The organism is Planktothricoides raciborskii GIHE-MW2, from assembly GCF_040564635.1.
Taxonomy (GTDB): Bacteria; Cyanobacteriota; Cyanobacteriia; order Cyanobacteriales; family Laspinemataceae; genus Planktothricoides; species Planktothricoides raciborskii.
In genome coordinates, this window is sequence record NZ_CP159837.1 from 6,345,679 (window position 1) to 6,403,349 (window position 57,671).

General features: G+C 42.9%; 50 protein-coding genes (2 of these 50 only partly in view). 21 read left to right on the forward strand and 29 right to left on the reverse strand.

The features are described from left to right. Positions 1-163 carry the start of a 5'/3'-nucleotidase SurE gene (gene surE / locus ABWT76_RS27090; RefSeq protein WP_054466704.1) on the reverse strand. The gene continues 641 nt to the left of window position 1, outside the view, so 163 of the gene's 804 nt are visible here — the first part of the coding sequence; the start codon lies at positions 161-163; the stop codon falls past the left edge of the window. Between the two features lie 2 nt (positions 164-165). Then, a complete protein-coding gene (locus ABWT76_RS27095) occupies positions 166-570 on the reverse strand; it encodes a hypothetical protein (RefSeq protein WP_054466645.1) in 405 nt (134 codons plus the stop codon). A gap of 325 nt (positions 571-895) precedes the next feature. On the opposite strand from ABWT76_RS27095, the gene pheS reads away from it, so the two are divergent. Beyond that, on the forward strand, positions 896-1,894 hold the full coding sequence (gene pheS / locus ABWT76_RS27100) for a phenylalanine--tRNA ligase subunit alpha (protein ID WP_199317365.1): 999 nt from the start codon (positions 896-898) through the stop codon (positions 1,892-1,894). 102 nt (positions 1,895-1,996) lie between these two features. Here the strand turns inward: pheS and ABWT76_RS27105 are convergent, their stop codons facing one another. The 3 genes from ABWT76_RS27105 to ABWT76_RS27115 all read right to left on the reverse strand — a co-directional run bounded on the left by ABWT76_RS27105 (position 1,997) and on the right by ABWT76_RS27115 (position 5,321). Beyond that, positions 1,997-2,329 (reverse strand): DUF433 domain-containing protein, encoded by a 333-nt coding sequence (locus tag ABWT76_RS27105; RefSeq protein ID WP_322096597.1) that lies wholly within the window; start codon positions 2,327-2,329, stop codon positions 1,997-1,999. Between the two features lie 377 nt (positions 2,330-2,706). Next, complete coding sequence (locus tag ABWT76_RS27110; protein WP_054466648.1) at positions 2,707-3,285, reverse strand: COP23 domain-containing protein; 579 nt, start codon at positions 3,283-3,285, stop codon at positions 2,707-2,709. Between the two features lie 98 nt (positions 3,286-3,383). Beyond that, a complete protein-coding gene (locus ABWT76_RS27115; protein WP_054466649.1) occupies positions 3,384-5,321 on the reverse strand; it encodes an McrB family protein in 1,938 nt (645 codons plus the stop codon). A gap of 115 nt (positions 5,322-5,436) precedes the next feature. Here ABWT76_RS27115 and ABWT76_RS27120 point away from each other — a divergent pair, with 115 nt between their 5' ends. Beyond that, entirely contained in the window at positions 5,437-5,814 is a 378-nt protein-coding gene (locus ABWT76_RS27120; protein ID WP_054466650.1) for a VOC family protein, read from the forward strand. A gap of 262 nt (positions 5,815-6,076) precedes the next feature. Here the strand turns inward: ABWT76_RS27120 and ABWT76_RS27125 are convergent, their stop codons facing one another. Then, on the reverse strand, positions 6,077-8,284 hold the full coding sequence (locus ABWT76_RS27125; protein WP_199318026.1) for an ATP-binding protein: 2,208 nt from the start codon (positions 8,282-8,284) through the stop codon (positions 6,077-6,079). Between the two features lie 799 nt (positions 8,285-9,083). Here ABWT76_RS27125 and ABWT76_RS27130 point away from each other — a divergent pair. Beyond that, positions 9,084-11,060, forward strand: coding sequence for a DICT sensory domain-containing protein (locus tag ABWT76_RS27130; RefSeq protein WP_054466652.1), 1,977 nt, complete (start codon positions 9,084-9,086; stop codon positions 11,058-11,060). Here the strand turns inward: ABWT76_RS27130 and ABWT76_RS27135 are convergent. The 6 genes from ABWT76_RS27135 to ABWT76_RS27160 form a co-directional block, all read right to left on the reverse strand. After that, positions 11,011-11,349, reverse strand: coding sequence for a hypothetical protein (locus ABWT76_RS27135; RefSeq protein ID WP_190878647.1), 339 nt, complete (start codon positions 11,347-11,349; stop codon positions 11,011-11,013). The two genes, ABWT76_RS27130 and ABWT76_RS27135, sit on opposite strands and share 50 nt — an antisense overlap. Further along, the gene (locus tag ABWT76_RS27140) at positions 11,343-14,618 is read right to left on the reverse strand and encodes a helicase-related protein (RefSeq protein ID WP_354635243.1); all 3,276 of its coding nucleotides are present in this window, start codon (positions 14,616-14,618) and stop codon (positions 11,343-11,345) included. The genes ABWT76_RS27135 and ABWT76_RS27140 overlap by 7 nt, the downstream gene beginning before the upstream one ends. 655 nt (positions 14,619-15,273) lie before the next feature. Continuing rightward, positions 15,274-18,039, reverse strand: coding sequence for a DUF1156 domain-containing protein (locus ABWT76_RS27145; RefSeq protein ID WP_354635244.1), 2,766 nt, complete (start codon positions 18,037-18,039; stop codon positions 15,274-15,276). A 354-nt stretch (positions 18,040-18,393) separates the two neighbouring features. Continuing rightward, on the reverse strand, positions 18,394-18,819 hold the full coding sequence (locus ABWT76_RS27150) for a hypothetical protein (RefSeq protein ID WP_054466653.1): 426 nt from the start codon (positions 18,817-18,819) through the stop codon (positions 18,394-18,396). Between the two features lie 1,188 nt (positions 18,820-20,007). Continuing rightward, entirely contained in the window at positions 20,008-23,340 is a 3,333-nt protein-coding gene (locus ABWT76_RS27155) for a DUF499 domain-containing protein (RefSeq protein WP_354635245.1), read from the reverse strand. A gap of 161 nt (positions 23,341-23,501) precedes the next feature. Then, positions 23,502-24,119: a thioredoxin family protein gene (locus ABWT76_RS27160; protein ID WP_082348877.1), complete on the reverse strand. Its 618-nt coding sequence runs from the start codon at positions 24,117-24,119 to the stop codon at positions 23,502-23,504. A gap of 158 nt (positions 24,120-24,277) precedes the next feature. Here ABWT76_RS27160 and ABWT76_RS27165 point away from each other — a divergent pair, with 158 nt between their 5' ends. Together ABWT76_RS27165 and ABWT76_RS27170 are read left to right on the forward strand one after the other, a co-directional pair. Continuing rightward, complete coding sequence (locus tag ABWT76_RS27165) at positions 24,278-24,682, forward strand: NIL domain-containing protein (protein ID WP_054466656.1); 405 nt, start codon at positions 24,278-24,280, stop codon at positions 24,680-24,682. 141 nt (positions 24,683-24,823) lie between these two features. After that, positions 24,824-25,279: a hypothetical protein gene (locus ABWT76_RS27170; RefSeq protein WP_054466657.1), complete on the forward strand. Its 456-nt coding sequence runs from the start codon at positions 24,824-24,826 to the stop codon at positions 25,277-25,279. 104 nt (positions 25,280-25,383) lie between these two features. Here the strand turns inward: ABWT76_RS27170 and ABWT76_RS27175 are convergent, their stop codons facing one another. Continuing rightward, a complete protein-coding gene (locus ABWT76_RS27175; RefSeq protein ID WP_054466658.1) occupies positions 25,384-25,689 on the reverse strand; it encodes a hypothetical protein in 306 nt (101 codons plus the stop codon). Positions 25,690-25,892: 203 nt separating this feature from the next. Here ABWT76_RS27175 and ABWT76_RS27180 point away from each other — a divergent pair, with 203 nt between their 5' ends. The 10 genes from ABWT76_RS27180 to ABWT76_RS27225 all read left to right on the forward strand — a co-directional run bounded on the left by ABWT76_RS27180 (position 25,893) and on the right by ABWT76_RS27225 (position 33,775). Beyond that, entirely contained in the window at positions 25,893-27,083 is a 1,191-nt protein-coding gene (locus ABWT76_RS27180; protein ID WP_054466659.1) for an exonuclease SbcCD subunit D, read from the forward strand. Positions 27,084-27,291: 208 nt separating this feature from the next. Next, positions 27,292-30,360 (forward strand): AAA family ATPase, encoded by a 3,069-nt coding sequence (locus ABWT76_RS27185; protein ID WP_190880535.1) that lies wholly within the window; start codon positions 27,292-27,294, stop codon positions 30,358-30,360. 479 nt (positions 30,361-30,839) lie between these two features. Further along, entirely contained in the window at positions 30,840-31,256 is a 417-nt protein-coding gene (locus ABWT76_RS27190) for a GAF domain-containing protein (protein ID WP_190880533.1), read from the forward strand. Beyond that, positions 31,231-31,389 carry a hypothetical protein gene (locus ABWT76_RS27195; protein ID WP_156331759.1) on the forward strand — a complete coding sequence of 53 codons (159 nt, stop codon included), beginning with the start codon at positions 31,231-31,233 and terminating at the stop codon, positions 31,387-31,389. Before ABWT76_RS27190 ends, ABWT76_RS27195 begins: the two co-directional genes overlap by 26 nt. A gap of 27 nt (positions 31,390-31,416) precedes the next feature. Further along, positions 31,417-31,689, forward strand: a complete 273-nt coding sequence (locus ABWT76_RS27200; protein WP_354635246.1) for a hypothetical protein — start codon at positions 31,417-31,419, stop codon at positions 31,687-31,689. Between the two features lie 530 nt (positions 31,690-32,219). Next, positions 32,220-32,498 (forward strand): hypothetical protein, encoded by a 279-nt coding sequence (locus ABWT76_RS27205; protein WP_354635247.1) that lies wholly within the window; start codon positions 32,220-32,222, stop codon positions 32,496-32,498. A 5-nt stretch (positions 32,499-32,503) separates the two neighbouring features. After that, complete coding sequence (locus tag ABWT76_RS27210) at positions 32,504-32,659, forward strand: hypothetical protein (RefSeq protein WP_156331761.1); 156 nt, start codon at positions 32,504-32,506, stop codon at positions 32,657-32,659. A 139-nt stretch (positions 32,660-32,798) separates the two neighbouring features. Beyond that, on the forward strand, positions 32,799-32,987 hold the full coding sequence (locus ABWT76_RS27215) for a hypothetical protein (RefSeq protein ID WP_156331763.1): 189 nt from the start codon (positions 32,799-32,801) through the stop codon (positions 32,985-32,987). A 22-nt stretch (positions 32,988-33,009) separates the two neighbouring features. Beyond that, a complete protein-coding gene (locus ABWT76_RS27220; RefSeq protein WP_190880527.1) occupies positions 33,010-33,510 on the forward strand; it encodes a hypothetical protein in 501 nt (166 codons plus the stop codon). Next, positions 33,470-33,775, forward strand: a complete 306-nt coding sequence (locus tag ABWT76_RS27225; RefSeq protein ID WP_190883162.1) for a hypothetical protein — start codon at positions 33,470-33,472, stop codon at positions 33,773-33,775. Before ABWT76_RS27220 ends, ABWT76_RS27225 begins: the two co-directional genes overlap by 41 nt. Positions 33,776-33,869: 94 nt before the next feature. Here ABWT76_RS27225 and ABWT76_RS27230 read toward each other — a convergent pair whose 3' ends face one another. Further along, positions 33,870-34,007 (reverse strand): hypothetical protein, encoded by a 138-nt coding sequence (locus ABWT76_RS27230; RefSeq protein ID WP_190880523.1) that lies wholly within the window; start codon positions 34,005-34,007, stop codon positions 33,870-33,872. A gap of 256 nt (positions 34,008-34,263) precedes the next feature. After that, positions 34,264-35,958 carry a transglutaminase family protein gene (locus tag ABWT76_RS27235; protein WP_190880521.1) on the reverse strand — a complete coding sequence of 565 codons (1,695 nt, stop codon included), beginning with the start codon at positions 35,956-35,958 and terminating at the stop codon, positions 34,264-34,266. A 589-nt stretch (positions 35,959-36,547) separates the two neighbouring features. Between ABWT76_RS27235 and ABWT76_RS27240 the strand changes: the two genes are divergently transcribed. Next, entirely contained in the window at positions 36,548-37,300 is a 753-nt protein-coding gene (locus ABWT76_RS27240; RefSeq protein ID WP_054466664.1) for a DUF928 domain-containing protein, read from the forward strand. A gap of 163 nt (positions 37,301-37,463) precedes the next feature. On the opposite strand, the gene ABWT76_RS27245 is transcribed toward ABWT76_RS27240, so the two are convergent. Further along, complete coding sequence (locus ABWT76_RS27245; protein WP_054466665.1) at positions 37,464-38,492, reverse strand: endonuclease/exonuclease/phosphatase family protein; 1,029 nt, start codon at positions 38,490-38,492, stop codon at positions 37,464-37,466. A gap of 8 nt (positions 38,493-38,500) precedes the next feature. Here ABWT76_RS27245 and ABWT76_RS27250 point away from each other — a divergent pair, with 8 nt between their 5' ends. Continuing rightward, the gene (locus ABWT76_RS27250; RefSeq protein WP_156331764.1) at positions 38,501-38,659 is read left to right on the forward strand and encodes a hypothetical protein; all 159 of its coding nucleotides are present in this window, start codon (positions 38,501-38,503) and stop codon (positions 38,657-38,659) included. 299 nt (positions 38,660-38,958) lie between these two features. After that, positions 38,959-39,402, forward strand: coding sequence for a hypothetical protein (locus ABWT76_RS27255; protein ID WP_354635248.1), 444 nt, complete (start codon positions 38,959-38,961; stop codon positions 39,400-39,402). Between the two features lie 547 nt (positions 39,403-39,949). Here ABWT76_RS27255 and ABWT76_RS27260 read toward each other — a convergent pair. The 10 genes from ABWT76_RS27260 to ABWT76_RS27305 all read right to left on the reverse strand — a co-directional run bounded on the left by ABWT76_RS27260 (position 39,950) and on the right by ABWT76_RS27305 (position 48,834). Then, positions 39,950-41,449, reverse strand: coding sequence for a phytoene desaturase (locus ABWT76_RS27260; RefSeq protein WP_354635249.1), 1,500 nt, complete (start codon positions 41,447-41,449; stop codon positions 39,950-39,952). Positions 41,450-41,517: 68 nt separating this feature from the next. After that, a complete protein-coding gene (locus ABWT76_RS27265; RefSeq protein ID WP_054466668.1) occupies positions 41,518-42,360 on the reverse strand; it encodes a hypothetical protein in 843 nt (280 codons plus the stop codon). Between the two features lie 22 nt (positions 42,361-42,382). Then, positions 42,383-42,952, reverse strand: a complete 570-nt coding sequence (locus ABWT76_RS27270) for an RNA 2'-phosphotransferase (protein ID WP_354635250.1) — start codon at positions 42,950-42,952, stop codon at positions 42,383-42,385. 12 nt (positions 42,953-42,964) lie between these two features. Continuing rightward, the gene (locus tag ABWT76_RS27275; protein ID WP_231636792.1) at positions 42,965-44,134 is read right to left on the reverse strand and encodes an AAA family ATPase; all 1,170 of its coding nucleotides are present in this window, start codon (positions 44,132-44,134) and stop codon (positions 42,965-42,967) included. 431 nt (positions 44,135-44,565) lie between these two features. Next, positions 44,566-45,240 carry an HpsJ family protein gene (locus ABWT76_RS27280; RefSeq protein ID WP_054466670.1) on the reverse strand — a complete coding sequence of 225 codons (675 nt, stop codon included), beginning with the start codon at positions 45,238-45,240 and terminating at the stop codon, positions 44,566-44,568. Between the two features lie 143 nt (positions 45,241-45,383). Next, positions 45,384-46,058 carry a cyanoexosortase A system-associated protein gene (locus tag ABWT76_RS27285; protein ID WP_054466671.1) on the reverse strand — a complete coding sequence of 225 codons (675 nt, stop codon included), beginning with the start codon at positions 46,056-46,058 and terminating at the stop codon, positions 45,384-45,386. 3 nt (positions 46,059-46,061) lie between these two features. Further along, positions 46,062-46,901, reverse strand: coding sequence for a cyanoexosortase A (crtA, locus tag ABWT76_RS27290; RefSeq protein ID WP_082348878.1), 840 nt, complete (start codon positions 46,899-46,901; stop codon positions 46,062-46,064). Between the two features lie 237 nt (positions 46,902-47,138). Beyond that, positions 47,139-47,882 carry a PEP-CTERM sorting domain-containing protein gene (locus tag ABWT76_RS27295; RefSeq protein WP_156331765.1) on the reverse strand — a complete coding sequence of 248 codons (744 nt, stop codon included), beginning with the start codon at positions 47,880-47,882 and terminating at the stop codon, positions 47,139-47,141. Positions 47,883-48,223: 341 nt separating this feature from the next. Further along, positions 48,224-48,361 (reverse strand): hypothetical protein, encoded by a 138-nt coding sequence (locus tag ABWT76_RS27300; RefSeq protein ID WP_156331766.1) that lies wholly within the window; start codon positions 48,359-48,361, stop codon positions 48,224-48,226. Positions 48,362-48,606: 245 nt separating this feature from the next. Beyond that, the gene (locus ABWT76_RS27305) at positions 48,607-48,834 is read right to left on the reverse strand and encodes a hypothetical protein (protein WP_156331768.1); all 228 of its coding nucleotides are present in this window, start codon (positions 48,832-48,834) and stop codon (positions 48,607-48,609) included. A gap of 327 nt (positions 48,835-49,161) precedes the next feature. Here ABWT76_RS27305 and ABWT76_RS27310 point away from each other — a divergent pair, with 327 nt between their 5' ends. The 3 genes from ABWT76_RS27310 (at position 49,162) to ABWT76_RS27320 (ending at position 53,819) form a co-directional block, all read left to right on the forward strand. Then, the gene (locus tag ABWT76_RS27310) at positions 49,162-50,334 is read left to right on the forward strand and encodes a pyridoxal phosphate-dependent aminotransferase (RefSeq protein WP_054466674.1); all 1,173 of its coding nucleotides are present in this window, start codon (positions 49,162-49,164) and stop codon (positions 50,332-50,334) included. A 377-nt stretch (positions 50,335-50,711) separates the two neighbouring features. Further along, a complete protein-coding gene (locus tag ABWT76_RS27315) occupies positions 50,712-52,088 on the forward strand; it encodes a class I SAM-dependent methyltransferase (RefSeq protein WP_354635251.1) in 1,377 nt (458 codons plus the stop codon). A gap of 222 nt (positions 52,089-52,310) precedes the next feature. Beyond that, positions 52,311-53,819, forward strand: a complete 1,509-nt coding sequence (locus ABWT76_RS27320) for a UbiD family decarboxylase (RefSeq protein ID WP_054466676.1) — start codon at positions 52,311-52,313, stop codon at positions 53,817-53,819. A 344-nt stretch (positions 53,820-54,163) separates the two neighbouring features. Here ABWT76_RS27320 and ABWT76_RS27325 read toward each other — a convergent pair whose 3' ends face one another. The 3 genes from ABWT76_RS27325 to pflB all read right to left on the reverse strand — a co-directional run. Beyond that, the gene (locus ABWT76_RS27325) at positions 54,164-54,403 is read right to left on the reverse strand and encodes a hypothetical protein (RefSeq protein WP_054466677.1); all 240 of its coding nucleotides are present in this window, start codon (positions 54,401-54,403) and stop codon (positions 54,164-54,166) included. A 418-nt stretch (positions 54,404-54,821) separates the two neighbouring features. Further along, entirely contained in the window at positions 54,822-55,553 is a 732-nt protein-coding gene (gene pflA, locus ABWT76_RS27330) for a pyruvate formate-lyase-activating protein (protein WP_354635252.1), read from the reverse strand. A 197-nt stretch (positions 55,554-55,750) separates the two neighbouring features. Beyond that, positions 55,751-57,671, reverse strand: the 3' portion of a protein-coding gene (gene pflB / locus ABWT76_RS27335) for a formate C-acetyltransferase (RefSeq protein ID WP_354635253.1). Its footprint extends 362 nt past the window's final position; only the last 1,921 of its 2,283 coding nucleotides appear in the window; its start codon lies off the right edge, out of view; its stop codon occupies positions 55,751-55,753.

Below are 57,671 nucleotides of genomic sequence, written 5' to 3' on the forward strand. Positions count from 1 at the left end.
CAGCGCGAATCGGGTGATTCATGGTGATGCCATGTCCCGTAGCCGATCGCTCTTGGTCGGGGCAAACCACGGTGACTTGATGACCCGCGTGGGCGATCGCCTGAGTCAGCGACCGAACTCCGGGGGCAAAAATCCCATCATCATTACTAATTAAAATTTTCATCATCAGTTCATTTGCGATGAATCGTCTCGATTAATTTGATATGCCAAGGGTTCACAAAAATTTTCCACCCCAGTTTTCCAGACATAAATCAGCACTGGAGTCACCAAAATCGGCGGACAAATATTTGCTTTTAATAATTCCCCCAGACCCTCTGCCCAATTATCAGTCAGTAGGTTATTTTTGACCCCTTTGGCACAAATCACGGATCGATATCTTTTGGCCAATCCTTCTAACCAGCCTTCCGAAGTCGTAGGTTCTTGGCCAACGCGAATCGCCAAACCAATGGCCGCATCTTCCAAATCCCCATCGCAATTTTCAATCTCATCCAGGGCTTGCAAGGCGTCTGTATAAGCAAATAGCTGAGAACGCCATTGAGCAATTTCTTGAAAACTTAATACAATTGTCATTTAAAAAGAAGAAAACGCCAAATTAAAACAGGAAATACAGGATTTTGCCCCAGAAAGTTTTTCGCTCAAAAAAACTTTCTTGAAGCAATCACGTTGAATCAGTTGAATCACCGGAAAAATTAGGCTAGATTTTCTGAGAGCAGAAATGATATCATTCTGCGGGCAACTCACAGGAGTCTTGAATCAGGCCAATCTCATTGTGCCACATCTACTGATGAGATGCTTCATTTCTTTGAAGTGATGAATCCTATCACAAATTACTCATCAAGAATTGTTAAACTAAAAGCATACCCATTACCCTGAAAAATCTGAAAAAAGCTGAATTATGACTGAACTTAATCCTATAGAAAGCCAACTACAGGGGCTTAACCAAAATGCTACCGGGGCGATCGCCTCTGCGGAAAGCTTGGAGCAACTGGAACAACTGCGAGTCAACTACCTAGGCAAAAAAGGCGAACTCTCGCAAATTCTCCGGGCAATGGGTAAACTCGACCCAGGCGATCGGCCCCGCATTGGCGCTTTAGCCAACGAAGTCAAAGAAGCCCTGCAAACCCAACTGGACAACCGGCGACAAGCCCTGCAAACCGCCCAAATTCAAGCGCAACTAGCAGCGGAAGCCCTTGATGTCACCATGCCTGGGGTGTATCGTCCCCAAGGTCGGATCCATCCTTTGAATGGCGTCATTGACCGGGCTTTAGATATTTTTGTCGGACTAGGTTACACCGTCGCCACCGGCCCAGAAATGGAAAGTGACTACTACAACTTTGAAGCCCTGAACACCCCCCCAGACCACCCAGCGCGGGATATGCAGGACACTTTCTATCTCCCAGATGGCAACCTGCTAAGAACCCATACCTCCTCGGTGCAAATTCGCTACATGGAACAACATCAACCCCCCTTGCGAATTGTCGCCCCCGGACGGGTTTATCGTCGGGATACAGTGGATGCTACCCACTCCGCCGTATTTCATCAAATCGAAATTTTAGCGATCGACAAAGGCTTAACCTTTACAGACCTCAAAGGCACCTTAAAAGAATTCTTATATCAAATCTTTGGCGAAGTCCAAATCCGGTTTCGTCCCAGTTATTTTCCCTTCACCGAACCTTCCGCAGAAGTTGACGTGCGGTGGAAAGGAAAATGGTTAGAGGTTTTAGGTTGCGGCACCGTGGATCCGAATGTGCTTAAAGCCGTGGGTTATGACCCAGAAGTTTACACCGGATTTGCTGCCGGGTTTGGGGTAGAACGCTTTGCGATGGTTCTCCACCAAATTGACGATATTCGGCGACTTTATAGTAGCGATTTGCGCTTTTTGCGGCAATTTTAAGCTATTTGTAGCTATTCGTAGGGTGTGAAAGCGCGAAGCGTAACGCACCAATACGCGATGATGCATAGAGCAAAATGTAGGGTGGGCAAAAATTTGCCCACCCTACGACTTGTTTAATACTGCTTGGTGTTTAGCTTTTTGTGCTTGAAGTTTTTCCCAAGCAATTTCCATTCCTGGTTTCGGTGGCTGGGCAGAAATTCTAGCCATCAGATCGCGATTTTGTGCTTCATAATATTGGCGCAATTCTTCGGTTTCTTTAACAACGAGTTGATATTCAGCATCCACCTCAGCGCGATGTTTTTCAATATAAGAAAGTGCGGCATTCACTTGCTCATCTGTCAGATTGAGTATGGCACGAATAAACTTGGGTGGATATTCGGCTATGACATAATCCATCACATCATATAAAGTAATGCGAGTGCCAGAAATTGTCAAACCTCGCTCTGTTCTAATTATTGATGTTTGTTGATTTGATGACAGCACCATAACAATAACCTGGATAGTTCACTATATATTATAATCAAATATCATAAAGAGCGATCGCCAGTATTAGCAAAATGTAGGGTGGGCAAAATCTTGCCCACCCTACGACTATTCGCCAGATGTCATTCCCGCGTTAGCGAAGCATGCGCGTCAGCGCTATATGCGGGAATCCACAAACGTTTTTGTGAGCAAAATGTAGGGTGGGCAAAATATTGCCCACCCTACGGCTATTCGCCAGATGTCATTCCCGCGAAGGCGGGAATCCACAAACGTTTTTGTGAGCATTTTTGTGAGCAAAATATTGCCCACCCTACGGCTATAAAAAACAATCAATCCTCCTGAAAAGTGGGAATTTGGGCAAAGCGATCGACATCAACCTGCATATAAATTTTTTGCCCTTGACCATCCGGTTTGCTCTCAGTTTCTAACAAGCGACCATTGAGAATTTCACCCAATTCTTTAACAATGCCTAACCCATCATCTTCTGGTTTCAAAGTAATCAGTAAATCCTGACAATCGCCCCCCGCCGCCGCAGTCGTGCAAATCACAGGTTGACTATTAATCGTCCCAGTAGTGATCAGATTTAATGTATTACTGTTGTAGACTTTTTCCAGCCGAGAGGCCACTTCTGTACACCGCTTATATCTCTGCCAACCGGCATTAGCAAAGCGATCGCTTTCCCAACGAATAATCGCTTTTTTGCTATCATTAATCAAAGCATAAGTCGTCGGCAAACTCTGCTGAGTTTCTGGATCTTTTCCCTCACTGCACATAAACCGAACATTCGGTTTAGCCGATATAGGATTTATGGCATTAAACGAGGCTTGATTATTCTGCACTTGCACCCCTTGACAGCCAGTTAACAATAATCCCAATGTCAACCCTGAAATAAAATGATTTCGGTTCATAGACTTATCTTTTCTGAAAGACCTCGATTGTATTTATATTACCGGCTTTGGTGGGCAAATTTTGGGCATTTGCCCAACCTAATTATCAGCTTATCAGCTTATTGATAAGCCAGCCCCTTCCATTGAAATTGATAACCTTGACGAGCGCGTTGAAATGCGGTTTCTAAATTTGGATCGCCGATCGCACCAATTATCCCCCCTAATCGATCCAAATTTTCTTGGATTGACTCATCTGAAATCACTAACCCCCGCAACTTTGGCAAAATCTTCTGACCAAACTGATCCGCTAATGCCCATTTAAACGCATCTGATTTAACATCCGTCATTCCGGGATAGTTGACCACATAATAAATAATCGACTGATACACCCGATGAGCAAAAGGATGCCCCATCTCTGCCATAACGTGATTGGTTTTATTCAGCCAAATTTCTAACTGCTTAACCAATGGGGAATTTTCCTCTGGTTTTTGCAGCCACCGAGTAAATTGCTCATAAGTCAAATATCCCGATAATCTAGAATCATTAATATTTTTTTGCGGATTAATTAAGGCTAACTTCGGGGGTTGCCCAAAGGTAATCACATTGGCACGGTCTAACACTTTGTCGGATAAAGTTTGGGTGGTTTCATCTTCGTTCATGGTTCCCACAAACAAAAATTGTTTAGGAATCTTTAAATCACCCGATCGCAGTTTTCCAAAGCAGTTACCTAAGTCAATTTCTAACTCCGCTGGATGATGACGGCGAGTTTCCAGCTTAGATAAAAACTCACTAAAATAATATTCAACTCTAGCCAAATTCATCTCATCGAGCAACACCAAGACAATTTTATCCTGTAACTCAGGGGATCGATTATATTGATAAATTCCCTGAATTAATGGCGTGGGTTTAAATTGATTTTCCATATAGTTGTAAAAGCCCAGCAAGTCTTGGGGAGAGTCCCAACGGGGCTGTACTGCTAATAGGAGAAATTGCGCCCCAATATATTTAGCATAGAGTTGGGGTAATTCACTTTTACCCGTGCCACTGATACCGGATAAAACAACTAAGGCGGAAATTCCCTGCACTTTTAATGAAGTATGAAAAGCCCGCACCAGTCTTTCGGGAAAGTAAAAACCTTGGGCTTGAATATCTTGGATAAAATTATGTAAAAATTTTTCTTCAGAGATAATTTTTGGTAAATCAACGGGCAACTTTGAATTATTTTCTGCCCACAAAGGATGTTTCAGGGATTCCAGAGGGTCGTTTTCCGGTTCAACTTTATTCAGTTTAGCTTGATATACGATCGCCTGTTGCCGTAAGCGATCGCCCTTATTTCTTAAATTCTCATTCTCAGTTTCTTGCTGTTTTTTACGCGCTTCTAACTGCTGAATTTGGGTGGTGACTCGCTCGAATTCTACCCGCTGGTCTAAGATTTTTGCTTCGAGTTCACGGAGCAATACTTTCTGGTATTCCATTGCGGCTAATTTATCTTCAAGTCCCTGAATTTCTCCCTGTAATTGAGCTTTTTGTAATTGTAACTCAGCAATTTTGGCCTGCAATTGTTCCAACTTGTCTAAATCGGGATAATTTTTTGCTAAGGTAGCAACCCGCTGTTCAATTGCTTGTTTTTGGGCTGTGATAACTGCGATCGCCTGTTTCATATCTTGGCTTCTTTGATTCAGTTCTGCCAACTGCCCTTTAGCCCGACCTAAACTTGCTTGTTTTATTTCTAATTCCTTAATCTTTTCTTTGATTAATAAGTTAATTTTTTCAGTTTTTCCAGATAATTTATGATATTCTGCTTGTAAATTGGGCAATTCTGCCCTTAGCTGTTCTGCTTTATTATTATCAGTAATTTGCTGTTCTAATAAAGCCAGTCGCGTCATTTGTCTGCCATTGATAATGGCGGCAGATGCCACACTTGTCGCCGAAGTTGCCAAGGCGATCGCCCCTGATTTAAGCATATTCTGCCCTAACAGTAAAGCAATCACAATTGTCACCGCAAAAGTGGGACACCCTGCCAGTAGCCAATCAATGGTGCGATTTTGTGAGTTCATATTTTTCTGAGAAACAAAGCTAACACAATTATGTTATAATACTGCATTATTTTACTTTTGCTCCTAATTCCCTCTATCCTCTTTCCTCTATCCTCTTTCCTCTTTCCTCACCAATATGCAAATCACTCAATGTCTTCATACCGCGATTTTAGTCACTGACTTAGAAAAATCAGCCCAATTTTATGGAGAAATTCTCGGACTAGAAAAAGTGGCGCGATCGCTCAAATTTCCGGGCATCTGGTATCAAATTGGCGACTATCAAATTCACCTCATGGTTGATTCCCAAGCCCACCAAGGAACCATCCATAACTCCCAAGAAACAAAAACACAGTGGGGACGCAACCGCCATATTGCCTTTGCTGTCACCGATATTCAAGCCGCGAAAACCCAACTAGAAGCCCATCACTATCCCGTCCAAATGAGTTCATCCGGTCGCCCCGCATTATTTGTCCAAGACCCCGATGGCAATGTGATTGAATTAAGTCAGCTTTAGTTGGTTGGTGGTTGGTGGTTGTTTGGGGCCGCCATCGGCCGCCATCGGCCGCCATCGGCCGCCATCGGGGGAGAAGTGAAAAGTGGTAGGGGCGAATGGCCATTCGCCCGTACAAGTGAAAAGTTATGCATAAATATCACTATTCACTATTCACTATTCACTATTCACTATTCACTATTCACTCTTCCCTACACCGATGGCGGCCCTACACCCTCTTTCCTCTTCCCCCTACACCGATGGCGGCCCTACACCGATGGCGGCCCTACCCCCCAGATTTGATGTTTTCCCAAGCTTTAATTGGGCATTCTGTTTGCATCAGATCGTGATTTAAAGGCAGCCAAAACGTAAAACAACTACCCCGACCCACTTCTGATTCTAAAGTGATATCGCCCCCGTGCATTTGGGCCAGCTTTTGGGATAAAGCCAATCCCAGACCCGTCCCTTCATATTTCCGAGAAAGTCCTTGATCTAGTTGGTGAAATGGCTCAAATATTAAAGCTTGTTCCGCTTCAGGAATGCCAATTCCGGTATCAATTACGGAAAAACAAATCTTATCTTCATTTTGCCAAACTTTCAGGGTGACTGACCCAGCATGGGTAAATTTAATGGCATTAGATAACAGATTAAACAGAATTTGCTTAATCCTCCGACTGTCTCCCACACAAAACCTAGCATCAGGCGCAATTTCTTTGCGTAATTCTAAGCCTTCATTTTTGACTCGTTCTTGTATTAAGGATAAACAAGCCCCACAAATTTCTTCCACTAGCAGTGCTTGCGGATGTAAATTTTCTTCCTTGGCTTCGAGCTTAGAAATATCCAGTAAATCATTAATTAAATTTAATAATTGTTCTCCACATTCCGTGATGCTAGAAATATACTGTTTTTGTTTTTCATTCAGAGGGCCAAAAAACTCTTGAATGAGAACATTAGAAAATCCCAAAATACCCGTGAGTGGGGTGCGGAGTTCGTGACTCATATTGTTGAGAAATTCAGTTTTTGTTCGATTGGCAGCCTCTGAAAGAATTTTCTCTTGTTCCAGTTCTAGGGTACGTTTTTTAACCAGTTGTTCTAAGCGTTCGTAGCTTTGGGCATTGTACAGGGCGATCGCGGTTTGATCGGCAATCCGTTCTAATAGATGAATTTCATCGGGTTCAAAAAATCGATTTTTCGTGGTGCTATGGATGGAAATCGCCCCAAAAAATTCCTCCCGAATATAAATTGGTACTCGCAAGAGTGACACAATATTTCCTCGATCAAGTTGCTGCTCCCAACTCGACCCATAGCCCACTCGTTCTTGATTCAAATCCGCCAAAAAATAGCCAGATTGTGACGCAAAATACCCCAGGGGTTCTTTCCATTCTGATAAAGGCGCATGGAAACCCAATAAAGACGAAACGTTTTCGCTCGATCGCCATTCATGCACCACTTGCACTCGTTGATTTTTCATCGAAAAAATTACCACGCGATTGCCTTGAAAATATTCTCCGGTTTGTCTGACAATTTGGGATAAAATATAATTGGGATCTAGCTGAGAGTTAATTTCTCGAATGATTTCATTCAAAAGTTGCTCTTGCTGGGCTTGTTGTTGAATTTTTTCAAAGAGTTTCGCCTGCTGAATCGCGATCGCACATTGGTTAGAAATCGTACTCATCAAAATCAGATCGTCTCCAGTCCATTCGCGGTGGCGATCGCATTGATGTAAACAAATATTTCCCCAATAAACTTCTTGATTCAACAACGGAGCAATCAAAAAACCTCGAATCCCGTCTTCGTTGGCTTTCGAGAGAATATTGGGGGGTAAATCAGCTTGATCGATATTGCTAACAAAGACAGGATTTCCTCGGCTCAGAGTTGTATGGTAATATTCAAGCAAATAGCAATGTTTACCAATCACTTGCTCTCGGTCTGGTGTAGCGTGACTGGCATAACGGACTTGGGGTTTATGTTGCGGATCCAACAAAAATACCAGACAGCGGCTCACATTCAATGCTTGATGTAATAAATCCACCGTAGTTTGCAGCACTTCTTCCAGGACTAAAGTGCCGCGCATTTCATAGACAATTTGGTTAATAATCGCTTCTCTTTTAGCAGAATAACGCATATGCTCCAGGGCAATTTTATCCTGTCGTCGCAAAGCAAACTCCACTAGAGATCGCTGCAAAACTTCTGGTAATTTTTCTATCTGCTGGCGATTGATATAATCAGAAAATCCTGATTTTATACAATGGGCAACAGTGCTTTCTCCGATAGAACCAGCGATCAAAATCATCGGAATCACTTGATTCAGTTCTTCTTGCCATTTACAGATATCTAACCCGGTAAAATTTGACATTTGATAAGCCGATAACACCGCGTCGTACTGAACCGTCGCTAAAAGAATCCGACAAGTTTCTGGGTTATTAGCAAAATCATAAGTAAAATCTTTTTGGGCATTTCTTAAAACATCAACAATTAACTGTATATCTGACATCTCCGGCTGCACAATCAATAAGTGCATCGTTGATAGATGAGAAGAATGGTAAAGCATCGCTTAGGTACTTTTGATAAATTAAATCCCCAAATTGCATCAATTTAACTTAATTCATTGGCGGCGATCGGTAATTTTTTTAAATCCCCCTGGGGATTTGGGCGTAACCCAGGGACTCTTAAACCATATTCACCGAGATTTAAGCTGATTTTTCTGGACTGTTTAGTGGCATGGCTTCATATCTGGAAGCTTGCAACTAGCTGATGGACTGAATTGATCTTTTGTTTCCCGACCATGATTTGATTTATTTTAACAAATCTTATCCTTGGTAAAAATTAGATTTTTCCCGATCGGGTATGATCAGAAATCAGCATTTACTTGATGTTTACTCGATTCCTTGTGGGGATAGACACCGAGTCATCGCCAAACTTATTAGGGTCACGTCCGAACGCTTCGCCCTGAGCTAATTTTAACCGGATTTTACAATGTTGGCAATCTGTAAACATCGAGGATTCGTCTTGTACCGAACAACAACGTAATATAATTCTTAGATTATTGACTGTTGACTGTTGGCTGTTCACTGTTGGTTGTGGGCTGTGGGTTGTTAGTTGTTGGTTGTTGGTTGTCCTTAGTCCTTAGTCCTTAGTCCTTAGTCCAAGAACAAACAACAAATAACAAATAACAAACAACAAATAGCAAATAACAAATAACAAGCAACAAATAACAAATAACAATCGTATTTGTCCGTGGAATCCCGTTGATCTTTTCTATATTCGACAAAATTCGACAAAGCAGAAAATCAATGAGCAATCCCAATTCTGTTCTGACAGAGGTGCTAAAAGTCTTACCTCAGCTACGTCCACAAATTTACTTTAAAACTTCTCTAACGGCCTTGTCCCATGCGATGGAAGATCAGGTTTTGGCAGGGACAGAGAAGCCTTTGGTGATTGCTTGCTTTCAACGCGAACGCTTTTATCGTCAGGAAGCCCAGCGATATCGGCGCATTGGACTTAAAAGTAATCAAGTCTATGTCCTCGCAGCACCAGATACTAATTTTAAAAATGCTTCGGGTATTCACGAAACAGTTGCTTTTGACCCCAACGATGGTCTATCTCACGAGTGGCATTTAGTGGTGGTGGCACAAACTTATGCTACTTGCTTGGTCTGTCGGGAACGGGAGGCGGTGGCAAATCTGCCGGACATTGCCGAAATAGATCAAGCCCGTCGGTTTGAGGGGATTTGGACTTTCGATCGCCGGGTGGCTTGTGAAGCCGCAAAAGTTTTGTTGCAGCGGATTTTGGAGTATCGACCGGAGTTAGCCGAAAAAATTGAGCAAGGGCGATCGCTCTTATCAACGACAAAAACTCTAGTCTCTTATGTGAATCCTGACCCATTTGCCGATCGCCTTGTCACTTATTTGCAAGCCTCTCAGTATAAATTAATCAAAACCTATCGATCGTTAGCCGAACAAGAACAGCGGGAAAGATCGATTAACCTGATTACTACCGCAATTCGGCGATCGCTTAATCCCGATGAAATCTTCCAAGTGGCTGCCGAAGAAATTGGCAAAGCCTTGGGGGTTTGCCGTTGTTTAATTTACCGCTGCAAAGCCAGCGATCGCACCGCCACCATTAGCCATGAATTTTTAAGCCCAGGAGTAGAGTCTCTCGCGGGGCAAATTTGGCCTCTGACCGAAAATCCCTTATTTCAGGAAGTTGCCGCCACCGCTGAACATATTTATATAGAAAATGCTGCCACTGACCCCAGGCTGGCCGCAGAAAAGACACAAGGCTTTATCCGTCGAGCTAATATTGGTTCTTGGCTATTGGTGCCGGTCTTATATCAAAATCAGCTAGTAGGCATGGTGGAGTTACATCACTGCGGACAATGCTCCAGAGACTGGAGTCCGCACGAATTAGCCTTAGTCGAGGGCATCACCACCCAAATTGGGGTGGCTTTGATTCAAGGGGAAGCTTTCGCCCACTTGGAAAGTTTGAACGAACAGCTAGAAGCCTTAGACCGGACTCGCAGCAACCTGATTGCCATTACCGGACACGAGCTCCGCACCCCCCTTTCCACCATTCAAGTTTGCCTGGAAAGTTTAGCCAGCGACCCGGATATGCCCCCTGAACTCAGGCAAGTCATGCTGAGTACCGCCTTGGATGATGCGGATCGAATGCGAAAATTAGTCCAAGACTTTTTAACCTTATCCCGCTTAGAAAGTGGTCGGGTAGAATGGCATCCAGAACCCATGCCCCTGGAAGAATGCGTCTATTTATCCCTCAGTAGTATCACGACCCGCTATCCCCAAAATAAACGACCAGAGATTATTTTGGCCGTACCGCCAGATTTGCCCTTAGTTCGGGCAGACGGTGAATGGTTGGTAGAAGTGCTGACGAAATTAATGGATAACGCTTGTAAGTTTACGCCCCCGAATGGCAAAATCACCGTCGGCGCCCAGCAGCTTGACGATCAAACCCTGGAAGTGATCGTCAGTGATACCGGACGCGGTATTGCCCGCGATCGCCTCGAAGCCGTATTCGATCGCTTTTATCAAGAAGAAGGCGCCCTGCGTCGTACTGCTGGGGGCACTGGTTTAGGGTTAGCCATTTGTCGGCAAATTGTCACCGGGTGGCAGGGAAAAATTTGGGCCACGTCTTCGGGACTGGATCGAGGCAGTGAGTTTCATTTCACTATTCCCCTATTTACTGGCAAGTTAGATCGGCCAATCAAAGCCGCCAAACAGGGAACAGGGAACAGGAAACAGGGGAGAGAGTGAATAGTGAATAGTGAATAGTGAATGTTGATTGTTGTTTGTTGTTTGTTGTTTGTTGTTTGTTGTTTGTTGTTTGTTGTTTGTTGATTGTTGTTTGTTGTTTGTTGATTGTTGTTTGTTGTTTGTTGATTGTTGTTTGTTGATTGTTCTTGGTTCTTTCTTCAACAACCAACCAAAGAATCCCTACCCAAAGAATCCCTACCCAAAGAATCCCTACCCAACAACAACCAACCAACCCCCAACCAACAACAACCAACCAACCCCCAACCAACAACCAACCAACAACTAACAACCAATAACTAACAATTCCTCAAACAATTGATCGCCCAAGGTCATTAGTCTCAGGGAAGGATGTTCGTCAAAAACTTCGGGATAAAAGGTGACTGATATTTCTTGATTTTGATAGGTTAACTGCCAAATTTTATCGCCTATTGGGGTGAACACAATTCCCCGCGATCGCAAAAGTTCTGCCATTATTTCCGATTGGGTAAAAAGTTGCTCAATTTCTGCTGGAGTAATCGGAGAAACGGGCAAAGTTTGGCGGATTTCGGCTAAATCTGCCTCCACATCCATGCCCACCATTTCATCTAAATCTGGACGTAAAAAGGGGCGATCGCATTCTCGGTCAAATTCTGCCATTAATACATCTTCTTCTTCCGGGTCTGCACTCATCACCACTTTTTCAATAAAGGTGGGAACTTGGGCTAAAATTGGCTGCAAATGTCCCACCACATTGGTAAATAAATTGATGCGATCGCGCAATTTTTTATATACTTTGGCCTCAACCGTACCATCATAATAAAAATTATGCACTTTTACCGTAGGATAGCGCTGACCTATGCGATCTAAGCGGCCAATTCTTTGTTCTACCCGCATCGGATTCCACGGCAAATCATAATTAATTAAAACCCCACAAGTTTGTAAATTTAAACCCTCGCTGGCGGATTCTGTACAGATTAAAACTTGAATTTCTCCATCTCTAAACATTCGTTTAATTTGTTCTTTTGGCACCAATCGCCACATATACTTAACCTGGTTATTCTTAACCAGGTTATTCGGCGAATTTACCCCCTCTAGTAACTCCCCACCTCGTCCCGAATAACAAGCCACGCGATCGCCGTATAATTGGCGAATTTGCTCCCGGAGATAATCCATTGTATCCGTATATTGGGTAAAAATAATCGCGCTTTCTCGTTCTAACAATTCCTGCCGTAAAGTTTCCAGCAAAAAAGATAACTTACTATCGTCACCCGTATTTTCAAATTGGCGTAATAAATCTTCTAAATACTCTATCTCTTTCGGATCTACCGGGTTTAATCCAGGGTTTAATCCAGGATTAAAATACTGTTCCAACCCTTGAATCACCGCATCATCTGCATCATCTAAATCCGCCAAATCATCAGGAGTAATACTAATCCCTTCTAACCGTCGTTGTAAAGATTCTCTAATCGCATAAAAAGAACTGGTTAACCGTTTCCGATATAAAGTCATTAAAAAACCTAGGGCTTTCCGGTTCTGTTTTTCCGCTAACTTATAGAAATTTCTCACATAATCGCTTACCGCTTGATATAGAGGAATTTCCCGATCGCTTTCCAGGGCGATCGCATTATCTTGGACAACCCTTTGGGGAATATCTTGGCTTAACATTCCCCGCTTATAATATTCCCGCAAAGTATCGCGAGTATGGCGAAACATCAAATCTTTCAGGGGAGTATTCACCGTCAAATATTGGCGGGATAACTGCATAAAATCCGCATTTTCCAGTAACTTTTTCCCATGCACCAAAGGCTTGCCCCGGTTCCAGGTATCTTGGAGTTGATAGGCTAACACACGGTTATTTTTTTCCAGATATGCTTGGAACCGGGGGCAAGGTTTTCCCCCAAACTGGAAATAATCGCGAGACATTTCTTGCCAAAATTTTAGCAATTGCTCGTCCGGTTTACTTGACAAGGTAGTAGATAATGTGCTAGATAATGTGCTAAAATAATTACAGAAGTTATCCCCATAACGCCAATGACCATTTAAGCCCAACAAATCTAGTAAATCAAATACCTCAATAGGGTCAATTTGCATCGGCGTAGCGGACAATAAAATTAAAGCCTTGGTCTGGGTTTTTAACTGCTGCATCAGTTGCAATAAACTATTGGGAGTTTCCTGACGGGCTTGGGGATTTTTGCGGCGGGCATGATGGGCCTCATCTAAAATAACTAAATCCCAAGGTTCTGCCCCTAACAATTCCCCTTGTCTCTCCTTGCGGCGGACTAAATGAGAAGAAGCTAAAATGCGATCGCACTGATTCCAGGGATTCCCAGAATTAGCCGAAATTTCCGTTATTTTATCCGCCGACTTAAAGCTACCTTGGCGATAACTCCAAAAATCCAAATTAAACTTTTCCCTAAGTTCCTCTTGCCATTGGGGTTGTACCGTTGCCGGGACAAGAATCAACACTCGTTTCACCTTTTGGCTAACCAACAAATAGCGCAAAATCAGCCCGGTTTCAATAGTTTTCCCCAACCCCACCTCATCAGCAATCAAAAAATTATTCGGGAAACTTGCGGCAACGCGGCGCAATATTTTTATTTGATGTAACCAAGGTTTAATCGGAATTGACTTTAAGCAAAAATCCAAACACCCCGGATGTTCGTGTATTTTTAACAGGGCATTTAATAGGTCTGTTTGGTGGGGTGTAGGGGGAAGAGGGGGAAGAGGGGTAAGCCGCCGTCGTGTAGGGTGTAGGGTGTAGGGTGTAGGGAAGAGGGATATTTCTTTTGTAGGGGCGAATGGCCATTCGCCCCTACGACTTTTCACTTCTCCCCCCACACTCCCCACACTCCCTTCATCCCAACTAGGTCTTTCCCCAGGGCTATATCGTAATAACTTTTGGCGAATCGCTTCGGGAACTGCAAATAACTTCACATTCGGGGCTAAATCATGCCAAAGCGTCTCAAACCGATAAACTTCTTCGGTGACACGCTGCATATCTCGATCGCCTTCCCAACTGCAATAAACATGAAACGACTCGATATTTTGTTCCCAACCACTGAGGGATTCATTATTTGACCCAAAGCAAACTAACTGATTATATTCTGCATCGGTAAAAATTCCCACTTTCTCATGGAAAATATGATGGCGATCGAGTTGTTGTTCCGGGCTTTCTGGCGTCCCATCTTTTTGCAGAGGAATGGCAATTTTTATCTCTAAATAACCATATTGAATCAACCAAGCCAAAATTTCAAAATGTTTCAACTGGGCAAAAGTTTCCGGCGGAGTTAAATCTGCATCCAACCGAGAAATCATCGCCTCCCGCAACTCATAGCCTTTTTTAATCGCCTCTAAATCTTGGGGTTGAAATTGGCAACCTAAAATCAGGCGCATTTTCCCTTCATTCTGCAACAATCCCCCCAGACCCCCGGCAACTTTACTTAAAATTGCACTATTAAAAAATCCCGATTTGCGATCGTAGTTTATGGAACATTCCAATGCCGGAATGTAGAAATCAAAAATCGGGTTATCTTCATTACTAGAATAACTTAATTTCCAGCTTTTTTCTTTAAATAGCATTTTTTGTTGTTGGTTGATTGTTGATTGTTGGTTGTTGTTTGTTGGTTGTTGGTTGTTGGTTGTTGGTTGTTCATTATTCAATCTGTAGGGGCGAAGCATAAAGCCTGACGGCATAGCTTCGCTTACCGGGCAAAGAATTTATGGGAAAAAACCAACAATGTATTACCCGAATGCTTCGCCCTAACATTGTTTGTTGGTTGTTGGTTGTTGTTGGTTGTTGGTTGTTGTTTATTCAATCTGTAGGGGCGAAGCATAAAGCCTGACGGCATAGCTTCGCTTACCGGGCAAAGAATTTATCGGAAAAAACCAACAATGTATTACCCGAATGCTTCGCCCTAACATTCGGGCAAAGAATTTATCGGAAAAAACAAACAATGTATTACCCGAATGCTTCGCCCTAGCATTCGGGCAAAGAATTTATCGGAAAAAACAAACAATGTATTACCCGAATGCTTCGCCCTAGCATTCGGGCAAAGAATTTATCGGAAAAAACAAACAATGTATTACCCGAATGCTTCGCCCTACCATTGTTGATTGTTGATTGTTGATTGTTGATTGTTGATTTTTGATTTTTGATTTTTGATTGTTGAACAAAAGAATCCCTACCCACCAACCACCAACCACCAACCACCAACAACCAACAACCAACCAACAACTAATAACTAATCGTCAATTGTTCATAAACCACCTTAGCCTTAATCTCATCCATTGCTGACCACAAATCCAGCAAATTCCGTTCTTCGGAAATGCGTTTTTTCTCATCCCCAATCCGGGGAATAGCCTTCAAAGCAACCTCGATCGCCTTCATAAAATTATCATTAGTCACCAAATTAGTATCTTGCATAAACTTACGGACTGCTTGGATATCGTTTTCCTCCTCATAAATAGCGACGATCGCGTGGATTCCATCCACCAAATAACGGCAAGAAAAATCTTTGGCTTCCGTGGAAAAAGCCCGTTTTTTCCATCGTTGGGTTGGAGTTAAGAGTTTACAAGTACCTCCAGAAGCACTTAGCAATTTATGAGTTTTGTCCAAGTCGGACACATTAAAACCGCCAATAGCTAAAGCTAATTGTCGCGCTTCATCATAAGGAAATTCGCGGGCTTTAAAAGCATCCCAAGCCAAAAAATACCATTGAGTTAAAGAGTCAAATCCTTGGGTATCTGTTTGGACTAATTTGCGGAAACGATAAGCTGCGATCGCTTTTCGGGCTTCCGCAAAAGCCACCTCTGGGCGAACTTCATCCCCACTGCTATTATAAATGGGATAAGACCGACTAAACACATTTAAAGCCGGACCAAAAGCACTTAAATATAAATCGATTCCCGTAATATCATTATCCTCAAATTCCGGGGCGCGTTGTTCCACCAAATTAGCCACTTCCGGGCGCAAATCATCCCACCAAGCGGCTTCAGCGTTCGGGTTGCGTTTGCGGCAAACCAGCAACACCGTACTAGAAACAGAATTTTTCTGGGCTTGATGTAAATTTTGGGGATTTTCTGTGCTCACAGACCAAGAAGCGGTAATTTCAAAACCCGCATCAATTAATGATTTAGTCAGCACATCCCAGGCGCCGGATTCTTTATGATTAAATTGTACCGTCATCACCCCATCATCCCGCAAAACTCGATAATATTCGCCAAAAGCCAAGGCCATTTTTGCCTCATAATCTTGGGCTGCTAATTCATCGGCGGAAATGCCCATATCCCGAAAACGAGACGGGTTGGCGACGGCTTCTCGGTCTTTATCCGTGAGTTCTGACCAGAATAATTCGGGGAAAATATCCCCTAATGTCCGTTTCATCCAAACATAGAAAAAATCGGAAAGATCGGCATAAGGAATTGTTCCATAATAAGGCGGGTCAGTGATAACCGCATCCACAGATTTATCGGCAATATGATAAAGGCTATCCGCCGAAGCCGCATCAATTTTAATGCTTTTGGGTTCGGTTTCTAGGATACCCGGTAAGCTGAGAGAGTGGGGTTTTGTGCCGAATAAATTACATAAAGGTGTGTAGTCTTTTGCTCCTTCTTCTTGACACGCTTTCCAAAGTTCAGTTGCCCCATTAACTTCTGGATAATTCCACATTAAATTTAATGCGTGTTGTGTTGATGCTTTTTGAATACAAGCTCTAGCAGCGTTATAAATAACTAATCTACAATTCGCATCAACACATCTATCTAATACTAAAGCCAAATAAGTGCAAATTGCCTCTACTTTTTCTGGTTCACATTCAGCCCGGATTAACTCCTTCGCTTCGTTGATAATTTCTACATAAGTCACCAAGGTTAAAAGCTGACGCGGGTTAAATATTTGAAACCATTGTTGACAATAACCAAGAATTTGCCCATGATCGTTTATAATATATTCATTAGGTATTAAATTATTAATTTGCCATTGATAATCTTGATTTTTTAAATATTCTTGGCTTAACTTCCATCCCGCTATATCAAACTCATTAGAAAGTCTAAACTCTAAACTGCTTTTTCCTTTTTTATAAGCCACTGCATATAACTGATGTCCTAAACCGACAGATTGGGCTTGAGACTTAATCACTTCATCCTCAATAATATTGCCACAAGTAGGACATCTACCCACCCCACGACTAACGGTAATGTAATCATCAGGATTGTATTCACCATCATCGGTTTTAATCGTTGTTCCTTTCCCTTTTTTCCCCTTAATTAACTCAAAATCAACCCGCTTTTCTGTCAGATTGGGAATTGGTTTCACCGCGTACCAATCACTCGTAACTTTTCTAGCTTGTCCTTTTCCAGCATAGTTACTTGTTTTACTTAACCACCAATTTGGACTTAAGGGAACCACAGACTGACAACTAGGACAAACTACCGTATGTGCCCATAAATAATTTTGCACAACTTCCTCACTTTCCGGGGTTGAAGGGAAAAAATCCGCTAATCTTTTCTCCGCTTCATCCCCGACCCACTTCACCCAACGGTCAATATCCACTTGTAAATCGGGGCCAAATTTTACCGGATATTCCATTGCAGCTTTCATAGTCACAACTGCCACCGGATTCAAATCCGAAGCTAACACATTTAACCCATATCTAGCGGCTTCAAAAGGAATACTCCCCCCACCGGCAAAAGCATCTAAAACTGTAGGGGTTCGGTTGCCCCAAACTCTCTCACAATAATCATGGACTTTCTGTACTACGGGATATCCTGGAGGCACCTTATAAAGTCGCAAATTAGCATCAGGTTTTAACCCATCCAATTCTGGATGTAATCCCAGTAAATATTCAAACTCATCTAATGAAATATCCTCTGGTAACAGAGAAGCCAAAACTGAAGCGCGAGAGAAAGATAACGGCTTCCGAGAATACCAGCGGTGTAATCCTTTAAATGGATTACCCCCATGTTCATAAGCCACCTGTTGATTTAACAGTTTCACTGGCATAATTCTCTCGATCAATAATCTATCTTTGTTCATGGTTGTTTGTTGGTTGTTGGTTGTTGTTTGTTGGTTGGGGTGTAGGGTGTAGGGTGTAGCCCTTCGGCAGGCTCAGGGTAAGAGGTGTAGGGTGTAGGGGGGAGAGGGTTTAGGGTGTAGCCCTTCGGCAGGCTCAGGGTAAGAGGTGTAGGGTGTGGGGAAGAGTGAAGAGTGAATAGTGATATTTATGCATAACTTTTAACTTGTACGGGCGAATGGCCATTCGCCCCTACGAATGCATCACTTTCTTCCCCTACACCCTACACCCTACACCCTACACCCTCCCTTCCCCCTACACCCTACACCCTACACCCTACACCCCTAACTTAATAATACCCGAATCGCCTTTAATGCCGAATTGCGTTTACCATGATTAATCTTGCCAAACCAATAATGGGCTTCTTCATCACTCATAGCCATAATTCCCGTGGTAATTTCCTGAATTCTCTCACTTTTTGACAATGGCTGCAAGGCTTGGCATAATATCGCCAATCTGACCCCGGAATCCTCTGATAAACTATAAGGGGCTTGCCGTCGTTTCGACAAAGTTTTCGGATCGTAACTATTGGCTTTTAAAGCCGCATAAATGCTTTGGCGGGCTAACAATAATTTTTCTCCTTTTAATTGGCCAATCCGCTTTGCTGCTGGTCGTTTTTTCTGTCCGGCTTGTTTGTAAGCACATTGATAAAGTTCCAGGGAAAAATTGTTATCTTTTAGGGGAATAACTCTTAATTGGAATTCTTGCATATTTTATCATCAATAGGACTTACAAATTATATATAGGATATATAGGGGCAAACACCGCCTGCAAACACCGCCTGCAAACACCGCCGGGGGTTAAAACGATGGCTGTCTCATAGCACAAGTCGGTTAAAACCGACTGAAATTTATATTTTGAAATCATATAATTTTAGGGAATTTATTCCCCGGCGGGCGGATATCGGGCGGATTAATTTTCACATCATATAATTAACCATATAATTTTAGTCGGTTTTAAGTAGGTGAACATAATTAATTGCACTTTTCGTTTTCCGCCAATAGGCTTTGGATTCCCGCCTTCGCGGGAATGACAGCCTTTCTTCTCGTGGGGTCTGTAGTGCATTTATTTCTGCCCACCTACTTAACCGACTTCCGCTATGAGACGGGGAATTTATTCCCCGGCGGGCGGATATCTGAAATTTATATTTTGAAATCATATAATTTTAGGGAATTTATTCCCCGGCGGGCGGATATCGGGCGGATTAATTTTCAAATCATATAATTAACCATATAATTTTAGTCGGTTTTAAGTAGGTGAACATAATTAATTGCACTTTTCGTTTTCCGCCAATAGGCTTTGGATTCCCGCCTTCGCGGGAATGACAGCCTTTCTTCTCGTGGGGTCTGTAGTGCATTTATTTCTGCCCACCTACTTAACCGACTTTCCCTATGAGACGGGGAATTTATTCCCCGGCGGGCGGATATCTGAAATTTATATTTTGAAATCATATAATTTTAGGGAATTTATTCCCCGGCGGGCGGATATCGGGCGGATTAATTTTCACATCATATAATTAACCATATAATTTTAGTCGGTTTTAAGTAGGTGAACATAATTAATTGCACTTTTCGTTTTCCGCCAATAGGCTTTGGATTCCCGCCTTCGCGGGAATGACAGCCTTTCTTCTCGTGGGGTCTGTAGTGCATTTATTTCTGCCCACCTACTTAACCGACTTTCCCTATGAGACGGGGAATTTATTCCCCGGCGGATATCTGAAATTTATATTTTGAAATCATATAATTTTAGGGAATTTATTCCCCGGCGGGCGGATATCGGGCGGATTAATTTTCAAATCATATAATTAACCATATAATTTTAGTCGGTTTTAACCGACTTTCGCCATGAGACGGGGAATTTATTCCCCGGCGGATCTCATGCGAAAGCCCCTACAAATATTACGAATACAACACCTGTGCCCTTAAATGAATCCGTTCCACGGGATTACGGTTAAGGGTTTGTTTAATTTGTTCCAATTCTGGCCCCGTAGGTGATATGGATGGGCTGAATTCCAGGGCGACTTTTAAGGATACGTTGCCTTGTTCCGACTTGACTAACCAATTACTCAAACTTGAGAAAAGACTCTGAAATCCACGGGCATCCCCTTGATATTCCAAGCGAATAAATTCTGCCCCAGTTTGAATAGTCACGTCTTGATCGATTTTTGGACTAAAACGCTGGAGTAAGGCGATCGCTGTTCCCAGTTTCCGATAGTCCATCAAGTCGCTGACGGTCATTTCTATAGCTGCGATCGCCTTAACCCGATGGTCCTGAAAGCGATCGCCCAACTGATTGAAAACCGAATTAAGACTACCATCAACTTCCACCGTAGGGGGCTGACTATCCCAAATATTCGGCTGATTCGCATCTATATTATATGTACCAGAATTAGTCGAAGAATTAGTCGGACGATAAATAGCAGAAACTTCCCGCAGGGAACCCACTCCCGGCCCTGCATTTACCGGGTCAACCGTAACTTCCCTTGTCGCAGTTTCCCCGTTGCCATAGTCTGCCACTATTTTAAATAGAGTAGAACTGCTAATTTCCGTTTCATATTCGTCCTTGGGTTTGAACTCGGTGGAAATCGCTATTTCATTTTTAAATAAGGTGACTTTTAGGGCCGCGTCAGCTTTCCACCGGACATAAACGGGTTTTTCCCCAGAAGAACTAGACATTAACTGATAAGTCAATTCTAAAGTTCTCGGTTTAGGGGGTTCCAATATTCCCCGACGATAGAGAACAAAGCGATCGCTAAACTCCACAATATCTGGCAAAACCAACGGCTGATTCTGAGTTTTAATATAAAAGCGTTCGGGCTTATCAGAAACCTTCAAATCCCAATGTCCCTCAGTCAAACCTTTTTGGATCGTCTCCCGTAACATCAAAACTTCTTTTTCTAACAGCATATTCAGGGATAAATCCTTAGCAAAAGCATTGCAAAGTTCTTTAGTAGTCCAAGAATCAATCCCCGCAGGCCAAACTTTTTGCAAAATATAAGCCGGGGCAAAAGGTTTCGCATCGTCTGGGCGAATTTTATCACAATCTTTTAACGCCTTAAGAATCACATCCTGCTGATGGTTTTTGCCTTTAACCATACTAGCATCTTGGGCGCTAAGAGTATAGTGCATCAAACCTTTCGGGGCTTTTACCAGGTCATTTGCTGGATAAAATAAATGACGATAAGCATTAGTCAAAGATACCCGCACATCTAAATCTTTTTGCCCTTCTCGTTCTTTCAATTGTTGCTGCTGCCGGTCTGACAAATCATCTAAACGATTAGGACTACGCAGAATATTTCTAATCGCTTGATATTCTCTAGCATTCTCGATCGCCTGTTGTAAAGCGGGCTTATTTGCCAATAAAAATAACAAGCGATTGCGGAAAATTCTAAACTTACCAGAATCCCCGGTTTGATGAAAAATGCGATCGACTAACTCCGGTACAGGATCCGTAGGACTATCCACGGTGACATCATCAAAATCCATCACACATAAAGCAATATCATCAGGGCGATCGTCCACGTCCGAGGGACTGTCTATCTGACCCGAAATCAGAGTAAAAAATCGCTTCGCAAAAATAGTATCCCGACGCCTTCTTAATTCTTCCTTAGCATCAGTTCGCTTAACTTGTTCTTTCTCCTCAGAAATAATCTTATTTAAAGAAGGTTCTTCCTTAAACCGGGCAAGGGAGGTAATTGGATCGTAATCCAAATACCAAGCTTCCTTAACCAACTTTTGTAGAATATCATCTACCACCCCCATTTTAACATCTGGAGTCAGCAAAGACAAACTTAATTCTGCTTCCCGAATCCCCGAAGAAATGCCTTGAGTTAAAGAATGCAAAAAAATCGTTCTTGCCACCCAAGTAGAAAAAGGAGGTTTACCAGCAACAGTCCATGCTTCATCTTGAATTTGGGCATAAGCTTTTCGCCCATCTAAATTATAAATATCCGCCTGAATTGGCCCTCGCATAAACGGACGTTGTAACCGAGAAGTCAACTCATTAGTCACCTGACTATTCACCCCAACGGGAATATGATGGGAATGAATCATCGGTATCCAAGCTGACAGCAACCCGGTCATTTCTGCCCCTGGACTTTCCTGATTTGCTTGCCAAAGATGCTGCACCACCAAAGCAAATAAACGCAACGCCCCTCGCGTCCGTTGAAACTCAGGAATCGCGGCAATTTTTTGGGTTAACAGCTTAAACAGTTCCGGGTGAAAAGGATAAGATTGTGCGATCGCCTCAGCATAAGAAGCATCCTTACAAGCATCCGGTAAATCAACGCGAGTCAAGCGATAAAGATCCACATATTCTGCCGCTGCTGCCTTAGCTGCCTCATCACTTACCCGTTCAAAAATGCGCTGTTTAACAATATTATAAATCTCGATATCCGTCGATGGACTAATCACCCGTTCCTGACGGGAAGAAGCCTGAATCAACTCATTCAGTTCATCATTCAAATAGGCAGTTTCTGCCGCAAAAGTATCAGACTTTGAAGCCAGAGAATAAACCAAAACCAAACAGTCACAAGCTGCCGCTAAATCCATCAAAGAAAACAGAAAAGCTACCACTTGTGCTGCCAAATCGCTATTCCCAATTAGTTTAGCTTTAGCTGATCGCAAATAGCGAGCAATTTCGTCTATAATAATAACAGTAGATTGCCCATTAATCAACCGTTCTAAAATAGAAGTTCCCGGACTAATCCCGCTGGTATCGGAACCTTTGAGCAATTCATAACCGGCCACACCGCCAATTTGGTAAGCAATTTCTCCCCAAATAGTATAAGTAGTCAGGCCAATATCTTGATAATAAATTCCATTTTGTGGATCTAAATCTCGGCCATCAATTGCTGCTACTTTTACCGCCGATTCTGGGATTAAATTCAAATCCACAAAACGGTCTAAACCTTGAATTTTTCTCCCTTGTTTACAAATATGCCAAAGGGCAATCTGGTCGTGAGTTTTACCGCCACCAAAACTGGTTTCTAAGCGAATCACCGGAGAACCAGCCCCTTGTTGAGTCAGACGGCTAAAAACTTCTTGAATCAGGGTTTTAATCCCATCAGTGGGAAAAGTGTTCGCGAAAAAAACATGAGAATCCTGATAAACTTGCGGGGCTTTTCCTTCCACCACTGGCCGAATTTTGGCGGCAAATATTTCCTCTTTCAACGAGCCGGATAGAATTTCTTTTCGAGGAATACAGGTATCAAGAATTGAGGATAAAGGCATAGTTGGTTAGGATAGAGATTCTTAGGGTAGAGGTTCTTAGGAAAGAGGAAAGAGAGGATTTGAACCACTTCAGGGACGGATGGGCATAGAGAAAAGATGTGCGTAGTATGCTTATTCTATGCATCTCTCTTCTTTTTCTCCTCTTCCCCTGCCAGGAGTAACTAATTTACCACCTGAGTCCCATGACTTCGAGGATCGCTGCTTTGGCTGGCTTTTTGAATGGGGGATTTGACGCGAGAAACCTGACCTGTGGCTTGGGCGTAAGGTAAGGAGTTGCCAGCGACTAAGGCGGTTAAATTCTCGGCCATCACCGATCGCGGAATTTCTCCGATCGCACTGGCGATCGCTTCACCGTCAGCGCCTAAAAAGACAAAGTGAGGAATGCCATCTACTCGGTATTTCAGCATCTCTGGCAACCATTTACTATTGTCCACGTTGAGCATGACAAAATTAAGCCGATCTTGGTAGTCGGCCCTCAGTTCTTCTAGGGTGGGAGCCATTGTCTGACAACTTGTGCACCAATTGGCATAAAATTCCATCAGGGTAGGTTTGCCGTTGCTTAAGGCTACGTCTAAGGGGATGGAATTTTCGGCAATTTCGCTGAGAGACGCGGTGGTGGTTTCTGTGCGTAAGCCGATAAATAAGGATACACTCAGAGCGATCGCCACCAACACAATTAGAAAATTTCTCAGTTGCGGGGCAATAGCGCTAATCGCGCCATTCGTCCGCTGCGCGGAATCGTTGGCTTCAACAGCGGATCTGGCTGAGTTAGGTGACATATCGTTCATGGGATGGATTTGTTAAGTATTGTTACAATTTTTCCCAGTTTAACCGAATTATGCCAAAAACGGCGTAAAGCCATCGCGAGATTGCTCCGCAACGCTATCGCGAACGCGCTTAGGGGCGAGAATCGCAGTGAAGAAATCAGGAGAAGGCCGTGAAAAAACGAGTAACTTTAACCTTTCCCAGAAGTTCTCTGGGGATGCCGCTGACTTATCGATTGGCGAAAGATTTTAATGTCGCCGCCAATATTATTCGGGCGCAAGTAGCCCCCAATCAAATTGGTAAATTGCTTTTAGAATTATCCGGGGATATTGATGCTTTGGATGCGGCAATTGATTGGATGCGATCGTTAGATATTGAAGTGTCAACGATTAGTGGAGAAATCTTGATTTCAGAAGAAAGTTGTGTCCATTGCGGGTTATGTACGGGAGTGTGTCCCACGGAAGCACTGACTCTGGAAAAGAAGACCTTTAAACTAACTTTTGTGCGATCGCGCTGCATTGTCTGCGAGCAATGTATTCCCACCTGTCCGGTGGATGCGATTTCTACAAATTTATAGGAGGATTTACTGATTTATTTGTGCTTCATTTTTATGGTTTATGATAAATTATTCTAGCATAAAAACAAAGAACAAGTAACCCATAACTAAAAAAATCTAGCCAGCCAACAACCACCAACCACCAAATAAAAAGTAACTAATATGGCAGCGAAAAAACTTGTTGAGTTACTTAAAAAAACTTCTTACATTTCCATTGCCTTAATGTCAATTGCCCACATCAACTTAGGGTTAATTTTATCTCAAACAGCAGCCCCCTGGTGGCAATGGGCAATCACTATCAGTTTTATTTTAATTGTGGCGGAAATATTTTCGTCTCCTTGGTTAGTCATCAAGACCATTGTCTATCGCTGGTTAAAATCCGATGCGGGTTCTTTCTTAACCGCTATGGTACTCTCATTTACCATGATTGTTATTTTATCAGTATTTGATGTGTTTAGCTATGGTTTATTAATTGTAATTACCAGTGGTTTGGTTAGGTTGGATATCCAAAATAGTCGATTAACTTCCCGGCAAAACTTTTTCTGTTTAACTTCGATTGGTTTGGGCAGTTTATTCCTAGGATTAGGGTTATCTTATTTGTTTAATTTCCCGCATTAATTTAATTTCAGCTAATCGAGCGATAGCGATCGGCTGGCTCGGCTTTACTGGTAAAAAAACCGTTTTCGGGGAAAAAACGGTTTTTTATTGCTAATTAGTGGGAATTAGTTGGGCTGACTCCAAACAATTTCATCAAATTCACTTTGATTAAAGCTACTCCGCTGAAAAACAAAACTCCAATTTGTCTCTAGAGTAGGGTTTTCCGTGCGAGCGCACTGAAAATAGTAATAGCTGCCTTGCTTGTTTTGGTAAAAAACCGCAAACATAACATTATCCCAATGTAACCGAGAGCCAATACATCTTAATTCTAAGCGAATTGGTTCGGCCTCATCTTTTTTTTGATTATTTAAACCGTCTGTGTAGCTTTTGCCTACGGCGATCGCGGTTTCGATAATTCCATCAATATTCATCGGCAAATAGTCCTGATCGATCAACTTATCTGATTCTAGCTATTAGATCGCCACGGGTTAAAATCCTCGTAGCTACCAGAACCAGGTAGCCAATCGATCTGAGTTTTTTTCTGTTCCCTATCTTTTCCCCGCCCCATGTTTTTTTTCGCCCCAAAAGCCTCTTTCCTTTAAAATAAAGAGTAACAAATTATTCCTACTGGCTTATGCGTTTGATTCATACCGCTGACTGGCATCTCGGACGCCGTCTCAAAGGAGTAGATCGCACTCCAGAAATTGCGGCAGCCTTAGAACAACTCCTGCACCATGCAAAAAGTTTAGAAGTGGATGCAGTGTTGATTGCGGGAGATATTTTTGATGTTCCTAACCCAACAGCGGCGGCAGAACGAGTGGCTTATGAGTTTTTCTGTGGCCTGGAAAAAGCGAATATTCCGGCGGTGGCGATCGCGGGCAACCATGATTCGGCCTATCGGATTGACAGCATTGCCAACCTGTTATCATTGGCGGGGGTTCGCGCCTTGGGCAAACCGCGCCGGGGAGACGAGGGTGGGGCGACAATCTTGAATACAGCCAATGGCAAACTCTGTGTTGGCGCGATGCCGTTTGCTTCCGAACGTCGTCTGTTAGATGCGGCGACTTTGTGGAAAAATGATGATGGCGAATATCAGCGAATTTATCGGGAAATTGTCAGCTATCTTTTACAAGATTTAAGTCAATTTTTCCGAGAAGATTCTTTGAATATTCTGATGGCACATTTAACCATTGATGGAGCGCGATTGGCTTATTCAGAGGCACCTTATTATACTCGTTCTACTTATGCCTTAGCTGCGGATATTTTACCCGCCACGGCACAATATATTGCCTTGGGACATATTCACGCTTATCAGTCAATTCCTAATCCAATTCCTACTTATTATCCAGGGTCGTTAATTCAACTAGATTTTGGGGAAGCCCAACAGGAAAAAGGTTTTTGTTTGGTGACAGTGGAACCGGGCAAACTCGCCGAAGTAGAATTCCATCCTTTAATCTGTCAACGTCCGTTGAAAGTAATTCGCTGTCAGGGAGAAAATCTTGAAGATACTTTAGCGGAACATCAGTATTATTCAGGATTTTTAAAGGTGATTGTAGAGTTAGAAAGTCCCCGGTTGGGATTGGCTGATGAAGTGAGACAAATCTGCCCGCAAACGTTACAAATTGAAGCGGTTTATCCAGAAAGCTTTACGAGAATTCAGCGCCCGGTAACTTCAGATACGGATCCGTTCGATCCCGTTGAAGAGTTTTATCATTTTTATCAAGAAAGGCTAGAACGAAATCCGTCGGATCTGGTGGTTGAAGCTTTTGAGACGCTGTATAAAACCATGAAAGAAAAAAATATCTCGAAAACCTCAAGTCATTAGAGTAAATAGTAAATTAGAGATTAGATTAGCTAGGTATTTATAAAGTTTTTTTGTGGAGTCAAATAATGAAAAAAATTAGCTAATTTTTTGATAAATTTATCACTAGCTAATCACTAGCTAATCATTAAAAAAATCATAGCTATTTGTACCTGAAGAATTATGAAATATCGGCGGCTTGTGTTCACCAAGTTATCTAAGTTAGAAAATTATGCGACCTATTGAATTATCTTTATCGGGTTTTACCAGTTTTCGGGATGAACAACATTTAGATTTTTCCCAGCTAGATTTGTTTGCGATTACCGGCCCAACAGGGGCGGGGAAATCTTCGTTACTGGATGCGATTACTTATGCACTTTATGGGAAAACGGCTCGCACTGGCAGTCAAATTCAAGAAATGGTGAGTCAAGGTTCATCTTTGTTGAAAGTGCAATTTAGGTTTGAGATGTCCCAAGGTGAATATCGGGTGACTAGACTGTGGCGCGATCGCGGTAAAACTACGGTGACTTCGGTACTCCTAGAAAAGTACCAAGGTAAAAAATGGGAAACCTTGGAAACGAAAGAACGTTTGACGAATCAAGCGATCGAGGAAATCTTAGGGATGGATTTTGATACATTTACGCGAGTGATTCTTTTGCCCCAAGGTCAATTTGATGAATTCCTGAAAGGGAATACGACCAAACGCCGAGAAATTCTCCGGCAATTGGCAGGATTTGAGATTTTTGAACTGATGCGGAAAGAAGCGAATAATTTGGCCGGGTTGTTAAAGAAAGAACTAGAAGCGGTTGAACGGCAAATTAATGAATTAGACGCTCCTCCAGACTGGGAACTTGAACAAAAAGTGAGTCAATTACTTACCCTAGAAAATGATTTACCCAGGCTGAATGAGGCGGTTTGGCAAGCACAAAAGAAATTAGATGAACAACAGCAGCTATTTGAACGGTTGGAACGGTTGCTGAAACTGCATCAAGATTTGGCAGACTTGAATGTAAATACGGGTGAAATCGAGCGGTTAGAACAACGTTTAGTGCGATCGCAAACTGCGGCATCCTTACAAGGGGATTGGACGTTGGTGCAAAGGGTTCGACAGCAAGCAAGACAAGCGGAAGCCCAGGCGATCGCTGCTGGGAAAAAATTACAAAAAATTCAAGCTCAGTTCAAAAAGGAAAAAGAAAGACTGGATCGGGTGAAAGCCGAAGAAGCGGAAATGCTGCCTCAATTTAAAACCAGAAGCGAAGCGTTAGCTACAGTTCAAGTTTACGAACAACAACAAAAACAAATTGCTCAAGAACTGGTCAGAGTTCAGAAAATTCTCTTGACGAAAACCACGGAACTCTCCGTTGCCCAAAAAGAATGGCAAGAGATCCAAGCACAAAACATCGCGGCCTCGCAACAGGTGAAAAAAATTACTGCTGAGTTAGAGCAATATCCTCCAATGAGCGATCGCTTAGAAACCTTGAGACAAATTGCGCCGTTACTGATGGAATGGCAGTTAATTCAGCAGCAGGTAAAAAAACAAGAAAAACAGCAACTAGCTCTCCAGGAACAATTAGAAATTTCCCGCTTTACGGTCAAGGAAGCCCAGTTTAATTATCAATTTGCCCAGAAGGAAATGGAAGCGGCTCGTGGGGCGTTAATGGAAGCGGAAGCCATTAATGCGGAAGCCACTCGCATGAACCAAGCGGCAGTATTGCGTGAATCCCTGGTATCTGGGACAATTTGCCCGGTTTGTGGGGAAGTTTATCATGGCGATCACCCGTTGCCGGATTTGGAAATTGTGGAGTGGGTTGATGTGTCACCTTTGCGCGATCGCCTCCAGACCCATGAACGACAATTTCACCAAGCGGAACGTCAACTAACTCAAGCAGAAACTACCCTGGAACAACAAACTCAGCAAATGATTGCTTGTGAGCAAGAATTGTCCGTGGTGCAAAATCGATTAGCCACGAAATATGCGGGGATTAGCACATATTTAATCCCTGAAAATCCTGAAGAGATGTCCCGCAACTTTGAGCAAACGGTGCAGCAGTTACAACAAGAATATCAAGAATTACAAGTGACGGATCAACGGTCAAAACAAGTGCAGCAAAAGCATCAAGCGGCTGTGGCTAATTTAAACCAGATTCGTCAAGCTTTAGAATTTAAGGCAAAAACCCTTAAACAAGCACAACAAGAAGAACAAAGGTCTCGTAGCGAAGTCGATCGCCAGCTAAAAGCGCGTCAACATTTAAGGGCGACCCTGGAAGAAATTACCGGGGGACTTTCTTATGAACAACTGCGGCAAAATTTAAATCGGGAACAGCAGCAGTTACAAATGCAGGTTGAGCAAGCGGAACAGACTTATCAAAAAATTCAGGGGGCGGCGATCGCTGCGGAAACCGAAGATCGCCAAGCTAAGGAGATCGAGCAAAGGGCGATCGTTCAAGAACAACAATTAAATACTGACTGGTTAGAGAAGCTCAAAAAAGCCAATTTTAGCGAAGCTGAGTTTCTGGCCGCGCAAACTTCTGTCACCGAACAAGCGGCATGGCAAAAGCAAATTAGAGAGTATCGGGAGACCAAAGTCAAGTTAGAAACTCGGTTCAAAGATTTAAGGGCAGAAGTTGGCGATCGCACCACTGATGAGGAAGTTTTAAAGAATTGCCAGGTATCCCTAACCCATGCCCAAGAACAACTGAAACAAGCCAATGATCGCCGCACGGAATTAACGGCGTGGATTCAAGTGACCCAAGGCAAAATTGAGCAATTAAATGTTTTAGAAAGCCAGCAAAAATTGCTGAACGAACAAGGGAAAACTTATCATACTTTAGCCCAAAATCTGAAAAGTAATGAGTTTCAAGCTTATATTTTAGAACATTTAGAAGCGGAACTATTAGCCCGGGCAACGGTGCTTTTACAAGAATTGTCTGATGCTCGATATAAGTTAACTATTGACAATGGCGAATATTGGGTGGAAGATAATTGGAATGGTGGGGAAATGCGGAAAGTTAGAACTCTTTCTGGGGGAGAGACTTTTGCGGCTTCTTTGTCGATGGCTTTGGCTTTGTCAGAACGTCTTTCCCAGGGGGCAGATTTAGGCAGTTTATTCTTAGATGAAGGTTTCGGAACTTTAGACGGAGAAACCCTAGAAGCTGTGACTCAAATTCTGGAAACTTTGCGCCAGCGATCGCGGATGATTGGGGTGATTACTCATGTGCGGGATTTAGCGGAAAGATTACCGACTCAAGTGCGAGTTTCTAAATCTCCAAACGGTTCTCGGATTCAGGTAGAAATGTCATAATATATGATATAATATTCTGAGGAATTATTCAATTAAATTACCTGAAATTATCCGAAGATCGTTACAGCAATTTTCTCAAATAAAACCGATGTAATGTGGGGCGTTACTGGGGGATATTCCCGACGATAAAACTGATGAGTATCGATGCGATCGCTCCTGAAATGCAGAGGTAATCGATCAATTGCCTCTGCATTTCTCCAACTTTTCACCCAAACAGGGCAGATGCGATCGAGGCTGGATCGAGGCTGGGTTGAAAATTGCTATCATGGATCGGATTTCATTGTTCAAACTACTACAACATTAGAGTTATGATTACACTTCCAGGATATCAAATTTCCAGGATATCAAATTATTGAGCAAATCTAAGCAGCTAAAAAACAAGTATCAGAAATTGTTGATATTGTGAATCAATTTAATTATGGAGCAGTCAAAGCAATCTGTCTATAAGTAAGTCTATAAGTAGTACCGGCAATTCTAGTGTGGTGTTGGATTTGTTATCGGCAATCAAAGCCTCTCAAGCATTATCTGGGGAAATTTATCTGAATCAGTTGTTAGCCAAGTTAATGCAAATTTGTCAGGAAAATGCCGGTGCCCAGAAATGCACGATTATTTTGCCTCAAGAAAATGATTGGGCGATCGCCACTTTAAGCGTTTTGGATTCGCCCACGGAGCAGACAAATCTACCGCAATTAAACTGGATTACTTTAGGGGAAACTCAGGAAATCCCCGCGACGGTAATTCGCTATGTGCAAAGAACCGAAGAAACCTTGATTTTAGAGAATGCCAGCCTCGATCCGACTTTTGCGGCTGACCCATATATTATGGAGCAAAAACCTAAAAGTATTTTATGCATGCCATTCCGAAATCTAAGTGAAATCGTCGGGTTACTTTATTAGCCGCGATCGCCTGGAAATTCTCCAGTTATTTACAGCCCAAGCAGCGATTTCTTTGGAAAATGTCAAGCTTTATAATTCCTTAGAGCAACAAGTCCAAGAACGCACCCAAGAAATGAAAAAAATCTCCGGCTAAAACAGCAAAAATGTCTAGGGTCAGATTGTGGCCGGGATTGCCCATGAAATTAATAACCCGGTCATTTTTATTTACGGCAATATAGATCGCACCGGGGAATATGTGGAAGATTTAATTAATCTGCTGAAATTGTATCAAGGTAAATATCCCCAATCTGCTCCAAAAATTCAATATAACATAGAGGCGATAAATATAATTTTTTTCCAAAAATATTTAAAAAAAGTCCTCAATTACATGAAAATTGTGGCGCAACGGCCTGTCCAATTTCTGAGAAATTTATCTTGTATGAAGCGGAAATGAAGCCCGTGGCTATGGGCTGAAAAAATACCTTAATTATGTTAAAATATTCTTGGAAAGTAAATCAAAAATTAGCCGAAAATTCAGCTAGGTAAAAAATCTGCTAAACTGCCAAAATTCACCTGTTATGCTTCGGCGATTAATCAGTTATTTATGAATATTTTAATTAATGGCTGTCATGTACTATCTCAGCCCTATATTTACCGAGACAAACTGCGGGAAAATCTGGCATTCCCCAGGCAATGATTCTGGCAGCAGATAGTTAGGAAACCGATTACTGACTTTAGCCTTATATGAATCGGCGGCTGAAGCTACTTGTTTAGTTGGCGATTTATTGGGAATGGCTAACTATGTTGATGCCGTGATGCCTCACGCTAAAAATTTACTAGATCAAGTAAAATTATATGAAGCCAAATATTTAGAATATATTTTCCAAAGCCATCCCTTAAACGCGGTCAATTTGGGATTGTCTTTTTTTATAAAAACTAGGAATTACTTTTCCTGAACAGCCGACTCAACCGGATAATCAAGAGTTGTTACAAAGGACGACTTTAAGTTTAAGCAATTACGGGATTGAAAATTTAGTCAATTTGCCAGAAATGACCGATTTGTCGTCAAAAGCGGCAAGGCGGATTTTGCTAAATATTGCGTCACTCGCCTATGAAACAAATTGCGATAAAATTTTATTTATTTTAGCCAGACCCATTGGTTTATTTTTGACCTATGGCAATAGTCCTTTAGCCCCATTAGCTTATGCAAATTATGGTTTGATTCTTGGTGGACTACTGGAAAAGATGCCGGTTATCAGTTAGGGCAGGTGGCTTTACAGTTATTGCATCAAGGAGATAGCCAAGAAATTCAAGCCAAGGTATTGGTGAATGTGGCTTGTTTGATTGAACATTGGCAAAAGCCGATTCGCGAAAGCTACTGTTTCTTCGGGGATATCAAAGTGGCTTATAAATGGGAGATTTAGAATTTGCAGGTTTAGCGGTTCAAGTTTATTCTTACTATGCTTATTTTAGTGGGATGCCGCTGGATATTTTACAGGAAGAACTTATTATGCAGCGGCTATTGAGCAAATTAATCAAAAACAAACGTTAAGTTATCAACGGTTGCTGCTACAAGTGGTCAGCAATTTGATGGTGCGATCGCCCTATCCCTGTAACCTAATTGGCAGCCATTACAACGAATCAGAGACGGTGCCACTGCATGACGAATCTCACAGATTTTTGGTAATTTTTTATACCAATTTCCAAACTTATTGCTACGATTTTGAGGTTAATTTAATGTTGCATCTTTAATTATAAATGGTATTATTATGAGATGAATAAAGTCATCCTGAATTATCTATTTCAAGATTTTTCCCAGGCTTTAACCCATTTAGGCAATACTCAACAATATTTAGCCACCGCTACTGGGTTAGTGATTGTGCCACTGTTTTATTTCTACGATTCTCTGGTCAACTTGGCTGTTTATCCCCAAAAAACAGCGGCAGAACAGGAACAAATTTTGACAAAAGTGACGAATAATCAAACAAAAATGCAACTGTTTGCCCAGAATGCGCCGATGAATTATCGCCATAAGTTTGATTTAGTGGCAGCGGAACGCGATCGCGTATTGGGGAATAAAGCAGAAGCCATTGAAATCTACGATCGCGCGATCGCCGGGGCGCAAAAAAATCAGTATCTCCAAGAAGAAGCATTAGCCAATGAACTGGCCGCCAAATTTTATTTAGACTGGGGAAAAGAAAAAGTGGCGACTGGCTATCTCCAAGAAGCTTACTATGCGCTCGTTGGGGAACACAGGCGAAAATCGCCGATTTAGAAACTCGTTATCCCCAAATGCTGGCGCCGATTCTCAACCGAGAAAAAACCCGATTAATTTATCCGCAACTATTGCTCACTTGCCTGCTATTACTCACACTTCTCATTCCAGTAGTTTCTCAGGAATTTTAGATTTGGCATCGGCGATCAAAGCTTCCCAAGCCCTTTCCAGTCAAATGGAATTATCTGAGTTACTTTCCAGTTTAATGCAAGACGATTTTAACGTGATTTTTTTCCAGGGTATTTTTCCAGAGCAATTTTTTTGATTTCGCCAAAAGAAACCGGGTTTCTGTTTTGCTGACCACCGATAACTGGGATACCCGCAGCAGAAACCCGGTTTCTGAAAATAGAGAATGGCGATTAGCGCGATCGCTTTTCTTGGTCTTGACGACGGCGATCGCGCCACTCCGCTAGGGTTAAATAGATTACGCCACCGCTAATTGTAATTAGCAACAGAAAAGCGACCGAAGCCAGTATAGTCAAGGTCGAAGTTTCCACTACTCCTCCATTGGATCATAATGTTGAATCATAATTGTCGATTTTCCATTGTAAATCCAGGCAACAGGCAAGAGGCAAGAGGGGCAGAGGAGATGAGGAGCCCGCCGTCGGATGAGGGGATGAGGGGCAGAGGAGATGAGGGAAAAAATTCTCCCCTGTTCCCCCGCTCGATGGCGGCTCCCCTGCACCTCTTCCCCTGCTCGATGGCGGCTCCCCCGCTCCCCCGCTCGATGGCGGCTCCTCTGAAAAAAACCCTCTAGGGCATTGCGGGCAATTCGCCCAAAATTTTGAATTGAATATGATTCAAGGCCAATTCACCAATGGGGATTTGCCGCTTATGGACGCGCACCCCATCCAGATTGAGACTTTCAAAGCGGATGCCTTTGCCCAATTCCACATGATACCAAGCCAAACCCATAAAAAATCGCAGGGGATAAGTGCCACGTTCGATCAAATCATCGGGGTTGGATTCCATTGGCACCCAACCGACACCGGGAATATAAAATTCCAACCAGACATGATTGTAGTCAGGGTGCAGGGGAATATTTTGCCGGTCAGGATGGGGCGGACATTTATAGCGACCCACAGTTCGACAAGCAATCCCATTGAGACGCAACAAGGCTAAAAGGACGCCAACATATTCGCCACAAGACCCAACCCCTCGTTGCAAAACTTGATCCGGGGGATCGATTTTCGGTTGAATTCCGTAAGAGAGTTTGTCATAGACATAATCCCGAATGCTGAGAATTTTCCGCAGCAAATTAGTTTCAGTGCCGATCGCTTCTTGGGCAGCTTGGCGGACAATTTCCGTATCCATTGCCAGATGATCGTTATCCACTAAATAACGCTCTTGAAACTCTGGGGGCAGTGGGGGTAAATTTTCCACATCTAGTGGTTTTAATTGATACTTAATCCCCCGCACTTCGATCAAAGCTTTCCAGCCAAAAATTCCCGATTGATGACCTTTTAAGTGATCGAATTTAAACAGAGCAATGCGTTGTCCTTCTTCAATTTCTTCCGTAAAAGGCATTCCGATCGCTTCCACCGACCTAAGATGCTGGCGATCGGTTTCCGCTGGCAAAGCAATGCGCCATTCTAAATTTTCTAAATGAACCTCATCAAGACAAGCCAACTCTTCCACATAAGACATTTCCACTAAATAGCCATTAGACAAGGCAAAACCCTGGTCTGGGTTATAATAAAAATCTAGGGGATGAATTAACACGCGATCGCGGAAAGTTAACTGATAAGGATCGCTGGAATTCGGGTCATCTCTAATATAAGGTTCCTCATTAGAATAAACCACATATAAAATATCTTTGCCGGTGGTGGGATCTCGGTGAAACGCCAAACCCGTCGGATTTGCAAAGGGAGTTAACACGCTAAATTTAATCTCACCTGTGGCGCGATCCATGCAATAAACCGTTTGTTCGGTACTATCACAAACCCATAATTCTTCTTCCCGAACCGTTATATTTTCCACTCCAATGCCCGGAGCATAAAACTGAGTAATTTGTTGACCATTATAGCGATTAAAAACGAAAATTAAGCCGGTTCTTTGACAGCTAACATATACCGTCGATTGCCAAACCGCCACACTATTGGCGGGATACGCTAAGGTGACAAAATGTTGAGGATTTAACCGTTTACTTCCCAGGGTATCGGTGACATTCTCACAAAAATACACACTGTTATCACGAGTTAACCATAAGCTCTTGTCCCAAATCCCTAACCCGGTACTATCAATAAATTCCTCAGCTTGTTCAGGATTGAGAACCTTAGTATTATCATTAGTGCAGTCTATTTCAAGTAAATACCCTCGAATTGAGTCAATAGTTATTAAGCGATCGCCAATAAATGCCATGCCGTGAAGTTTATAGACCCCATGAGGTCTAACTGTTCTTAACCATTGATTTGTTTCAGCGGAAACAATGAGTTTTTCTAGAGTCATACGGAATGTGAGATTGCTAAAATTAAACCGGGTGCCTGAATCATACCCTTGCCTTTTCCTTTCCTGACTCTAGCCAAGATTAAATTATGCTTAAATTTTTAACCCTGGCCACTAGGCGGAACGGAAATTAGCAGTTATCATAGAATAAAAGTTTTTCTGTTGGGTTGCTAGGCTCGCTCCTGGTTAAACTGCTCTAAACGCAAGGATCCAAACGCACAATACAGCATCAAGGAAGCAGCATAAAGGCGATCGCCTCGTTTCCCCAGAGGATAACTTTTACTCTACCAGGGTACTCTACCAACGGGTACTGAATTCTATCTGTTCAGAGAGAGCGTTTCTTTACCCACCGGAGATCAATGCAATTACCCGGCTGTGATCTAGGGAACCAATCGGTTTTAAAAGTCTCTGGTATTTAGTAAACGTTTCACATCCCCTAAATCTGGCCCGGATTAAATGACGTGCATCTACCGAACAATCCATCTACCAAATGAGAAAATATCATAAATATCGTGCTTTTGAGACATTTGGTAAATTAATCATTTGTCCGGGTAAAATCCCCGGTAGGTAATTTCAAGCAAGCAGGTTTATTATGTCTGGGAAAAAGCATCCTCTAAATATATTGTCAATTTCTCTGCTTCTCTTTCTGGGACTCTTTAGTACCCCGATCGCCCGAACCCAAGCCCAAAGCCCTATCCAGTCCAGGGAAATCAGTCAAGGATTAGGCAGTGATTGGAATGCCTTTGAGACAGAGAACACGGGAAATGCACCCGGTCGAAGAGTCGGTGGGGCAACCAGAGGCAGTTGCCCAAGCGGGCGAAAACCTTTGACCGCCATCATTCCTGAATCCGAAATCGGTCGAACTGTCTCACCATATCCCAGTATTTTCTTATATGTGCCTTCAACTCCCGAAAAAACCAAAATGGAGTTTGAACTTCGGGATGAAAACGAAAATTTGCTTTACAAGCAAGAGTTCTTGGGTAACGGACAAGATGGCATTTACCGCATTGATATTCCCACTTATGTCAATCCTTTGCAAGAAGGTAAAAGTTACCTTTGGTCATTTAGCTTAATTTGTAGTGAAACCGACTTAGCGGCAAGTTCTGTGGTGGGTGGCTGGATTAACCGGATCGAAGATAGTCAATTGGTTCAAAGACAAATTCAATCCGCCCCTCCAGGCGATCGCCCAGCAGAATACACCAAAGAACTCCTCTGGTATGATTTAATGGCCAGTTTAGCGGATCTGCGTCAGTCAGAACCTAACAATCCCACCTTTGAAAATAGATGGGAAAATTTACTAAATGAGGTCGGTCTAAATGACTTGGCAACTGAACCGTTAAATTAAACAAGTAAATTGAAGCCTAAAAGCGATCGCTAGAAACAGGCGTTTTCTGTAGAAACCTGGTTTTTTGGGTCCTCTGGGGTGGGGGTAGAAACCCGGTTTTTTTTAAAAAACCGGGTTTTTTGAGTTGCTTGAATAAACCTGGTTTTTTTGGTCTTCTGCTTGCTTACAATTTAATCGCTGGCTTCAACTCTGGCTGAACCTCTGGGTTAAAGAATTGCTGATTTTTCACCAAATTAGGCATCACTAAATCGGCAATAATCGGCACATGATCTGAACCTAAACTAGGCCCAAGGCGCAGATCCGCCACTTGAATTTCCTCACTAACTAAGCAATGGTCAACGGGAATAGCTTTGAAGAAATTTTTTGCTTGATAAGTGGGCAAGATGCCGAAACCTTGACGAGTATTTATTAACCGGGAATTTTTTAAGGTATTTTCGTAATATGGCGACCACATCGTCACGTTTAAATCTCCCGCCACCACCACAGGTTTTTTTAGTGCCGCAACAGTTTCAGCCATTTCTTTTAACTGTTCATTGCGCCAATTAAATCCATCCTGACCAAATACAAATGGCGGATAAGCATGACTGGCAATCAGGGAAAAATCAGCCCCTTGATTAATATCAGTAATCACATAGCCACGATTTTTACCATGAATGTTTAGCTTAGGATTTTCTAGGGGCAGAGTGCTATAAATTTGGATATCAATCTTTTCTGCACTCACATGATAGTTAAAAGTATCATCTAATTTTTTCAGTTCTTGGATCCATTGATTACTCGCCTCCATAAAAATGGCAATATCAGGTTTTTCGGTTTTCACCCAAGAAATTACCTGATCGTATTCAGAGTTACTAGCTAATACATTAAACGCCAAAACTCGCAGAGTTTGCGGGGGATTACTGGCAGCAATTCCTTGGGGAATATACCAAGGCAAAATTTCCATACCATTGATAAAAATACTCACTAAACTCACCACGACCCATTGTTGCCGCTGAGTTAAGAAAAAGTAAACTAAAGCAGAAATTCCGATCGCTAAGTATTGGGCTTTAAAAGAGTTGGTAACATCCAAATATTGATGGTATAAGCCCAAGTATCCCGCTAAGGATAAGCACATCGTCATCAGGATGAGTGCCACAAAAGCATAGAAAATCCATTGGTTTAGCGCCGAATTCGATCGCCCTTGGAAAACCGTCATAAGCAAAGATGTTTCTCGCAGATCGCAAAATTAATCCTTTTTACTATAACTGGCGATCGCCTCATCGGAATAGGCAGAGTGGCCCCCGGTCGGATCCGGCGACTTTTCTCCGACCGAAAGCCCCGAAAGCCCCGAAAGCACTACCTACATTCACGCGATCGCCTTAAATCGATGATTGATTAAACAATCAATAATAAATAAAACTTAATAATTAAGGGAAGATTCTCAAGAAGAAATAACAAATATCACTGGATAATCGAGAAAAAAATATCAGCTAATAAATAAAAAAATAAATCAATAAAATCCTTGACACTTCTGTTCAATATTAGTTATAAAGGAAGAGTATCATAACTTAAGCAGGCTCTAGATTTACATTAAATATCTGCATATGCGATTTTGGTGATAAATACCCAGCATAAGTTAATCTTTGATGCGTAAATAATCAGTATCAATCAAAAGACCGTATATGAGAACACAATCTTTGCTTGCACCCTTGAGTTGTTCGGCTTTAATTAGCGCTGGATTAGGCTTATTGATGCCGGTTTTGCCTGCCTTAGCCGTCACTTCTGAAGTCAACAATATCAACCCTGTAGAGCATTCTAGTGTGACAAATTCTGAGCAATTTCTGATCTCTCAAGGGGGGTGCCCAAGAGCGAAGGTCATCGAGGCTTATGAAACCGATACCTACTATGCCTCAATTTGTGAGGATCGCAATGGGGAGCGGTTTTATTATGGCCAACACAAAGGCAACGGAAGTTCGGTCAACGTCTACGGAGTCCAATCCACAGATAGTGGATACTACATAGCGTATACCACCGATGATTCCGGGAATGAATACACTTACATGGTTGGGCCATCTTTGGATGTTTATAAGAACGGTGATTTGATTTTTTCTGAACCGACTTATTAATCAATAATTGGTCACTTAAAAACCAATTTTTTCAGAACATCAGGGATGATCTACAAAAATTTTGACAGCTTTTTAGTTTTTATGGTAAAACACAGCATGATAGTTAAACCAGCCCACCGCTTGTCTTAAATATCATGTTCTTTCACGTTTTCCTGGGTTAAAGGTGATGAAATTACCAACGCCCAGGGTATATCGGATTAGATCGGGGTGAATCGATGATGATTAGACCCGGAGAAATTCAGTTTGTGGATAAAAATAATCAAAATAAAAAGGCGATCGCCTCAACTATGTCTTGAAAAGAAATTTGAGAAGTGCGATCGCCCATAAGGGGGAGATAATTTGTGGATGCTATAAAACCGCCACAAACTTTTTACATGAATAGATTATAACTCCAGTTTTTCTATTTTGTCAACAATAGTCGATCTACTTTTTGCTTACCGAAAAATCGGCTATTCTCCGAGGATTTACGGATCGGGGGTCACATCCCAAACCGACGGGAAACGACGTCAAAGCCGGGGGGAGAAGGGAAAATTATTAATTAAAGGGATTAATTAAAGGGGTTTGAGGGGGGTGAGGATGACCGAGAGGCGATCGCTTCGGCGACGATTTTGCCAGAACAGATCGTTCCGGGAATTCCTGCCCCTGGATGAGTTCCAGCCCCCACCAAGTAAAGATTTTCCACATCTTCGCTATGATTGTGGGGTCGAAACCAAGCGGATTGCATCAAAGTTGGTTGCACGGAAAAAGCACTGCCCAAGTAACTATTGAGGGTATCCCGGAAATGCAGGGGATCGATGTAACGTTCCGTCAAAATATGTTGAGATAAATTTGGCAAGTAGCGCTGTTCTAAATAGTGGATAATTTGATCTCGGTAAGATTTCGCCTGAGTTCGCCAATCCGTCAGCCCCGCTAAATTGGGCACGGGAGAGAGGACATACCAAGCGTCACAACCTTCAGGGGCGATCGCCGGATCCGTGGCAGTGGGACGATGTAAATATAAGGAAAAATCCGCCGCTAACTGCTTGCGGTCAAAAATATCCTGCATTAACTCCCGATACCGTGGGGCCATGATAATTTCATGGTGTCCCATTTGCTCATAACGGCGATTGGTGCCGAAGTAGAGGACAAACAACGACATAGAATAATTCATCTTTTTGATGCGGCGATCGCGGTATTTTCGGCGAAACTTTTCCGGTACCAAATTCAAATAAGTATGGGCGACATCCCCATTACTGACAATCACATCAGCGGCAATAAATTCCCCATTTTTCAGCTTTACCCCATCGGCTTTGCGGGTATTTTCATTCATAGAAATTTGCTCAACCTCAGTATTGAGGAAAATTTCCCCGCCCATTTCTGTAAACAACCGTACCAAGGCTTGAACCAGCGCCCCAGTGCCGCCCATTGCATACCAAATTCCTTGATGTTGTTCTAATTGGTGAATCATCGCATAAATCGCCGAACTGGTAAAAGGATTTCCCCCAATCAATAGGGGATGAAAACTAAAAACTTGCCGCAATCTTTCATCCTTAATATATTGATTCACAAAGGAAGTGACAGATTTATAGGATTGCAACTGCAACATATCCGGCGCCACTGGCAACATATCCGTAAACCGGCTAAAGGCTTTGGTCATCAAGGGAAATCCTTTTTGATAAATTTGCTCCGTAGCTTGAGCAAATTGCTCATATCCTGCCACATCTGCGGGATTAAATTGCCGAATTTGCTCAATTAAAGCATCGCGATCGCTGTTATAATAAAAAGCGGAACCATCGGCAAATCTCACGGTATAAAAAGGGTCAAGGGGAACTAACTGGACATAATCACTGGTTTTTTTGCCATGCAGTTGAAATAACTCATCAATCAACTGGGGCGCCGTAATAATCGTCGGCCCGCCATCAAAAATAAAGCCATCTTGTTCATAAACATAAGCCCGACCTCCTGGGCGATCGCGCTTGTCCAAAATCTGCACCTGATGTCCTTGGGCTTGCAATCTAATTGCTGCCGATAAACCGCCAAAGCCACTGCCGATTACTACAATTTTCATCTGATTTTATTTCACCTATTTCACCCAGATTGCCATAATGCATCAAACAAGTTGCATGCATTCTGATCTTAATCCCGTTGTTCCACTACTCCGACTAAAGACTGTAAATCAAACAGGCGATCGCCCCCACTCAAACAAATTCCCGCACTAATTACCGTCAAATCCTCTTTAGCGATCGCCGAAGTATGACACTCCCCCGTAGTCGTAGTCCATTCCACCAACCAATAATCATCCCCGCGATCTTCAAACTTTTGTAACTCACCGCCCCCCATTTTCAAAGCCTGCTGTAAACGCCCTTCATCATTTTTCTGATGAAAATTGCCACTCTGGTTTGCCCGCAACTCATAAGCGATTCGCATTTCTGGAGTCATCCCTTTAAATCGCAGTTTTTCCGGTGGCGTCATCTGCTGAAATTGCAGGCACAACTCCTGGGTCGCGATCGGATCTGCCCGTCGATCGATCGCTTCAAACCACCAAGAAGCCCCATCAAATCGAGCCATAATCGGGTCAAAGGATCCAGCCTCACTCACCAAATGCACCACCACGGGCTGAACCACGGACTGAATTAATCCCATGCGCTGCCGCAAATCCGACTCATTCACCGGATAAGCTAACCAACTTTTCCCTTGAATGCGATCGACTAACCACAAACGCACTAAAGGAAATTGGGCTAAATATTCCGTAATCTCTGGTAAATCTGCCTCCGCCACCAACCGGGCAGTTTTCTCATTTATCGGTTGAAAAATTCCCCAACCTTCAAACTTTTTCGATTTCGGAGTAAAAGTATAAATCAACCCCGCCACACGAGTTCTAACTTTTCCCCCCCTGACCGACGGAGCAACAAATTGGGTTTCGCAAAGTTGGGCTAATTCGGCGGCAATTTGCTTGATTAAATTTCTAATATCTGCCATAAATTATCTTTTGCCAGAAATTTCAGGTAATTTGCTGTAATTGCTGTAAAAGCTGCAAAAATTCTGGCGGCACTTTGTCCACCAACCAAACGCCATTATCACTCCGATAAAACGGATAACCTTGGGCATCCATAGCGGCAGCATCTACCATAAAGACCACCGGACGACCGTGGCGTTCTCCTACCTTTTTGGCGATCGCTATTTCAGCGGACAAATGCACATGATGACGGCTCATTTTCTGCAATCCTTGCTTCAGAATTGAATCCACCGCACTTGCTGCCGTACCGTGATACAGCTTCTCTGGAGGCTTGACTGCTGCTAACTGGAGGTCAACCGCAACACTATGGCCTTGATTTGCCCTAATTTTACCTTTAGTTTCATCAAAAGAAAAACGTTTTTTATCATTTTTAGCCACCACTGCTTGCAACTCATCCGCCGAAATGGGAAAGCCATCTTTTGCAGCGGCAGCTAACAGCATTTCTACCGGAACCCAACCGCCAACATCCAGAGTTAAACCCAGTTTTTCTGGCTGGTGACGTAAATGATAGCTCAGATATTTACTAATTTTTACCAATCGCGATTGATGCATCATTTTAACCGTGCCTCAAACAAACTGATAAGTAAATTCAGAGATTAAATCAACTCGACCTTTGCGTAAAAAAGCCGGATCGAGTCTTTCGGTAGTATTACAGGTCATTAAAACCACCAATCGCTGTTGGTCTTGAATCCCCGATTCTGAAATCACACTTTTGTATAAAGTACCATCAAGTAAACTGAGAATATGCTCAGTTTTGCTTGTCCATTGAGCCGCTTCTCTGGCTCGATCTTGGGCTAAGTTATCCGCTTCATTAATAATTAAGCAAATCCGCTCTAAATAACTCGGTGGGATAAAGTTTTCTACCGCATCATGGTCAAGAATAAATATCACATAACCCAAGGGGGATAAAATTTCGTGAGCGATCGCTTGTGTCCAGGCAGTTTTTCCTGTACCGGGCTTTCCTTGGACCAAAACCGCTAATTGTTCTTGGTTGAGAATAGCTTCTTTCACCTCATGGGTAAAGCTTTGAATATTGCTAGGAAAAGAACTCAGGGGATATTGGCTATGAATTTTCCCCACGCGAGTTTGATAACCACTCAGCATCACCGCTAAATTTTTGGTAGCTTGGCTGACCAAATAACCTAATTTTTTGGCCATGAGAGTATATCGTTTAATGGTACTGCCCCCACTGTTAATTTGCAGCCATATATCTGGTTTTGACCAATAAGCGAAAATGGTGCCGATCGCATCTAATTTTTCCCATTTGTCAAAGCGATCCACAGGATAATAAAAATGTCGCTCATCGTAACATTGGAGAATCATATCCGGGCGACCGATTAAATCTAAAATTGCGAAAACGGTAATTTCTTGTAGCCTGCGGAGAACATAATCAATGGGAATAGTATCCCGGTTGACCAACTGGAATACCGGAGTTTCTGTACTCAGGGTTTCTAGATAATCCTGATTAGGCAGGGGCGGTTCTGGGGTAATATAGTCCCAAAAATCATCGATATTATAGCGTAAATCTTCGGAAAACAAATTCAAAATATTCGCCCACCAAGCATAGTTATTTCTGCCTAAATTATCGGCGATTCGACTGAGCAAATCTAAACTTTTTTGAGTTATTTTCCACGGATCATTAGACACCAGTTCTAATAAAAATTGCGGATCCAGGTCACGATATAAGGGTCGCCAACCATTTCTTAACAGGTCTTGTTCTTGATTTTTTCTATACATAGGGCTGTCGTTATAATCTCGAAAATATCTCATGCCCATAGGTTTCAAGTAGGTCTATGATAATGAATGCGATGATGAATGCGATGATGAATGCTGTGAGTGAATCAGATGCTCTAAAGCTGGTTTATGGACATTTAAAGAATAGAATATCGATTAGACCGTTGAACAGCATTTTGAGTCAATCTTTCAATCAATAATTGAATATGTTAGCACCTCTCAACGAAATGTATTATTAAATAATACATTGTATTACGAAAATAATAACACAAAAAATACAGAATTTGCCCACTTAACACAGAAATATTGGCCAAATCAACAGAAACCGCCACCTCTGGCATGAGATGACGGTGACAAATCAGTCATGTTGATCGTGTTTCGCATTCCGCCCCTGTGGTCAATGGGCGATCGCGACCATTCTCAGGGGAGAATCATCATCTAGCCCAATAGGTGCCTCGCCAAATATAGAAAAATAAAATACTCCCAATCAAAGCACCCAGATTCCATTTAAATGAATTTTTGAGCAAAACCTGACGCTGACTGCTTCGAGTGGCTTGAGTTTGAGCGGGTAACTGTTCTTTCGCGGTAGCAACTCGTGAGAGAATATCTGATTTAAGCTCCTGAGTTTTGGTCGTATCTACCGGCAACCCTATGCGGTTAAGTTCCACAGCCAGGTCTTGCAGTTGTTCAGTGCTGCTTTGATTGACTTGAGTTTCCACGGCTTCGAGTTCAGCCTGCCTTTGTTGGGCTTGCGCTTGAATATTTTGATTATTTTCGGCATTGATCCGCAGGGTATTATTAATCCCTAGAGGCAAGAGCAATAAAAAGGCGATCGCCAACAATAAAGAAAACCAAGATACAATTTTTAAGAAAATATCTTCTAAGCGATTGCGCTCATAATCTTCCCCAAAAAAAACCATCACCAGTCCTAACAATGGCACCGGCAACCGTTCCACAACTGCGCCCATTGCCTGCAATTCCCAGGCCGCGTTAGTCAACTGAGGTGGATAAAAAACTAGAAGATTGTCAGCCAGTGCAAACAGCAATAAACCGTACCCTACCAAGCGTAGTCTATAGATGGAAAGTCCTTGTTCTTGCGAGCCACTCATAAAATTAGCACCCTCCCTTTTATACTTGATATTTTATTTATCTAGCTATCTAATTCTTTGATAGCTTTGATAGCTTTGATAGCTTTGATAGCTTTGATAGCTTTGATAGCTTTGATAGCTTTGAGTGAATTATGATTAGTGAATTATCGCTGTGGAAATCGTGGCTGCCACCATTCATACCAAGAAAACCAAACCTCTTCTAACACAGGGTAAAGTTCTTTTGGTGATTTCCCGGTTTCGATGGGTATAGATAACGTTGTCCAGAGACAACGACTGTCTCTCAAAGGCGCTCTTCCCAGCAGCCAAGGAATAATTCGACCCAACTGAAAAGCTTGACTGTTGTACTTTTGGCCAAACTGGTCTGTAGTCAATGTAGTTCCAGGGATAGGGTTAATGCAGGCAGCAAGGTTAACGCGATTTTCCTTCTGCCAAAGACCATAAAAACCGATGTTTTTATCTTGCCGCATTTCTACTTTATTCTGTACCCAGTTTTCATAACCATACTGTTCAATGACACCCTGGAGACCGGAGGCGTTATCCAGCACCACATAGTACATTTTGATGTCCAGGGAACGGTCGTCTTGCAAATATTGATAATGAGTGCCAGAGACAAACAAAGCATCTTCGGTCACGGGCAAGGGTGTGGCTTTAATCTGCTGCCACCCGGATAAAGGTACGGTTTGAGGAAAGTCAAAAGCAGATAGGGAGCGATCGCTACTTGCTGGATAGAAAATCGATTTTACCAATACCAACAGAACACCGGCAAACGTTGTCCCTAACAGGGCGATTCTAGCAGTTTTCCAGGAATCAGCAATCATTGATTATTCTCCCGATGGTGAATTTTTCGGTTCATCTCGCAACACCGTAAACCAGCAGAATAATCCAAAAATCGCCACCGCAATCATCGAAAAAATTAGAGAACCATCCCCATAATGCCAGTATTCAAAAGCTTTTTGACCATAAAAAGCTAACAGATAGGTCATCAGAGCAACTCGGGCGCCATTGACCACAAATGCCACCACGGTTGCACTCAGCAGCACCAAAATTTTCTGGCGTAAATTGGTGGGAAACATTAATAACACCAGCATTGCCAGTCCCAGCAATTGCAATATTGCCCCGACTCCGGTACAACCAGAAGCGACTTCTAAACTGGAGTTGGCGACAATTAGATGAACTCCTTGGCGAGTGACATTAACACCTAAATAATGAAGCATAAAATGGCTAAATCTAGCGGTGACTGGGGCAACATCAATAAACTTTAAAATTAATCCGGGGGGAATGGCAATAAAACCGACGATCAGTAGTTCTTGCCAATATTGCTTTAAGCCTTTGAAACCAGAAGCCAGCAGCCCCAGCCCTAGCCCAGAAATTAACGGTGAAAAACGCAGGAAAATGTCATAACCGGAGATGGAAAGACTTTTGAGTAGCACCAAGGCGAGGATCGAGATGCCCGCCAAGGTTGAGACTAGCTCAGTTTCCAAGTCCAGTGAGTCTTTTTTTTCCCACATCAGTATCGCACCCGCGCCCCAAAACAGCAAGCTGGTGCCGAGTACATCGACGTTGTTCGATCGCCAAGTTAAGGTGAGATGGATGGCAATTAAGCCTGTGGCGATCGCCAACAGCCAATACTTGGGACTTTCCCATAATTTAAGCGAGTCCATAAGCGAGTTCATAAAAGTGATGGTTAATTATTTTCGTCATCCAAAGATTGTATTGACTAGATGTTTCTGCTGTTTTAACTCATAAATACTGGGTTTCGCAAGGGATGAAACATTTACCTAGAGTCAGGGTTGGGGAACCATAAAAAAGCAGTTGGTCTATATAACCAACTGCGGAAAAGTATTTTATCCAATCAAATCAAAATCCCATCAATGCAGGCGCAGATTCTTTTATGGAGACTAAGCTTGTTTCCCTTGACGACGACGACGAGCGGCCAACAAACCAGCGCCTCCCAGGACTAGACCACCAATCGTCAACGGTTCGGGGGCTTCAGCGGTGACGATAAAGTCATTGTAGTCAGCATCGCCAGCATTCCAGTAGATATCCTCAAAGCCAATACTGACAGGTTTGAAACGATTGGGATCAGTTGGATGAGGCTGGAAAGGATCTGCGACGGAGTAGCCACCTGGATTAAGCAACGCTGCACCATCATTGCCATTTTTAGCTTGACTGTGGGGTGCTTCAAACACTGCGCGTTGGCCTCCCCCAATATTCAGGGCATTCATGGTGAAGACAGTTCTTGCAGTGCCAGTCCCGTCAGGATTGGCGCTGGTCAGACCGAGAGCGTAAACTTTGTTGGCCAAAAAAGTCACTGTGGTGTTGACGACTTGGACTGCACCGCCTTCGATAGTTCCCAAAAATCCGTTCTTGGAACCATTGTCAGAATTTTTTACTTCTTTGAACAAATCGGCGACCAAGGTGGTCTGGAGCTTGCCTTTGGCGTCTTTAGTCACTTCATAAACAGACACGGTAGACTTGAACCAGTTATTAGACTGGATAAAGTTAAACTTGACACCTGTGTCCTGGCCAAAGCTCATGCCATTGTTGCCAAATGAGAAGGCTTGGGCGGCACCGGCAAAACCTAGTAAAGCGGTGGCGGTAGTAGCGGCAGCGGCAGTAGCGAATAATTTAGTGTTCATCATGGCTCCCCCTTGATTGCTTTTTGTGAGTTTTTATTGAATCGAAAAATTGATTAACTAGGTAGCGGGTTGATTGGGTGAGTTTGAATTGAGTGATTAAACTGTAATCTTGTCACCCTCTCGGACTTAGCTGATTAAATTTTTAATATTTTTCAGCGTTGTGGTCAAACCCTGATTTTTTTCTCTGAAAGTTTTATCTTTACTGGATAAATCAATCCTAACAAGCGGATCATCTTGAATCATCAGTAATTTTCCCTATCTTTATATAAAGTTTCTGTGAAAGCATCAATCAATGGGTTTGTCTGAGGCAAAGACTACTAGAATAAAGATTGCTGGTGACAATCTCAAAGGTTTTGTCCTTTTGTTGCTGATACTCTTAGATTAACCGATCGCCCCATCAACATAAAGCGATCGCCGTAAGCACCTGCGGTGATTTTCGTCACCATCGCCCCCAGATGCCATCTTGATTCGCTTTCAGACATCTTTAATCGACCTAATACCGAGCTAATTCTGATGATTTATTGGTTATTTGGTTATTTGGTAAAAATATCAAACCAACAACCACACACGACTCAAACCTCTGATGTAACACAGAGGATTTCGCGGACTGGAGTCGATCGCCGCAGCGATAATCCGATTAACTTCCCAGCGGCGCCCCCAAGAATGTGAATTTCTCATGTAGTTACGGATGCCTCTCCGTGAAAATACGAGGATTGACTAAAATTGACTAAATTAGACCGCTGGGGAAAACTCTCACAAAAATCATCACAAAAATCATCACAAAAATCATCACAAAAATCATCACAAAGTTAAACTTGCCGCGATCGCCCCCGATTTTCTTTTCTTGTCCCCTGCGATCGACCGATAAGCGCGAATTTTGCCCCGTTTCCATGCCGCAGCCTTGCCCGAATATCAGGGGCGATCGATTCAAATCCCCACCCAGGGATAATGGCAAAGACTTCTGACTACAGAGGGGAAAAATTTTTCCGGTTTATTTAATGATGAATTTGTGATGCCATGAGTGGGGACGATCTATGTAGTCATGGTAGTCAAAATTTTTATCCCTTGGATGCAAATCAATCATGCTAAGGCAAATTTTAAGCTTTTCTTCATAGACAGCTTTTATGATTTTGGGCAATAGGTTTGCTAATCTCCGCTTCATAGTTTTCCTAAGTTTTTCCTAGATTTTGATGTCACCAGCATTTGACATTTGAATTCCTTGATTTAACATTGCAGTAGGATATTTATCAACTTAGAAAATTTACTTTCATATTGATTAGCCATGAAGCTGGCAGATAGAGTTGCTCAAATTACCCCATCACTCACCTTGGAGATCGCTGCCAAAGCCAAGGCGCTGAAAGCAGAAGGAATTGATGTTTGTAGTTTCAGTGCCGGAGAACCGGATTTTGATACCCCGGATCATATCAAAGCGGCAGCGGCCAAAGCATTGGAGGCCGGAAAAACTAAGTATGGCCCGGTGTCTGGGGAACCGAAGTTGCGCGAGTGCATCGCCAATAAACTGAAAACTGATAACGGTCTGGACTACAAAGCGGAAAATGTGATCGTCACCAATGGCGGAAAGCATTCGCTTTATAACTTAATGGTGGCGATCCTCAATCCTGGTGACGAAGTAATCATTCCGGCGCCATATTGGTTGAGTTATCCAGAAATGGTGCGATTAGCGGATGCGGTCCCGGTCATTCTGCCCACCACCGAGGAGAGTGGCTATAAAATTACGGCGGCACAACTGCGGGCAGCCATCACACCGAAGACTAAGTTATTGGTGTTTAACTCCCCGTCAAACCCGACCGGGATGGTTTACAGCGCGGCAGAAGTGGAAGCGATCGCGCAAGTTGTCGTGGAAAAAGATATTTTGGTCGTTTCCGACGAGATTTACGAGAAAATTCTCTACGAGGATGAGAAGCATATCAGTATTGGTTCCCTCGGTGAAGAGATATTTAAACGCACCATTATTAGTAACGGGTTTGCCAAAGCTTACTCCATGACCGGGTGGCGTTTGGGCTATTTGGCTGGGCCCTTGCCGATCGTTAAAGCCACGAGTACCATTCAAAGTCATAGCACTTCTAACGTTTGTACCTTTGCCCAATATGGCGCGATCGCGGCTTTGGAAGGGTCACAAGACTGTGTAGCGCAAATGGTAGAAGCCTTTGCCAAACGCCGACAAGTCATGTTTGATAGATTAACGGCCATTCCGGGAATCATTTGTCCCAAACCTACCGGCGCCTTTTATATGTTTCCCAATATCAGCGCCACCGGGATGAAATCGCTGGAATTCTCCAAAGCCTTATTAGACTCGGAGAAAGTTGCCGTCATTCCGGGGATCGCTTTTGGCGCCGATGATTGCATTCGTCTCTCTTATGCCACGGATCTCGCCACCATTGAAAAAGGCATGGATCGCTTAGAGAAGTTTATGCGAAATCAAGGACTTTCCTAGGCGATCGCTTATATAAGTAGGGTGGGCAAATTTTGCCCACCTTTTTTATTGGTTGATTGTTGATTGTTGGTTGTTGGGTAGGGATTCTTTGGTTGTTGGTTGGGGAACAGGGAACGGTTGTCAGGGAACGGGGAACGGTTATCAGGGAATATTGCAATAGTTCCTGTTGCAATAGTTCCTGTTCCCTGTTCCCTGTTCCCTGTTCCCTGTTCCCTGTTCCCTGTTCCCTGTTCCCTGTTCCCTGTTGGTTGTTGGGTAGGGATTCTTTGGTTGTTGGTTATTTGTTATTTGTTCTACGTCATAGAATAACGAATAAGCAATAACAGGGAAAACCCATAATGCTACAATTATTAATCGTTAATGTTTAATAATTAATCATGTCTCCAGACTTAAACCAGTTACTTTCTCACATCTTCCTGAGTATCCAACAAGGAACCTTTCAAGTAAATGGAAATTCGGCTTTAGTTCAAGCCACCCAATTACTACCAAGCACAAATCCCCAGTTAATTAATCGTGATTTAGTCTGGAAAATTTTAGACTATTTAATAGACTCACGGCCATTTTATCTAGATTACTTAAAATTTAGTGAAGTTTGCTTAAATGCTGGTTTAATTAACCCGCAGCTAATAAATAAAAAATCTAAATTAGGGGAAAAACTGGCGAATATTTATGCTCAATGTTCGGTAAATTATTGGCAGCATAATGATTTAACTACCGCAGAATCTCTAGCCCAGAGAGTGATTCAACTGCAACCAAACTTAGCCGGTGGCTATTTTAATTTAGCGCAAATCTGGGAAAAAAAAGAAAAAATATTAGAAGCAATTCAAGCTTGCCAAAAAGCAGTACAACTAAATCCAGAATTTACTGAAGCTAGTCATTTTTTAGCGAGACTTTACACCATAAATAACTATCAAAATTGGCAAAAATGCCGATATGTCGATGCGGTTCAAGTATCGCGTCAAGCATTGGAACTAAATCCTAATTCCGCAGCCATGCAGTTTAATTTAGGATTAGCACTATATTATCACGCTTTATTTGATTATCAAGGGGCAGCGTTTGACGAAGCAGCCCTGAGATTTACCAAAACTTTAGAATTTAACCCAGATGTTCTGGATGCCAAAGAACGACTGCAAACCATTCCTTATTTGCAAAAATTTGCCGCAAAAGGCTATTCTATTTCCGCAGAATGCTTTACTTGTTTGATTCCTCTGTGGACAAAGCATTTAAAGAAATATGCCGGTTTCCCCGGATTACAGATATTGGAAATTGGCTGTTTTGAAGGCATGGCGACTTGTTGGTTACTGGATGAAGTGCTGACGGATCCTGACGCCAGAATTACTTGTATTGATATTTTTGAAGGGGTGTTATATTTCCAGATTAATAATCCGGAAAAACATCGGTTAATTGAGAGAAATTTTGATGTTAATATTGCCCGCAATGGGGCAGGATATAAGGTGAATAAAATTGTGGGCTATTCCCAGGAAGTGATGCGATCGCTCCCCTTAAATTCCTTCGATATTGTCTATATTGATGGTTCCCATAAAGCCAGTGATGTCTTAGAAGATGCGGTGATTAGCTGGCGATTAGTGAAACCCGGTGGGCTGATTATTTTTGATGATTATAATTTTGTCTTTGAAGACCATCCCGAATGGAATACCGGACTGGCGATCGATGCTTTTATGAAGCTATTTGCCGACCAACTCAAAGTAATTGAAATTGACCAGCGCCAAGTTTTCTTAGAAAAAACTGGTTGATAATTGATAATTGATAATTGATAATTGATAATTTGATTTAATTGTCAATTGTCAATTATCAATTGTTAATTGTTCTCCCCCGCTCCTCCGCTCCTCTGCACCCCTGCACCCCCGCACCCCCGCTCCCCCGTTGTCTCTTGCCTTCCGGTCAGGGTAGAAATCCGGGCATCGCGGCGGATAATAGAAAGGACGCTTAATAATGCTTAATAATTTTCAAACAAAATGGCAAGAGACTTACGCGGATTCCTGAAACTCCTAGAAGAACGGGGACAATTACGTCGGATTAGTGCTTTGGTTGACCCGGATTTGGAAATTGCCGAAATTTCTAATCGGATGCTGCAAGCGGGAGGGCCGGCACTTCTATTTGAAAATGTCAAAGGTTCCGATCATCCCGTGGCGATTAATTTGATGGGCACGGAAGAACGGGTTTGCTGGGCGATGAATATGGAAAAGCCCATTGAGTTAGAAGAGTTGGGCAAAAAGCTGGCGATGTTGCAACAGCCAAAGCCACCGAAAAAGGTCGCCCAAGCGGTAGAGTTTGGTAAGGTGCTGTTTGATGTGCTCAAAGCCAAGCCAGGACGGGACTTTTTCCCCGCTTGTCAGCAGGTGACGATTCAGGGAGATGATTTGGATTTGGGCAAAATCCCCATGATTCGCCCTTATGGTGAGGATGCGGGGAAAATTATTACTCTGGGTCTGGTGATAACCAAAGATTGCGAGACGGGAACGCCGAATGTGGGGGTTTATCGGTTGCAGTTGCAATCCCGGAATACGATGACAGTGCATTGGTTGTCGGTCCGGGGAGGCGCCCGCCATTTACGCAAGGCAGCGGCAAAAGGGCAAAAGTTAGAAGTAGCGATCGCCCTCGGTATTGACCCACTGATTATTATGGCTGCTGCGACGCCCATCCCCGTGGACTTATCAGAATGGTTATTTGCCGGACTTTATGGGGGCAGCGGGGTGCAACTTGCCAAGTGCAAAACCGTGGATTTAGAAGTGCCCGCTGATAGTGAATTTGTATTAGAAGGAACTATTACCCCTGGGGAAGAATTGCCCGATGGTCCATTTGGCGATCACATGGGATATTACGGCGGAGTGGAAGATTCGCCATTGATTCGCTTCCATTGTATGACCCATCGAAAAGACCCAATTTATTTAACCACATTTAGTGGTCGTCCCCCGAAAGAAGAGGCGATGTTAGCGATCGCTCTCAATCGGATTTATACCCCAATTTTGCGGCAACAAGTCTCGGAAATTGTGGACTTTTTCCTGCCAATGGAAGCCCTAAGTTATAAAGCCGCAATTATTTCCATTGATAAAGCTTATCCGGGACAAGCGCGACGGGCTGCCCTGGCTTTTTGGAGTGCCTTGCCCCAGTTTACTTATACCAAATTTGTCATAGTCGTAGACAAAGATATTAATATTCGCGACCCCCGGCAAGTGGTTTGGGCAATTAGTTCTAAAGTTGACCCATCGCGGGATGTATTTATTCTGGAAAATACCCCCTTTGATACCTTAGATTTTGCCAGCGAAAAAATCGGCTTAGGGGGACGTATGGGCATTGATGCTACTACGAAAATTCCCCCGGAAACCGACCATGAATGGGGGAAACCTTTGGAGTCAGACCCCGATGTAGCGGCAATGGTCGATCGCCGTTGGGTCGAATATGGATTAGGTGATTTAAAGTTAACCGAAGTCAATCCCAATTTATTTGGGTATAACATTCAGTAAAATTACCAAAAAATCACTACCGCAATTGTCAAAGTTATGAAGTCCAAAAAAAACCTGTCATTCCCGCGCAGGCGGGAATCCAGAACACCTATGTACTTCATCCAATACAGCAATTGTCAGAGTTATAAAGTACAAAAAAACCCTGTCATTCCCGCGCAGGCGGGAATCCAGAAAACTTCTGTACTTCCCGAACGATAATAACCGCTATAAGCTAAAATTCCCGGTTTTTTCGACCGGGAATTTATTATATTTTATCAGGGTAGATTTATTAAGCAAAATCTTGAATTTATATCACTGCTTAATCGTTAAATAATAAGTATAATTTCTGACCTTAATCTTCAGAATTAAAATCCGTTATTTTTCCACCAGTAATCCATTACTTCCAGCAGTTTTTCCGCCGACAAATCGTTGATAATGGTCGCCGCTTCTCCGCCTTGGCAGTTGCGATCGATTAATTTAGCCACTAATGGAGCGACGGGAGAATTTTGTTCTGGATTACTTGATGTAGCGTCTAAACTATCAGAATTGCGAGAAGTATAAACGGAAAATGTAGAGACTGGGGAAATAGTTTCAGTAGCAAACATTGTTTTTGTTCCTAATCTATTAAGGGTTTTGTAATTCGTTTGGCTTTGGTTGCCTTCCTTATATTTATTAGTATCAACAGTGCTTGTTTGCGATCGCGTCTATGGTTTGTTCAACTTATGTATAACTTTAGGGAATATTTGTGCGACTTCTAGGAAACGGCCAAAATAGGGACGGGGGTGCAGGGGAGCAGGGGAGCCCGCCGTCGGCGGGGGAGATGAGGAGCAGAGGAGATGAGCAGCAGAGGAGATGAGGAGCAGAGGAGATGAGGAGCAGAGGAGATGAGGAGATGAGGAGCAGAGGAGATGAGGAGAAAAATTCTGATGGCGGGCACCCCCGCAGATGGTGGGCACCCCTGCACCCCCGCAGATGGTGGGCACCCCCGCACCCCCGCAGATGGTGGGCACCCCCGCTCCTCTGCTATTGAACGGTGAGATGATATTTCTGGAAAATCGCGATCGCATTTTTCACTTCTGCCGGACTGGGCGGTTGCGTGTCGTGCAAACGGTAATCATAGCCCAGAGTTTCCCACTTATACTCGCCCATTTTATGAAACGGTAAAACTTCCACTTTTTCCACATTATCTAAGTGGGAAACAAACTCTGCTAATCCCTGAATATTATCCTCGCGATCGGATAGATTTGGCACCAACACAAAGCGAATCCAAGTAGGTTTATGAATTTGTTGTAAATATTTAGCTAACGTCAAAGTTGGCTGAATGTCAACATGGGTAATTTTAAAATAAGTAACGGGGTCGTAAGATTTAATATCCAATAAGACTAAATCCACATACTCTAAGACAGGTTTAGCCACTTCTAAATCCACAAACCCAGATGTATCCAGGGCGGTATGGATACCTAATGCTTTAGCCCGTTTAAAGATTTCGGTGATAAATTCTGGTTGCATCAAAGGTTCACCCCCAGAAATCGTCAGACCTCCACCGGAAAACTGCATATAAGTCCGATATTTTTGCACCTCCGCAATCAGATCGTCAACGGAGATTTCTTGACCATCTTGCAGATTACGACAATCGGGGTTATGACAATATAAACACCGCAGGGGACAGCCTTGGGTAAAAATAATAAATCGGATGCCGGGACCATCAACGGTGCCACAACTTTCTAGGGAGTGAATTTTACCTGTAATTGGCATAATTTTTTGAATATTTTTTGAATATTTTTTGAATATTTATGACTCGTAGGGACACGGCATTGCCGTGTCCCCGGATAACAAATATAGAATATCGCGATTGATTTGGTGCGTTACGGCGGTCAGAAACCGATGATTCTGGTTGGTTTATCATGGGGTTTTGACCGCCTAACACACCCTACGGGGCTTGGCGCATTTTATTAGAAGCGATCGTGGAAAGTCCGCGTAATCACATCCATTTGTTGTTCGCGGGTTAACTTAATAAAGTTCACCGCATAACCGGAAACCCGAATCGTTAACTGGGGATATTTTTCTGGGTGTTCCATCGCATCTTTGAGGGTTTCACGATTGAGGACATTCACATTAATTTGATGTCCGGTTTCGTGGAAATAACCATCTAATAATCCGACTAAATTATTGATGCGAGATTCTTCAGTTTTACCGAGGGCTTCTGGGACAATGGTAAAGGTGTAAGAAATCCCATCCTGGGCATCATCATAAGGCAGTTTGGCGACGGAACTCATAGAGGCGATCGCGCCTTTGGTATCCCGTCCGTGCATGGGATTAGCACCTGGGGCAAAAGGTTCGCCCGCTTTGCGTCCGTCGGGGGTATTTCCTGTGGCTTTCCCATACACCACATTAGAAGTAATGGTCAGAACTGATTGAGTGGGAATTGCATCACGATAAGTCTTATGTTTGCGGAGGTTATTCATCACTTGCCGGACTAAATTCACCGCAATTTCATCGGCGCGCTCGTCATTATTGCCAAACTTAGGATAATCCCCTTCAATTTGGTAATCTACGGCCAAACCGCTGTCATTGCGAATCACTTTCACCTTGGCATATTTAATCGCCGATAAAGCATCAGCCACCACCGATAAACCGGCAATCCCACAAGCCATTGTCCGCTGAACATTTAAGTCATGTAACGCCATTTCCAAGCGTTCATAACAATATTTATCGTGCATATAATGGATTACATTCAGGGTGTTGACGTAGGTTTTGGCTAACCATGCCATCATCACGTCAAATTTAGCCACGACCTCATCATAATCTAGATAATCCGCAGTAATGGGATCGACTTTAAGCCCGATTTGCTGGCCGGATTTTTCATCTTTGCCACCATTAATTGCATACAGCAGGGCTTTGGCTAAATTCACCCGCGCCCCAAAGAACTGCATTTTTTTGCCAATTTCCATCGCCGAAACACAGCAAGCAATTCCGTAATCATCGCCGAATTCAGAACGCATTAAATCATCATTTTCATACTGAATGGAACTGGTGGTCACGGACATTTTGGCGCAGAAATTTTTGAATTTCTTGGGTAGAAATTCTGACCATAAAACCGTTAAATTCGGTTCGGGTGCGGCGCCTAAGTTATCTAAAGTATGCAAGAAACGATAACTAGATTTGGTGACTAAAGGACGGCCATCTTCTCCCATACCGCCGATCGCTTCTGTGACCCAAACCGGATCTCCAGAAAATAGCTGATTATATTCAGGCGATCGCAGGAACCGCACCATCCGCAATTTAATCACGAAGTCATCAATAATTTCTTGGGCTTCCGCTTCGGTTAAAATGCCATTTTGCAAATCCCGTTCAAAATAAATATCCAGGAAATTAGAAACCCGTCCCAAAGACATGGCAGCACCATTTTGTTCTTTGACGGCACCGAGATAACCAAAATAAGTCCATTGCACTGCTTCTTTGGCATTAGCCGCTGGAACACTAATATCAAACCCATAAGCGGCGGCCATTTGTTTCAGTTCGACCAGGGCTTTAATTTGTTCGTTGACCTCTTCCCGCAGTCGAATTACTGACTCATCAATCACATCCACTTCTAGGGCAGAAAGTTGCTGTTTTTTATCCAGAGTTAAGCGATCGATGCCATATAAAGCGACCCGACGATAATCCCCAATAATCCGACCCCGACCATAGGCATCCGGCAACCCGGTAATAATCCCCGCATGACGGGCTAAACGCATTTCACTGGTATAAGCATCAAACACCCCATCATTATGAGTTTTGCGGTATTTGGTGAAGAGTTCTTCGGTTTCTGGATCGAGTTGATAATTATAAGCTGCGAGAGAGGCTTTGACCACCCGAATTCCCCCCAGGGGC

Excerpts from the sequence above, each read along its gene's own strand:
- ABWT76_RS27310 (WP_054466674.1), top strand. The coding sequence starts at position 49,162 with ATGAAGCTGGCAGATAGAGTTGCTCAAATTACCCCATCACTCACCTTG.
- ABWT76_RS27180 (WP_054466659.1), top strand. The coding sequence starts at position 25,893 with ATGCGTTTGATTCATACCGCTGACTGGCATCTCGGACGCCGTCTCAAA.
- ABWT76_RS27285 (WP_054466671.1), bottom strand. The coding sequence starts at position 46,058 with ATGATTGCTGATTCCTGGAAAACTGCTAGAATCGCCCTGTTAGGGACA.
- ABWT76_RS27240 (WP_054466664.1), top strand. The coding sequence starts at position 36,548 with ATGTCTGGGAAAAAGCATCCTCTAAATATATTGTCAATTTCTCTGCTT.
- ABWT76_RS27320 (WP_054466676.1), top strand. The coding sequence starts at position 52,311 with ATGGCAAGAGACTTACGCGGATTCCTGAAACTCCTAGAAGAACGGGGA.
- ABWT76_RS27270 (WP_354635250.1), bottom strand. The coding sequence starts at position 42,952 with ATGATGCATCAATCGCGATTGGTAAAAATTAGTAAATATCTGAGCTAT.
- ABWT76_RS27275 (WP_231636792.1), bottom strand. The coding sequence starts at position 44,134 with ATGTATAGAAAAAATCAAGAACAAGACCTGTTAAGAAATGGTTGGCGA.
- ABWT76_RS27150 (WP_054466653.1), bottom strand. The coding sequence starts at position 18,819 with ATGCAAGAATTCCAATTAAGAGTTATTCCCCTAAAAGATAACAATTTT.
- ABWT76_RS27300 (WP_156331766.1), bottom strand. The coding sequence starts at position 48,361 with ATGTCTGAAAGCGAATCAAGATGGCATCTGGGGGCGATGGTGACGAAA.
- ABWT76_RS27250 (WP_156331764.1), top strand. The coding sequence starts at position 38,501 with ATGTTTCTCGCAGATCGCAAAATTAATCCTTTTTACTATAACTGGCGA.
- ABWT76_RS27280 (WP_054466670.1), bottom strand. The coding sequence starts at position 45,240 with ATGAGTGGCTCGCAAGAACAAGGACTTTCCATCTATAGACTACGCTTG.
- ABWT76_RS27245 (WP_054466665.1), bottom strand. The coding sequence starts at position 38,492 with ATGACGGTTTTCCAAGGGCGATCGAATTCGGCGCTAAACCAATGGATT.
- ABWT76_RS27125 (WP_199318026.1), bottom strand. The coding sequence starts at position 8,284 with ATGTCAGATATACAGTTAATTGTTGATGTTTTAAGAAATGCCCAAAAA.
- ABWT76_RS27110 (WP_054466648.1), bottom strand. The coding sequence starts at position 3,285 with ATGAACCGAAATCATTTTATTTCAGGGTTGACATTGGGATTATTGTTA.
- ABWT76_RS27160 (WP_082348877.1), bottom strand. The coding sequence starts at position 24,119 with ATGTCACCTAACTCAGCCAGATCCGCTGTTGAAGCCAACGATTCCGCG.
- ABWT76_RS27255 (WP_354635248.1), top strand. The coding sequence starts at position 38,959 with ATGAGAACACAATCTTTGCTTGCACCCTTGAGTTGTTCGGCTTTAATT.
- ABWT76_RS27130 (WP_054466652.1), top strand. The coding sequence starts at position 9,084 with ATGAGCAATCCCAATTCTGTTCTGACAGAGGTGCTAAAAGTCTTACCT.
- ABWT76_RS27225 (WP_190883162.1), top strand. The coding sequence starts at position 33,470 with ATGCGCTCGTTGGGGAACACAGGCGAAAATCGCCGATTTAGAAACTCG.
- ABWT76_RS27315 (WP_354635251.1), top strand. The coding sequence starts at position 50,712 with ATGTCTCCAGACTTAAACCAGTTACTTTCTCACATCTTCCTGAGTATC.
- ABWT76_RS27295 (WP_156331765.1), bottom strand. The coding sequence starts at position 47,882 with ATGATGAACACTAAATTATTCGCTACTGCCGCTGCCGCTACTACCGCC.
- ABWT76_RS27265 (WP_054466668.1), bottom strand. The coding sequence starts at position 42,360 with ATGGCAGATATTAGAAATTTAATCAAGCAAATTGCCGCCGAATTAGCC.
- ABWT76_RS27120 (WP_054466650.1), top strand. The coding sequence starts at position 5,437 with ATGCAAATCACTCAATGTCTTCATACCGCGATTTTAGTCACTGACTTA.
- ABWT76_RS27260 (WP_354635249.1), bottom strand. The coding sequence starts at position 41,449 with ATGAAAATTGTAGTAATCGGCAGTGGCTTTGGCGGTTTATCGGCAGCA.
- ABWT76_RS27145 (WP_354635244.1), bottom strand. The coding sequence starts at position 18,039 with ATGCCAGTGAAACTGTTAAATCAACAGGTGGCTTATGAACATGGGGGT.
- ABWT76_RS27235 (WP_190880521.1), bottom strand. The coding sequence starts at position 35,958 with ATGACTCTAGAAAAACTCATTGTTTCCGCTGAAACAAATCAATGGTTA.
- ABWT76_RS27095 (WP_054466645.1), bottom strand. The coding sequence starts at position 570 with ATGACAATTGTATTAAGTTTTCAAGAAATTGCTCAATGGCGTTCTCAG.
- crtA (WP_082348878.1), bottom strand. The coding sequence starts at position 46,901 with ATGGACTCGCTTAAATTATGGGAAAGTCCCAAGTATTGGCTGTTGGCG.
- ABWT76_RS27155 (WP_354635245.1), bottom strand. The coding sequence starts at position 23,340 with ATGCCTTTATCCTCAATTCTTGATACCTGTATTCCTCGAAAAGAAATT.
- ABWT76_RS27325 (WP_054466677.1), bottom strand. The coding sequence starts at position 54,403 with ATGTTTGCTACTGAAACTATTTCCCCAGTCTCTACATTTTCCGTTTAT.
- ABWT76_RS27115 (WP_054466649.1), bottom strand. The coding sequence starts at position 5,321 with ATGAACTCACAAAATCGCACCATTGATTGGCTACTGGCAGGGTGTCCC.
- ABWT76_RS27140 (WP_354635243.1), bottom strand. The coding sequence starts at position 14,618 with ATGCTATTTAAAGAAAAAAGCTGGAAATTAAGTTATTCTAGTAATGAA.
- ABWT76_RS27175 (WP_054466658.1), bottom strand. The coding sequence starts at position 25,689 with ATGAATATTGATGGAATTATCGAAACCGCGATCGCCGTAGGCAAAAGC.
- ABWT76_RS27220 (WP_190880527.1), top strand. The coding sequence starts at position 33,010 with ATGAATAAAGTCATCCTGAATTATCTATTTCAAGATTTTTCCCAGGCT.
- ABWT76_RS27185 (WP_190880535.1), top strand. The coding sequence starts at position 27,292 with ATGCGACCTATTGAATTATCTTTATCGGGTTTTACCAGTTTTCGGGAT.
- ABWT76_RS27170 (WP_054466657.1), top strand. The coding sequence starts at position 24,824 with ATGGCAGCGAAAAAACTTGTTGAGTTACTTAAAAAAACTTCTTACATT.
- pflA (WP_354635252.1), bottom strand. The coding sequence starts at position 55,553 with ATGCCAATTACAGGTAAAATTCACTCCCTAGAAAGTTGTGGCACCGTT.
- pheS (WP_199317365.1), top strand. The coding sequence starts at position 896 with ATGACTGAACTTAATCCTATAGAAAGCCAACTACAGGGGCTTAACCAA.